Genomic DNA, 56,719 nt, shown 5'->3' on the forward strand with positions numbered 1-56,719 from the left:
CCCGCGACCCTCGCCCGTGCCCCGGCCGGTTCTCAGGCCCGCCCGGGACGGAGGATGCTCCGCCGCACGGTCGGACCTTGCCCACCGGGGTGGGCAGGGTCCGACTCTCCGCGACCCCACCCGTGCGGTCGCCGTCGCCCGCCCGGACCGGGTTCACTGGGCGGGTGCTCGCCTCGACCGACGGCTGGACCACCTGCGCTCAGGGCCACCGCCACTGGGGCCGGGCCGGCGCGGCCGGGCTGCTGGTGCACCGGGACGCCGCCGACGGCCCCGAGCTGCTGCTGCAGCACCGCGCCTGGTGGTCGCACCACGGTGGGACCTGGGGCACGCCGGGCGGGGCGCTGCACGCCGGGGAGTCGGCCGCCGACGGCGCGCTGCGCGAGGTCCGCGAGGAACTCGGGCTCACCGCGGCGGACCTGGTCCTCGGCGTCCGGTCGGTGGACGACCACGGTGGCTGGTCGTACACGACGGTGCTGGCCCGCCCGGTGCGGCCCATCGAGGCCGCGGACCTGCGGCTGGACGGCGAGAGCACCGGTGTCGCGTGGGTGGCGGTGAGCGACCTGGCCGGCGTCGCCCTGCACCCGGGGCTCGCCGCCTCGCTTCCCCGGCTGCGGCCGCTGCTGGCGGAGGCGCACCGGTAGTCGGGCGTGGCGGGGCATGAGCCGGCTCTGGGCGGGTAGGCGGCCCCCGACCCACCTCTCTCCCGAAGGAGCTGCTGGCCCTGTCCCGCCGACACCGACCCCCTGGCGCCGCCGCTCGGCTCGGTGCTGCCCGTGCGGCCCTGCAGCGCAGCCGAGCCCGGATCATCGGAGTGCTGGGCACGGTCTGCGGTGCGCTGCTGATCGCCGCGCCGCTCGCGCTCTTCCTGGCCGACGGACCGGACGGCGGCAGCGGTGGCTCCCGCGACCCGGACGGCGTGTTCACCGGGGAGCCAGGTGCGGCCGTGCCCGAGGCCGGCGGTACCGGCGTGGCGACGGGATCGTCCCGGTCCCCGGCGCCGGGTCTGCCGGAGGTGGACGCCGCCGGGGCCGCCGCCGACGCGGACCTGACCGGCGTCGGCGGGGACGCCCCGTTGTCGGGATCCGCAGGCAGCGCGGCCGGCCCGACCGGCGGGCGGACGGCGACCGGCGCACCCGGCCCCGCCGGCGGCGCCGCACCCGCCCCGCAGCCGGCGCCCGCCCCGGGCCCGGCACCCGCCCCGAACCCGGCGCCCGCGAACCCCGCCCCGGCGCCCGCGAACCCGGCCCCGGCGCCCGCGCCTGCTCCGGCACCCGCGCCGAAGCCCGCCCCGGCACCCCGGCCGCCGGGGGACGGTGGGCAGACGCCGGCGCCCTCGGTCCCCACCGACTGCCTCTGCGAGGTCCTCGACCCGGTGACCGGGCCGGTGACCGAAATCGTCGACGGCGTCACCGAGCCGGTCGGCGGGCTGCTCCGGCCGTGACAGCGCGGCGCCGGTGCCGGGGCTGCGGGTTAGGTTCGAGCGCATGAGCGCCCGCGACGACGTGTCCGAGATCTTCGACGGCTCCGCGTGGCGGCCGGTCGAGGGCTTCGACTTCTCCGACATCACCTACCACCGCGCCGTGGACGCCGGCGTGGTCCGCATCGCGTTCGACCGGCCCGAGGTGCGCAACGCCTTCCGCCCGCAGAGCGTCGACGAGCTCATCACCGCGCTGCAGCACGCCCGGCTGTCCACCGACGTCGGCTGCGTGATCCTCACCGGCAACGGGCCCAGCCCCAAGGACGGCGGCTGGGCGTTCTGCTCCGGCGGCGACCAGCGGGTACGCGGGAAGTACGGCTACGAGCACGCCCACGGGTCGAGCGGCCGGCTGCACATCCTGGAGGCGCAGCGGCTGATCCGCTTCATGCCCAAGGTGGTGATCTGCGTGGTCCCCGGCTGGGCCGCGGGTGGCGGGCACAGCCTGCACGTCGTCTCCGACCTCACCCTGGCCAGTGCCGAGCACGCCCGGTTCAAGCAGACCGACGCCGACGTCGGCAGCTTCGACGGCGGGTTCGGCTCCGCCTATCTGGCCCGGCAGGTGGGGCAGAAGTTCGCCCGGGAGATCTTCTTCCTGGGCGAGGAGTACACCGCCGCCGACGCGCACGAGATGGGCATGGTGAACCGCGTCGTCCCGCACGCCGAGCTGGAGGCCACCGCGCTGGAGTGGGGGAAGAAGATCGTCGCCAAGAGCCCGACCGCGCAGCGGATGCTCAAGTACTCGTTCAACCTGATCGACGACGGCCTGGTCGGTCAGCAGCTGTTCGCCGGGGAGACCACCCGCCTGGCCTACATGGCCGAGGAGGCCGTCGAGGGCCGCGATGCCTTCCTCGAGAAGCGCGACCCGGACTTCACGCGGTTTCCTTGGCATGTGTAGTGACCGACGCGCTCGCGGTGCCCTTCCGGGGCCCGGCACGGGCGTGCGAGTGCTGGAGAGAAGGAGGTCCTGTCGATGATCGTCGAGGTGGTGACCGGCAGCGACGAGCGTCCGGAGGCCCGGGTCGTGGACATCGACGACCTCGGGCGGCTGCACCTGGCCCTGGGCCAGGTCACCGACGCCGAGGCCGGAGAGGTGCTGGAGCGCTCCGGGCTCGGCCGCTTGCGGGACAGCGAGACCGCCGTCCTGGACGTGGCCGCGCTCCGTGCCGCCGCCGAGCCGCGCGCGACCGCACCGGACTGGCAGGCGCGCTGGGACGAGATGATCACGTACGCCCGGAGCAAGGGCTGGCTGTCCGAGGACGGCGCCTCGCTGTCGGTGCACGTGGAGGGCGCAGCCGGCGCCTGACTGGGACACTTAGGCCCTGACCTGGGCAGATGTCCGCGGCACTGCACAAAACTTCAAGTACTCACGTTCTCAACGATTCTTCGGCTCGGCCATTGTGGTGCGTCCTCGGACGCGCCAGGATGTCGCGGTGCGTATGACGTCACGTCACGGAATCGGGTCATGAGCGGAACTCCCGGTCGACCGCTGAGCTCGGAGCTGTCCGAGCAACTGCTGTCGGTCGCGGTCGACATCCTCGCGGAGGAAGGGTGGGGTCGGCTCAACAGCGACCGGATCGCGGCCCGGGCGCGGGCGGGCAAGGCCGGCATCTACCGGCGCTGGCCGACCATGGCGGCGCTGGCCCGGCACGCCGTCGGCCGGTTCCGGCTGGTCACCCTCCCGGAGGACGGTGGCTCGCTGCGGGCCGACCTGGTCTCCCTCGCGGCCGCCTGGAGCCGGCCGCTGGACCGCGAGGAGCGGGCGGTGGCCAGCATCGTCGGCGCCGCCCGGCACGAGGAGCTGCTGCGGGCCGGCCTCGACGATGCGCTGGTGCGCCCCCTGGCCGCCGTCGTCGCCGAGCTCGGCCGCCGTTCGGACGCCCGCGGTGAGCCGGTCGACCCGGCACGGCTGGCGCTGCTCGGTTCGGTGCTGCAGGCCTTCTGGTGGCAGCGCTACACCGCGGCCGGGGACGGCGCGATGAGCGTCGGGGCCGTGGAGCGCGTGGTCGACGACGTCCTGCTGCCGATCGCGATGCCGGTGCTCGTCTCGCGGCGTCCGGAGCCCGCAACCGTCTGAGGTCCACCGGCGGCCGATCGGCCCCGCGTGGGTCGGCCCCACGTCCGGTCCGGCTCTCCGGGCTGCCCGGCGTCCTGGGCGGTGATCTGGCTCTGGATGCCGGCGAGCACCCGGTCGAGGACGCGCTCGACGGTGGCCGCGCACTCGACGGGGCAGTCGTCCGGGGTGCTCCCGCCGCGTTGCTCGACGAACACCACGCGCGCGGCGGCCAGCCAGATGGCGGCGGTGAGCGGTGCGGCCACCGGCGAGGACGACAGGTAGGCGGCGTCCGGCTCGGGGTCGGTCGCCCAGGCCTCGGCCAGTGCCTCGCCCAGCGTCCGCTCCGCGTCCTGGACGATCCGCTGCTCGTAGGCGGCCAGCGCCGGGCAGGCGGCGAGCGCGGCCGAGAACGACCGCCCCTCCGGGGACAGGTGCAGCGCCACGAAATGGCCGGCGCCCTCGACCAGGTGCCGGCGCAGCGCGGTCAGCGGCGAGATCCCCGGCGCCCGGTCGCGCACCGCGGTCGCCGGTCCCTCGACCCACGGCACCCGGCCGTCGAAGAAGAGCTCTTCCTTGGTGGCGAAGTGGTTGAAGACCGTCTGGACGGCGACGTCGGCCGTGCGGGCGATGTCGGCGATCGTGACCGCGTCGAAGCCGCCCTCGGCGAACATGCGCTGCGCCACCGTGCGGATGTGCTCGCGGGTGCGCGCCTTCTTCAGTGCGCGCCGGTCCAGAATCTCACTCACCGTGGCAGCATATGCACGCAACGTAGAGATTGCGTGCGATGGGAATGGGCGCGTCTCGTTACTCCGGTCGTGCCGCCGCGGCCGCCCAGTCCTCCCGCACCGCGCGCGCCCACGACTCGACGAGAACCGGCAGGTCGATCACGTCGAGGTCCGCGGCGACGTCGGCGATCGTGGTCCGCCACACCGCGGGGGTCCGGTCCGCGCCGGCGTCGTCGGGCACCTCGAGATGGTCGAGGGCGGCGCGCAGCCGGCCGTCGTCCCCGGCCACCGGGTGCTGGGCGTCGTAGGCCGCGTCGGCGAGCGCGACCACGGTCGCCGTGGCGGGGTGGGCGCCGTCCTCGCGCAGGCCGCGGAGGGTGACTTCGAACAGGCGGGCGCAGGAGGCCGAGGCGCCCGGGTGAGCCGCTCCGCGGCCGGTCGCCACGAGCACGGCGCCGCAGCCGGGGCAGACCTCGGTCGGGGAGGGCGGATCGGAGGGAGGCACGCTGCGATGGTGCCGTACCGGGGCCGCGCGCGGGGACCGGGTCCGGCGGCATGCGCGGGTGCGCGGGGCGGGCCGCGGAGGGCGGTCCCGGAGGGCGGTCGCGGAGGTGGCCGCCGAGGGTGCTGTGCGGCACCCGGTGCCACGACAGGCAGCATGACCTGCGTGCGAACCAGAGCTGCCGTGCTGCGCGGACCGGACACCGAGTACGAGATCGTCGATCTGGAGGTCCTCGATCCGGGGCCGGGCGAGGTGCTGGTCGAGATGGCCTACGCCGGGCTGTGCCACTCCGACGAGCACCTGCGGCACTCCAACCCGGGCGGCCGCTATCCGATCGTCGGCGGGCACGAGGGCTCCGGCGTCGTCCTGGCCGTGGGCCCGGGCGTCACCGCGGTCGCGCCGGGCGACCACGTCGTCACCAGCTTCCTGCCCGCCTGCGGGCACTGCCGGTTCTGCGCGCAGGGCCGGTCCAACCTGTGCGACAAGGGCGCCACGATCGCCAAGGGCGAGCTGCCCACGGGGACCTATCCGTTCCGGCTGGACGGCGAGCCGCTCGGTGGGTTCTGCATGATCGGCGCCTTCGCCCGGCACACGCTGCTCAGTGAGTTCTCCTGCGTGCGGATCGACCCCTGGATCGCTCTGGACACCGCGGCGCTGGTCGCCTGCAGCGTGCCGACCGGCTGGGGCTCGGCGGTCTACTCCGGCGGGGTGCGGCCGGGCGACACCGTGGTCGTCGTCGGGCTCGGTGGTGTCGGGGTGAACGCCGTCCAGGGCGCCGTGCACGCGGGGGCGATGCACGTGGTCGGCGTGGACCCGGTGGCGATGAAGCGGGAGTTCGCCGAGTCGCTGGGCGCCACCCGCACCGTCGCCGGCACCGACGAGGCGGCGGGTCTGGCCCGTGAGCTGTCCCGCGGTACCGGGGCCGACGTCGTCGTCGTGACGGTGGGGAAGATGTCGGCCGAGGTCTACGCGGGCGCGGCGGCCGCCCTCGGCAAGGGCGGGACCCTGGTGCTCACCGCGCTGGCCGATCGCCCGGCGGACGGCGACGTGCAGCTCGGCGGCCAGCTGGCGACGGTGTTCGAGCAGCGCATCCAGGGCTCGCTGTTCGGCTCGTGCAACCCGTTCCGGGACATCCCGATGCTGCTGCGGCTGCACGAGGAGGGCCGGCTCGAGCTGGACCGGCTGATCACCCGCCGGTACGCGCTCGAGGAGGTCGGCCAGGGCTACCGGGACCAGGCCGCCGGCGAGACGGTGCGCGGCCTGCTCGACCACTCCCGCTGACCCTCGGTGCGGTCGATCGCGGTAGAGCACGGTCGGCTGGGGCAGTACGGGACGCATGAGTGAGCAGCGCATCGCCGTCCTGGACGTCGACGGCACCCTCGTCGACACCAACTACCAGCACGCCCTCGCCTGGTACCGGTCATTCCGGTCGCTGGGCGAGATCTATCCGATCTGGCGGATCCACCGGCTGATCGGCATGGGCGGCGACCGGCTGGTGGCCGCGCTCGGCGGGGACGACGTCGAGCGGCGCATCGGGGACGACGCCCGCGCGCGCTGGGTCGAGGAGTTCGACGCGATCATCGACGAGGTGGCCCCGCTGCCCGGCGCCCGCGAGTTCGTCGCCGCCGTGCGGGACCGGGGGCACCGGGTCGTGCTCGCCAGCTCCGGCAAGCCGCAGCACGTCGACCACTTCCTCGACCTGCTCGACGCCCGCGACCTCGCCGAGGCGTGGACCTCCAGCGAGGACGTCGAGTCGACCAAGCCCGCACCCGACCTGCTCCAGGTGGCGCTAGAGAAGCTGGGCGAGCCGCTCGACTCGCCGAGCGTCGTCGTCGGTGACTCGGTGTTCGACGTCGAGGCCGCGAAGAACGCGGGGATGCCGGCGATCGTCGTCCGGTCCGGAGGCTTCGGGGACGACGAGCTGCGCGAGGCCGGGGCGATCGGCGTCTACGACACCCCGGCCGACCTGGCCGCCGCCCTGGACGACATCGACCTGTCCTGACCGGGGCCGTGGGGGCCGTCCCCGAGGTCGGTGAGGTAGGTCCGCGCACGCTTGGCCGCTGCCCACACAGGTGGGCAGGGGCCGACTGTCGGGGGATGTCCGTGCGGTCGGCGTCCGTGGTGCCCCTGCGGGGCGTCGGCTCTTGCCCACACAGGTGGGCAGGGGCCGACTGGCCGCGGGGTGTCGGCACGGTTGGCGTCCGTGGTGCCCCTGCGGGGCGTCGGCTGCTGCCCACACGGGTGGGCAGGGGCCGACTGTCGGGGATGTCCGCGCGGTCGGCGTCCGTGGTGCTCCTGCGGGGCGTCGGCTCTTGCCCACACAGGTGGGCAGGGGCCGAGCGTCCGGGGGATGTCGGCGCGGTCGGCGTCCGTGGTGCTCCTGCGGGGCGTCGGCTCTTGCCCACACAGGTGGGCAGGGGCCGAGCGTCCGGGGGATGTCGGCGCGGTCGGCGTCGCCTCCGGGAAGCGGGACCGGGGCTGCTAGGAGGCGGCGGAGTTCCGGCCGATCCGGCGGAGCAGCTCGCCGGGGTGGTCGGTGATGACCGCATCCACCCCGAGGGCCCGCACGAGCTCCATGTCGGCGGTCCGGTTCACCGTCCAGACGTGGACCTCCTTGCCGGCCGCGTGGGCGTCGGCGACGAACGCGGGGTCCGCGCGCAGCAGGGCGACCCCGGGCCCGACCGCCGAGGCGCTGCCGGTCAGCAGCTCGCGCCGCACCGGGCGCAGCCGCTTGCCGATCAGCTGCACGGTCGGCACGCCGGGGGCCAGCTCCGCCATCCGGCGCACGGCCAGCTGGGAGAAGCTCATCATCCGCACGGCGGGCTTGCCGGCCCACTCGACCGGGCGGCCGTTGCCCAGCAGCCCGAACCGGCGCAGGCAGTCGACCAGCGCCTCCTCGACCTTGCGGGTGTGCCGGGTCGGGTGCTTGGTCTCGATCGCCAGCCGCAGCGTCCCGGGGCTCGCGGTGATGTACTCCAGCAGCCGGTCGAGGGTGAGGACCAGGCCGTTCTCGACGTCGGGCTCGTCGGTGACCGAGAGGATCTCGTCGTCGGCCCAGCGGCTGGGCCCCCGCTGCCCCCGCGGCCCCCGGGCAACCCGCGGCCTCCGGGCGCCGAACTGGTACTGCTCGAGCTCCTCCAGGTGCAGCGCGGAGACGACGCCGCGCCCGTTGGAGGTGCGCCGGATCTGCCGGTCGTGCACGCAGACCAGCACCCCGTCGCGGGTGAGCCGCACGTCGCACTCGACGGCGTCGGCGCCGACGGTGGCGGCGTGCCGATAGGCGGCGAGCGTGTGCTCCGGCGCGTCCGCGGTCGCGCCGCGGTGGGCGACGACCTCCATCGGCGTCACCGGGGCGGGGCGGGAAGAAGGACCTGCACGCGGCGATCCTCTCCCGTTCCGGCAGCGGACGCGCGGTGTGTCGTCCCCCGGCTGCGGGGTGTCGTCGGCGCGGCCGCCGGAGTGCCTGGTCAGCCCGCCAGACCGGCCCGCAGGCTGCGGTACTCGGGCACCGTCGCCATCGGCGGGCGCTCGTCGACACCGACCGAGCGGCTCCGCGGCACAAACCCGGTCCCGTCGTGCCGGAACTGGGTGAGCAGCCCGCTGGCCGGCAGCGGCCGTTGCCCGGGCCGGTCGGACTCGGCGCGGGCGAGCACCGTGGAGACCACCTCGCCGGCCATCGCCCCGAGCGCCTCCTGCGACTGCGAGGTGTGCCGGCGGACGCCGAGGTCCACCTGGGCCAGCGAGGACAACCCGCCCAGCCGGAGCAGGTCGACCAGCAGGCCGACCTCCACGCCGTAGGCCGAGACGAACGGCACCTGCTCCAGGGCCGACCGGCGGCCGGCGTACTCGCCGCCGAGCGGCTGGACGAACCCGGCCAGCTCCGGCCAGAGCGCGTTGAGCAACGGCCGGGCGGTGAGCTCGGTGACCCGGCCCCCGCCGGCGGGCCGGCTCTGCCCGTCGATCTCCAGCGGCCGCGTGTAGCAGCCCTTGACGTAGCACACCTGCGGGTCGGCGAGCAGCGGCCCGAGCAGGCCGGGCACGTAGTGCGAGACGTCGCCGAGCAGATCCGCGTCGAGGAAGACCACGAGGTCCCCGCTGGTGGCAGCCAGCGACTTCCACAGCGCCTCGCCCTTCCCCGGCCGGCTGCCGTGCCCGGGCAGCACGTCGGCGCTGGCCACCACGTCGGCGCCGGCGGCGCGGGCGACGGCCGCGGTGCCGTCGGTGGAGTCGGAGTCGACGACCAGCAGCTCGTCGACCAGCGGAGCCCGGACCATCCACCGCTCCCGCAGGTCGGCGACCAGGTGCCCGACGGTCGCCGCCTCGTTCCGGGCGGGGAGGACGACGCTGACCCGGTGCCCGCCGCGGCGCTTGGCGTGCAACAGGGCGTCGAGGTCAATGGCGGCCAGCGACGTGGCGGTCGTGGTGCGGTGCGCGAACCAGGCGCGGGCGTCGGGTCTCACCGCCCCACTGTCGTCCAGCTCCGCGCACCTGGCCAGGAGAGCACCGCCGAGTTCACGCGTTCGTCACCGCGCAGCCGCCCCCGGGGTCCGCCGACATCTTGAGGATTCCTTGCGGCAGCGCAGCGGAGTTCTCGTGGCCGGCGGAGCAGGGTGGGTGCTGCACCACGAGGGGGAACAGCCGCCCGGACCGAGGAGAACGCGATGAACCGCACCACCGACGCAGCCCTGACCCGCCGCGTACTCGGTGCGCGCCTCACCGCCGCCACCGCGGTCCTGGGCGGCGCTCTCGCCCTGGCCGGCCTGGGCGCGTTCGGCGACCTCGGCGGGTCACCCGCGGCCGGGAACGCCGGCCCCGGCATCACCACCGTGGAGCTCTCGCAGGCGGCCGGCACCCGATAGGAACGCCATGCCGACTGGCCGTGCGTCCCGCGGATGTCCAGGTTGCGGAGCCGGGAGTGCGACGCGAGGGCCGCCCGGGCGTAGGGTGCAGCCAAGCGCGGGCTGATACCCGCGCCGCGCGCATGTCAAACAGCGACGTGTGCAACGCGGGGCCTCCCTGGGGTCCCGCGACCGAGGTCGACCGCCCCCGGTGAATCAACCGGAGGCCGACGTGCCCGACAGCCGTACTCCCGGAACGACCGCCGTCCAGGCGCTCGATGAGCTCGGGCGGCTCGCCCTGCACGAGCACTCGATGGAGAGCCTGATGCAGCGCGTCGTCGACCTGACCGGGATCGTGATGCCCGGTCGCAGCGAGGCCTCGATCCTGCTGATGGTCGACGGGCGCCCCTCGACCACGGCCTACAGCGGGCAGCTGGCGCTGGACTGCGACGAGCAGCAGTTCGGCCAGGGCGAGGGCCCCTGCCTGCACGCCGCGACCACCGGCGAGCTCACCGAGGTCCCGGACATGCGCACCGAGCAGCGATGGCCCGGTTACATAGTCCGAGCGGCGGAGCGGGGGGCGCTCAGCTCGCTGTCCATCCCGCTCCCGGTCAGCGAGGGGATCCAGGGGGCGCTGAACGTCTATGCCCGCGAGGTGGACGCCTTCGACGAGGAGAGCCGCACCGCCGGCCGGCAGTTCGCGCCGTACGCCGGCGTCGCGGTCTCCAACATGTACGCCTACCAGAGCGCGCAGAACCTGGCGGACAACCTGCGGACCGCCCTGGACAGCCGTGCGGTGATCGACCAGGCCAAGGGCATCCTCATGGAGCGGCACAAGCTGACCGCCGACCAGGCGTTCCAGGTGCTCGCCCGGGTGTCGATGCAGACCAACACGAAGCTGCGTACCGTCGCGGACGAACTCGCGACAACCGGTGTGCTGCCCGGCCTTCCTCCGGGAGCCCGCTGATCGCCTGGTCGAGAGCAGGGAGGAGCAGCCTGCCGGCGGGCCGCGCCTCCCAGGCTCGGTGGTCGAGAATCCGGCCACCGAGCCGCCCTCGATCACCGGCAGCGCCGTCGCGCCATCCCGGTGGCGGGCCGCAGTCCCGCGCGCGAAGGTGTGGCCGGGTCGGTAGCCAGGTCCCGACCCGTGGCGCATCCTCTCCGAGCCGCCACGCGCCGACCAGGAGGACACGATGTCGGACCAGCAGAGCTCGGAAGGGGCTTCCCGCACGTTCGTGCGCGGCCTGAGGAGCACGGTCGGCCGCGAGAGCACGACCTTCGGCTTCTCGATCCTGGCCACCGTGACCTTCGGGATGCTGCAGGTGACGCAGGGGTCCCCGGACCTGCCACGCGTGTTCCTCTACGCAGTCGGCGCGGTGCTCTCGTTCACCCTCCTCGAAGGAGTTCTCTCCCGGGGCTTCCGCAGGCCGATGCCGCAGCACCCGACGCAGACGATGGCCCTGGGCACCAGCCTGAACGTCATCTCCGTCCTGGTCGGGCTGGGTGCTGCGCTCCTGGTGAGCGAATGGTTCTCGCACGTCGCCGTCTGGTGCCTGGCGCCCTTCGTGGCCGGAGTGGGCTACCTCCTCGCCGAGAGCGTCGAGGATGCGCTGGCCGAACGGATCCTCGTCGCCGCCGGGGACGACTCGGCGAAGGAGGTCTCCCCCTAGCCGTCGCCCGGTCGGTGGAGCGGCGTCCCCCGGGCGGGGGGACCGGGGCGCCGGAAGGTGACGGGCAGTGACGCTCGGCCGGATCATCCCGGTGTGGCGATGTTCGTGAGACTGGTCTTCTCGCTGGCCGCGGTGGCGGGAGCGCTGTCGGTGGCCGCCTACGCCCTGCTGCACGTCTCCGGTGCGGCCTGAGGCCGGTTCAGCCGGCGGTGGGCACGCGGGCGAGCGCCGTCGGGCTCTGCTCCCCGACGGCGGCCCCCTCGCCGGTGGGCGACGGGTGGCCCAGGTCGGTGAGCCAGCCGCGCAGCACCCGGTGCAGGTGCTCGGCGCCGACGACCTCCCCCGGCGCCGCCCATCCGCGGGGGTGGACCAGCAGCGCGTGCTGCTGCGGCCCGCCCAGCCCGCCGTGCGAGCCGACGTGCGGCTCGAACGGTGAGGCCTCGTCGGTGTCGGGGTCGTAGCGGCTGTTGATCACGACGTCGGCGCAGTGCGGGAACGCCGAGACGCGGGCGACCAGCGCGGCCGCGTGCTCGCCGTAGGGGAGCAGCGGGTCGGTGCCGATGACGACGCCGGTGGCCAGCCGGTGCAGCCCGTCCCGGCCGAGGACGACGGGCCCGAACTCGTCGGAGTGCACGAGCAGGAAGCCGACGCCGTCGTGGTCGACCAGGCCCGGGAGGAGGGCGGGCCAGTGCCGCTCGATCTCCTCCAGCGACACCCGCCCGGGCAGGTCGGGGAAGGACACCATCGCCTGGTGGCCGGAGACCACGCACACCACGCCCGGCGCGACGCGGGGGACGTCGCCGGTCGTCAGCGGCTCGAAGGCGTGGTCGTGCCGGACCGCGCCGGCCCGCTCCACGCGGTCGCGCAGCCGGCGCGCGATCGGCCCACCGCTCTCGGCGAGGGCGGTGGCGACCTGCCAGCTCTCCACCGGGCGCCGGCTGTCCCGGCTGCCGGTGGACCGCTGCCCGCCGACCGGCCCGCCGCTGAGCCGGCCGACCAGGCCCTCCACCGACTCGCCGAACCGGTCGGCGAACGCCTGGCCCTGGGTCTGCCCGTGGTCGGAGAGGACGACGAGGTGGTACTCGCGCGGCGCCAGCGCCGCCGCCCGGTGCAGCCGGCCCAGCTGCTGGTCGATGCTGCGCAGCACGGCCAGGCTGTCGGCCCGCTCGAGGCCCCCGTGGTGGGCGGCCTCGTCGTAGCCGAGGAAGTCGGCGTAGACCACCGGCCGCCCGGCCAGCATGTCCTCCAGCAGCGCGAAGACGACGACGTCGCGGGAGATGACGGTGACGCCCGGGCGGGCCAGCGGGTAGATGCCGCCGCGGGAGACGCGCGGCCGGACGTCGTCGCGCCGCTCGCGGGCGGCCGCGGCGAGCTCCCGGCCGACGTCGACCAGGGACACCCCGATGGTGCGCAGCGCATTCACCGGGTTGGCGAAGTAGGCGTAGTAGCCGGAGCCGACGCGCTCGGCGGTGCGCCGGGTCCGGCGGGCGCGGGCGGGGACGACGTGCGACAGCGAGCTCATCGTGAGGCTGACGTGGGCGGCGTCGCCGGTGAACAGGTTGCCGCGGCCGGCGCCGTCCGGGGCGAGCAGCCCCCGCCCGTCGGAGTGCCGCCGCTCCACCTCGACGGCGTCGGCCGGGTGCGAGACGCGGGTGATGTGGTCGCGGTCCTTCTCGTACCAGCGGAAGCCGAGGATGTCGTGGTTGGAGCCGTGCAGGATGCCGCTGACGGCGGCCCCGGTCTGCGAGCTCCAGTCGGTGTGCCAGGAGGTCATCGCATGGCTGCCGCTGCGCAGCCACGAGGCCAGGTTCGGCATCCAGCCGTCGCGGACGGCCCGCCGGGCGGTGGAGTGGGCGAGCGCGTCGATCTGCAGGAACAGCACCCCGGGCGGTCGCTCGGCGTCCTCCGGGCCCGGGCGGGCGCGCCGGCGGGCGCGGCGGAAGAAGATCTCGTCCTCGTCGACGGCCAGCAGGCTGCTGACCAGCCCGGCGACGGCGGCGATCGTCACGGCCACGACGACGGCGACGCGCAGGTTCGCCACCATCACGCCCGGCACGGCGAAGGACACCGCGAGCACCAGGGCACCGAGGAGCAGGAAGCTGCCCAGCCCGAGGGTGAAGAAGGCGACCGGCAGGGCCACCCGCATCACCAGCGGCCAGGCCACCGCGGCCAGGACGCCGAGCAGCAGCGCCATCACCGGCGGCTGCCACGCCGACGGCAGCTCGAACCCGTCCAGCCGGTCGCTGAGCACCACCAGCGCGCCGGTGACCGCCGCCCAGGTGGCCACCAGGCGGGCGAGCGTGCGGCCGGTGCGCAGCAGCCGGCCGTGCGCGGCCGGCGCGCCGGCGGGGGAGGCGCTCACCGGGACTCGCACGGCTCGGGGTCGGCGGCGGCCTGCGCGGCGCGGCGGCGGCTGCTCACCAGGTTGCCGACCGCGCTGACGGCCAGCACCAGCACGGTGGCGACCAGCATCGCGATCAGCGGGGAGTCGAAGATGCCGCCGCTGACCACGCCGAGCAGCGCGTAGGCGGTGGCCCACAGGACGCAGGCCAGCAGGGATGCCGGCACCAGCCGGCGCCACGGGTAGGCCAGCGCACCCGCGGCGGCCAGCACCGGGATGCGGCCGGCAGGCAGCAGCCGGCCGGCGACGACGATCTGCCAGCCGTGCGCCCGGAACTGCTCGCGGACCTCGTCGACGCGCTCGGCGTGCTGGCCGCGGGTCAGCCACCGCACCGCCGACGGGCCGCCGAACCGGGCGATCGCGAAGGTGATCAGGTCGCCGGTGAGGGCGGCGAGGGCGGCCACGGCGAGCACCAGCGGCAGGCCGAGGGCGTCGGAGGTCATGGCGAAGGCCGCGGCGGTGCCGACCACCACGCCGGTCGGCACCACGGGGACGACGGAGCCGAGCAGCACCAGCCCGAACAGCACCGGGTAGCCCACCGCCGTGTCGCCGTCCCAGGCGGAGGTCAGCAGGTCGAGGTTCATGCCGCCGCCGAGGGCAGCGAGAGGTCGACCGGGGAGCCGGGCGGGGTGACGACGACGCGGGTCGGCAGCCCCCGCGCGGCCACCTCGGTGGCGAAGGCGCAGGGCGGGTCGACCAGCAACCGCCGCATGCGGGCGCGCAACGGGGAGGGCACCGACGCCATTCCCGCCACGGTGAGCGTGCCCCAGTGCACGGGGACGGCGATCCGCGGCCGGATCAGCGCGGCGGCGTCGGCCGCTCCGACCGGGTCGAGGTGGCCCGGCCCCAGGGTGGGGCCCCAGCCCCAGACCGGCAGCAGTGCGACGTCGACGTCGCGGTCCCGCAGCGCCCGCATCCCGTCGTGCAGCCCGGTGTCGCCGCTGGCGTAGACGCAGGCGCCGCCGCCCTCGAGCAGGAAACCGATCGCCTCGGTGTCGGGGCCGTGGGTGGAGCGGGGGCCCCACCGGTGCCCGCTGTGGTCGGCGCGGACGGCGGTGATCCGCAGGTCGCCGTCCCGGATCCTCTCGCCGGCCGACAGCTCGTCGACGCGGGGGAAGCCGCGGCCGCGCAGCCAGGCGCCGGCGCCGCGGGGCACCACGATCCGGGTGCTCGGCCCGACGGTGCGCAGCGACGGGAGGTGCAGGTGGTCGCCGTGCAGGTGGCTGATCAGCACGACGTCGACGCCGGCCCAGGTGGCAGGGTCGGGCAGCGGGACGACGCGGCGGAGCAGGCCCACGGTGCGGGCGAGCAGGGGGTCGGTGAGCACGGTGCGCCCGGCCAGCTCGACGCGGACGGTCGAGTGGCCCAGGAAGTGCAGCTCCGGGCTCGTCACGGCGCCAGTATTCGCGGGGGTGCGGACAGTTCCCAAGGCGTTTGGGCCCCGGTGGGGGCTGCCGGCGGCGGAAATGGGGGGAAACCCTGAGAAACCCTCCGCGACGGGGCCGACCATCGGCGGGTGGTCGGCCGACACGCCGGTGCGGACCACCAGCCGCCGATGATCAACCCGGATGTACGTGGGGAGGTCAACTCGGCAGGGGGGTCGCGAGCAGGGCCGCCACGTCGGCGACGGTCAGGCCGTGCGGCTCGCTGCGGCCGTGCAGGAGCTCTGCCTCCGTGGCGACGACGGCGGCGCGGATCTCGGGGGTGGCGACCCCGCCGGCGATCGTGGTGAGCCCGAACCCGCGGTTGGTGCGCACCATGGCCGCCAGCACCTGCAGGGCGCGCTCGGTGTCGTCGCGGGTGGCGAGCGCGGCGAGGTCGACCCGCACCAGGTCCAGCGGGATGCGGGCGAGCAGCGCGAAGAGGCTGTGCCCCATCCCGAAGTTGTCCAGGCAGAGGCGCACCCCGCTGCGGCGGGCGGCCTCCAGTTCCGGGACGAGCGCGGCCGAGCCGGTCAGCAGGGTCTCCTCGGTGAAGGAGACGACCAGCCGCGACGGGTCGAGCCCCGACAGCGTCAGGGCGGTCGCGATCTCGCCGGCCAGCCCCTCCGCGGCGCCGTAGCCGGCGGGGAGGCTGACGGCCACGCCGAGGTGCGGGTCCGGCAGGGCGGCGATCTCCCGGCACGCCTCCTCCAGCAGCCAGGTGCGCAGCTCGGCGGCGCGGCCCTGCCGTTCGGCGAAGCCCCACAGGTCGAGCCCGCGGACGGTGCCGTGCTCGGGATGGCTCCAGGTGGGCGTGGCGTGGACCAGGTCGATCGCGCCGTCCGGCCGGCAGGCGGCGTCCAGGTGGAGGCCGAACAGCCCCTCGGCGACGACGTCGTCGAAGTCCGGCTGGGCCTCCACGCCGGCGGTGTCGGGGGCGTCGGCGGTCCGGACGCAGCCCTTGCCGGCCTGCTTGGCGGCCCGCAGCGCGGTGTCGGCCTCCCGGAAGGCGGCCTGACCGCCGGCCGCGCCGAGCACCGCGACGCCGACGCTCGCCCCGACGGCGAACGCCCACTCGCTGGTGCGGTGCGGCAGGCCGAGGGCGTCGACGACGCGCTGGGCGACGTCCACGGCCTCGGCCAGGGTGCCGGTGACCAGGACGGCGAACTCGTCGCCGCCGAGGCGGGCGACCAGGTCGTCCTCGCGGACGACGGTGTGCAGCCGGCGGGCCACCTCGACCAGCAGGTGGTCGCCGGCCTCGTGCCCCGCGACGTCGTTGACGGCCTTGAAGCCGTCCAGGTCCAGGACCAGCAGGCACCGCGGCTCGACCGAGGGGGCGGTGAGCTCGCGGAACAGCAGCGCGCGGTTGGGCAGCCCGGTGAGGTGGTCGCTGTAGGCCAGCCGCTCGAGCTCCCGTTCCCGGCGGCGGCGGGTGGTGACGTCGCGCAGGTAGAGCACCCGGCGGCCGCTGCCGGGGCGCTCGGTGGAGGTGGCCTCCAGCTCGCGCGGGGAGCCGCCCGCCGGCAGGACCCGGAAGTGCAGCGGCGTCCCGGAGCCCGCGGGGATGTCGGCGGTCGCGGACCGGACGGCGTCCCGGTCGGCGGGGTCGACCAGGTCGAGCAGTGACACCTCGTCGTCGGCGTCGGCGTCGAGGCCCAGCAGGCTGCGGGCGGCGGGGGAGGTGAACAGCAGGCGGAACTTCGCGTCCATGATCGCGATGCCGTCGGAGCTGGCCTCGATGAGCCCGCGGAAGTCCTCCTCGCTGCGGACCAGGTCCTGGGTCATCCGGCCGTCCTCGCGGATCCGCAGGACCAGCCGCAACGCCATGAGGCTGAGGACGACGGCGATGCCGATCTCGGCGGCGGTGGAGTGCGAGTGGTCCTTCCACTCCATGAGGCCGATGGCGACCGGTAGCGAGAGCAGCGCTCCCACGACCAGCACCACGCCCACGGGGCTGACGACGGGGGCGGCGGCGCGGGCGGTGTGGTCGGCGAAGCGGCGGGGCGCGAAGGAGGCGGCGACGACGGCGGTCTGCAGGCCCATCGCGACCGCGACGTCGGAGATCGCCGTCCAGAAGGACGACGGGTCGACGATGGCCATGGCCTCGGCCACGCCGGCGGTGGCCTGCCAGGCCACCACGGCGATCATGACGCTGACCGAGCGGCGCAGCGCCGCCGTCGACACGGTGCACATCGCACCGGCGCCACCGAGCATCACGGCGGCGTAGGCGCCGTACATGAGGACGAGGGAGCGCAGGTCGTCCGGGGCGTTCGCCGGGTTGACCAGCGGGGTGCGGAGCACCTCGGTGACCACGAGCAGGGCGACGGTGATGACCAGGCCGTCGACGACGAGCGCCGGCCACCGGGTGCGGCCGACCCGGCGGGCCAGCAGCCCGCAGATCACCAGCGGGGAGGCCGCGCCGCCGAAGAGCAGGACGTCGTCGAAGCCGAAGCCGTCGAGCTCCGGGCCCGGGAAGGCGGCCGCCAGCCACTGGGCGGTCATGAACAGCAGGGCGGCGTACCCGCCGATCCGCCAGGGCCGGCCGGCGGAGCGGGTCATCGGGCGGGCGATCCGGAAGATCGCCCACGCCGAGCTCGCGGCGACGCCGCCGAGGACGATCTCGTCCCACTGCATGCCGGTGCCGTCCGGCGCGCTGTGCGGCACGGTGATGAGCAGGCCGAGGAGCGCCAGCGGCACCGTCCACCGGACGGAGCGGGGGATGCTCCGGCGGGGGATCACGAGGCCACCGCCGGGAGCACGGGCGCCGGGACCGCGGTCCGGACGTCCCAGTCGCCGGCGGCCAGCCGGCCGGCCTCGAGCGGCCGGGCGAAGACGTAGCCCTGCAGGTACCGGTGGCCCATGTCGCGGAGCAGGGTGAGGACGGACTCGTCCGTCACGCCCTCGACGATCACCGGCAGGCCGAGGCTGGCCCCCAGCTGGAGCACCGCGCGGCACATGGCGCGGCGGGCCGGGTCGTGCTCGACGTCGGACAGGAAGTACTGGTCCATCTTCAGCACGTCGACCGGCATGCCGACGAGGTAGGCCAGCGAGGACCAGCCGGTGCCGAAGTCGTCGACGGCGATGCGGACGCCGAGCCGGCGCAGCACGGTGAGGTCCTCGAGGACGTGCGAGTCGTCGAGCAGCACCGACTCGGTGATCTCGACGACCAGCCGCGACGCGGGGAGCCCGCTGGCCTCGAGGGCGCCGAGGACGTCGGGCACCAGCTCTCCGGTGCGGACCTGGCGGGCGGAGACGTTGACCGCCACCGCCAGCTCGGGATCGGCGAGCGCGGCGACGGCGGTGCACGCCTCGCGCAGCACCCACCGGCCCAGCTCGGTGATCAGCGGGGACTCCTCGGCCAGCGGGACGAACTCGGTGGGCGAGACCTCGCCGTAGGAGGGGTGCCGCCAGCGCAGCAGCGCCTCCACCGAGACGGTGCGGTGCATGACGACGTCGACGACGGGCTGGAAGACCAGCCGCAGCTCGCCGCGGGCCAGCGCGCCGTCGAGGTCGGTGCGCAGCGCGGCGCGGCGGTGCTCCTCCACCCGCAGGGCGTCGTCGTAGCGGTGCACCGAGCCGGGGCCGGCGGTGCCGGCGCTGCGCAGGGCCAGCTCGCCGCGGCGCAGCGCCTCGCCGGGGTCGACGTCGGGGAGTACGGCGGTCACGCCGGCGACGGCGGTGAGCCGCAGCGAGCCGCCGGGGATCGGCAGCGGCCCGACGGCGGCGACCAGGCGGGCGGCCAGGGTCTCGGCGTCGGCGATGCTGCCGTCGACGAGGACGACGAAGTCGCCGTCCCGGCCGCGGGCCAGCCAGTCCTCACCCCGCAGGGCGCGGGTGAGCCGGGTGGTCAGGGTGCGCAGGACGGCCGTCTCGGTGTCGGGCGCGAGGACCGCCGAGGCCAGGCCGCTGATCCGCACGAGGGCGAGCGCGGCCGGCCGGGGATGGACGGCGCCCAGCCGGCGGACCAGCGCGGCCCGGTTGGGCAGGCCGGTGACCGGGTCGGTGAGCGAGAAGCCGGACAGGTCGGCGTCGGGGCCCGCGGCCGGTGCCTGCGCGGTGACGTCACGGCAGTACAGGACGAGCGCGCCGACGTCGGGGTCGGCGCGCAGGTCGCGGACGGTGGCCTGGATCAGCCGCCACCGGCCGTCGGCGTGCCGCACCCGCGCGGTGCGGACGGCGACCTCCTCGGGGCGGGGCCGGCCGGTGTCGAGCGCGCCGGGGAGCGTGCCGCGGTCGTCGGGGTGCACGGCGGCGAGCACCGGCCGGCCGAGCACGGCGGCCGGGTCGAGGCCGAGCAGGTCGGCGATGCCCTGGGAGGCGAAGGTGATGCGGAACCGGTCGTCGAGGATGACGACCGGGTCGACGCTGCTCTTCACCAGCGTGCGGAAGGAGGACTGGCTGCGCTGCAGCGCGCCGCTCAGCCGGCGCTGGCGGGACCAGAGGGTGGCCTGCGCCGCGAGAAGGACGGTGAGCCCGGCCACCGCGAGGATGACGCGCGTTCCGCCGGACGCGGCCAGCAGACCGGCCACGACGGCGGCGACGGCTGCCCCCGCGGCGACGGCGGCCCCCGCGGCGACGGCGGCTCCCGCCGCGGGGACGGCGAGCAGCCCGGTGCGCCCGCCGGGGGGCGCGACCGGGCGCGCAGCCGCGGGCTGCCCCTGCACGGGGGCGGTGGTCACAGAGGTCTGATCGGGATGCCGGGGCCGGTGCCGCAGCCCTGTTCGGGAACTGTCACCCGATCGGGTGTGGGCGTCGGCCGTGGGTGGACCTCGCCGGGCCCAGGGTCGAGCCGGGCCCAGGGTCGAGCCGGGCCCGGGGGCGAGCGGGCCCCGGGGCGAGCTGGGCCCGGGGGTGAGCCGGTGCAGCGGACGTTGAGCCGCGTCATGGCACGGCTCAACGTCCGGTGGTGGGGCTCCACCTGCCGGCGTCCTCGTCCGTGCGGGGCCGTCAGTCACCGAATGGGGGCGGACTCGGGGTGTGTGCCATCCGGGGCGCGGGTAGCAGACGCGCCAGTTCCGCATGACCGCTGCGGGCGCGCCCCGTTCCTGCCAGGAGCCGCGCCCGGGGCGAGCCGGGTGGCGGGGATCCGCCGCAGAGGTCCGGTGGGGGAGATCATGAGCGAACCGGGTGGGCGGCACCGCGTGCCGTCCGACGCGCACGACGAGACGCCCGCCGCGGGCCGGCACCGCGCACCGGAGGACGACGAGGCGCGGGTGGCCGTCGTCCGGGAGCGGGCGGTCCCGGCGCTGTGGGGGGCGAGCGGCACGCTGGCGGTGGCCGCGGCGGCGGTCCTGCTGGTCGTCGGGCAGCCGGAGTCGGGGGGATGGCCGGGGGCGGCGCCGCCGGGCTACGGCCTGCCCGACGTGGCCCCGGACGGGCCGGGTGACGGACGGCCGGACGACGGGGGACCGGGGGACGACGGGGGACCGGGGGACGACGGGGCCGGTGGGTCCGCCGTCACGCCGGTGGGCCGGCAGCTGACGCCGGGTGTCGGCGGGATGGGCAGCAGCTGGCCCGGCGGCGCGGGGACGTCGTCGTTGCGCGAGGCCGCGCTGGCCGCCACGGCGGCGGTGTGCGCCGCGGTGGGGGGACCGTCCGCACCCGGTGCCGCGACCCCCGGTGCCGGAGCTGGGTCGGGGGCGCGACCGTCGGCGGGGACGCCCGCCGCGCAACCGGCGCCCGTGGCCCAGTCGGGCTCCGTCGCGCCGACTGGTCCGGCCGCGGTGGATCAGCCTGCGGCGCCGGCACCGGGCGGGGCGCCGCAGGGCACCGTCGGCTCCCCGCCGCCGGCAGCCGGGGCGCCGTCCACCCCGCCGGGGGGCGACGTGCCGGCTCCCGGGCCGGGACCGGTCGCCGACGTGGTGGAGCCGGCCGCGGAGGTGGTCGAGCCGGTGACCGACGGCGTCGAGCCCGTGGTCGAGGCGGTCGAGCCGGTCGTCGAAGCGGTGGATCCCGCTCCCGAGGTGGCGGAGCCGGTGCCCACCCCGGTGCCCCGGGCGGTGGACCCGGTCGTGGAAGCAGTGGAGCCGGTGGTGGAGGCCGTGGAGCCGGTGACCGCGCCGGTCGCCCAGGCGGTGGAGCCGGTGGTGGAGGCCGTGGAGCCGGTCACGGCTCCGGTCGAGCGCGCCGCAGAGCCGGTGGTGGAGGCGGTGGAGCCGGTGACCGCGCCGGTCGCCCAGGCGGTGGAGCCGGTGGTGGAGGCCGTCGAGCCGGTCACGGCTCCGGTCGAGCGCGCCGCAGAGCCGGTGGTCGAGGCCGTCGAGCCGGTCGTCGAGGAGCTGCCCGGACCGGCCGATCTGCCGGTCTCCGGAGCCACGGAGTCACTGCCCGTCCAGCTGCCCGGCTGACCGGGCCGACGACCACTCCTCCGGTGGGCAGACGGCCCATGCCCGCTGTGGCAGCCTTCCGGTGTGGCGAAGTTCCTGGCCGTGCTGCTGGCCGTGGTGGTGCTCGTGGAGCTGGTGCTCGTCATCGGGGTGGCCGGTGCGCTGTTCTGGATCGGCGGCACCGGGACGATCGTCGCCGGCGCGGCGATGCTCGTCGTCGCGGGAGCCGGCGGGGTGCTGGCGCTGCGGGCGATGCGCGCGCCGGGGTGACCGCCGTCATGGCGCCGTCGCCCGATCGCGTACCGGCCTGCGTGTTCCCGATCACGGTGCTTGCCCACCGCCCCGCGACGGCGGAAGCTTCGCTCGTGATCGGTGACGCCGAGGTGTTGGATCCAGCTCAGCGCGACGCCGACCGCGTCGTCCTCTGCCGCTGCGGCGGTGCGGGCCGCGTGGTCCATGCGCCGGTCCACCGGCCGGGCGAGCCCGAGACCTACGTCCGCGCCACCTTCACCTGCACGTGGGACCGGTCGGGTCCGCACGAGCCCCTGCTCCCGCCCCGGCGCCGCTGACGCCGGCGCGCCGGGGAGCAGTTATCGGCCGGCCCCGGCGCGGAGATAACGGATGCCCGACGTCGTGTCCCATCCGTCCCCCGAGTCACATCCGTCGACCGGCCTCCCCCGCCCGTCAGTAGCTTCGGTGCCTACGACGAGAGGGGAAGCCATGGCCAGCAACTGGCGCTCGGACCACCACCACGTCGACGCTGTGCGCAAGTGCTTCACCGTCGGCTTCTGGCTGCTGGCGGCCGGCGCGTCCGCCGTGCTCGGCCTCGACCTGGAGATCGACGCCCGGTCGTAGCCGCGCGGCGGCCGGGTTCTCGAACCGGGACGCCTGCCGGTGCCGTGAACCGTGCGACCGAGCTCCGGCTGCGGCGGCGCCGGCGAGCTGGGCACCGGATCACCCTCTGCCACGGTGGACGCACGGCGTGCCGCATTCCCCGTAGCGTCGGGCTCATCCGCCGGCGCTCGAAACGTGGGCTCGTTCGCGGTCAGGCTCCATCGGTCGACTGCAGGCGTCCGGTGGAGCCGCCCCTACTCGGCCGGAGTGTGGCCGTCCTGCTCCCGGGCGTAGCGGTCCCACCGCGATTCGTTGAACCGGGCGCGGTTCTCCTCCGTCGGCCAGCCGTGCGCGCGGCCGTACTTCTGGACGGTGTTCGGCGACAGCCCGAGCTCCGCCACCGCGCGCACCGAGGCGCCGTCCAGCAGGGCTCGGGCGACGGCGACCTCGAGGTCGTCCTGGGCAGTGCGCACACCGGCGAGCGCGGTACGGATGCGCGCTGCGGCCTGGTCGCTGACCGGCCGGGCATCGGGCACGACGTCGAGGCTAGGTCCACCGCCACCGTGTCACCACCTGACGAGACGGGCTGCTCAGAGCCGTTCGCGCCCCCGGCCGAGGAAGTCGCGGAGCCACTGGTCGACGTGGCGCATGGTGTCGGTGCCCGCAGTCCCCGTTCGCCGCGCGATCCGAGTGGTCGAGATCGTTCGCGGCTGCTCGGTCATCGCGAAGCTGGACCTGGCGAGACCGGTGCGCTCGCCCTCGACGAGCACATGGTGGGGCCAGCGCCGGTCCACCGAGGTGAGCGGGACGACGATCGCCAGGTCGCGGACGCTGGACAGGTAGTCCGTGCTGGACACGACCAGGGCGGGGCGGGTGCCGCGCTGCTCCCGTCCTGCGGTGGGGTCGAGGTCGACCCAGACGATGGCACCGCGCTGGAGCGACGGGGCGTCGTCCGTCACGAGTGCAGACCGTCGTCAGTCACCGCGTCCCACGCCTCGGTCTCCTCGCGGTAGGACGCGTCCGTGTTCGCGTAGGCCTCGCGGACGGCGGCGAACCGCGCGTGCCGGTCCGCCTCGTCGAGCAGTTCGGTGATGACCTCGGCGGCCGTCACCCCTTGCTGACCTGCCCGTGCGGCGATGCGTTCGCGCAGGCTCCGCGGCACCTTGATGGTGGTCACCGGGTCAGACATACCGCTGAGGATACCAACGATATCCACTCCGGTGACGAGGTCGGCGTGGCGCCGGGGACCGGACGCCCGCCCTCAGGGCGGGGGTTCGGTCGCGTCGACGGCGGGGTCGAGGCCGGGCTCGTCGGCGAGCAGCCCGCGGACGACGGGCTCGATCCGGTCGGCGAGGTAGGCGTGCCCGGCGTCGGTCGGGCTGATGGCGTCCGCGGCGATCAGCCCGGTCTCGTCGAAGAACCAGCCCTCGGTGAGCGGGTCGAGGAACGTCGCGCCGGCGGCGGTGGCGGCCGCCTGGACGGCGTCGCGGACCGGCACGAGCTCCGCCGGTACGGCCGCGTCGGTCCACGCCGGCCCGATCACCAGCAGCACGGTGCCGGGGGCGGCCGCCCGGATCGTCTCGTAGGTCTGCGTGGCTGCGGCGGTGATCGCGGCCGGCGGGACCTGGTAGTCGTTGCGGCTGCCGAAGACGATCGTCACGTCCGCTTCCGGTTCCGGGGCGCCCGCCGCGAGGGTCGGGAAGGTGTCGCCGGTGGTGGCCGCCTCGGCGACGTAGCCGGCGCCGGCGACGGCGTGCGGAACCGTGGCCTCGGCGCCGATCCGCTCGCTGACCAGCGCCGGCCAGCCGGCCGGCCCGAGCCCGCCCTGCTCGGTGCCCGACACGTACCAGTCGCCGTAGACGGCCAGCACCGGGGCGCGGGCATCCGGCTCGGGAGGAGCCGGGGCGGCCGCGTCGTCCGGCGGGTCGAAGACCGGTGGGGTGCGGGTGCTCGCGTACCAGGCGGAGATGCCGACGGCGATCGCCGTCACCAGCAGGACGGCGAGGATCACCAGGCCCTCGGTGCGGCTGGGGAGCGGCAGGCGGGCGAAGAAGCCCGGCCGGTCCCTCGCCACGAGCGGCACGGTACCGCCCGGTTCAGCTGCTCGCCGGACGATCCGGCCGACCGTGTCCGGCGCCCTACTCAGCGAGCCCGGACGCTGACAAGATCACCGGCATGGAGGTGCGGCAGCGGCGAGCGGAGAAGGTCGGGGCCAGTGCGGAGCCGTGCGGCGTCTGCGGCGGGAGCAACGTGGTCGCGATGCGGTCGCGCGCCGTCCGCCGGGGCGCGGACTGGCTGAACCCGGTGTTCGACCCGGCCCCGCGCACGCACGACCTGTGCCGCGACTGCGGCGCCAAGCACCGCACCGAGAACGGCCTGCGGGTCTGACTGCGCGAACACGCGCACAACCCCGTCGTGCCGCAGACGGTTTCGGATGGCAGAGTTCCGGGAGTGAAGACCTGGCTCGACGCGTGGCCGGTGTACCGGCAACTGACCGGTACCGATCCCCTGGGTCGCGGCAAGGCCGCGCGCAGCAAGGCGACCGATGCCACGGTCTCCCGCACCGCCACGGCCGACAAGGTCGTGAAGAGCGTCTGCCCGTACTGCGCGGTCGGCTGCGCGCAGAACGTCTACGTGAAGGACGAGGCGATCGTCCAGATCGAGGGCGACCCGGACTCCCCGATCAACCGCGGCCGGCTGTGCCCCAAGGGCAGCGCGAGCAAGCAGCTGGTCACGAGCCCGAGCCGGGTCACCACGGTCAAGTACCGCCGTCCGTACGCCACGGACTGGGAGGACCTCGACCTCGACACCGCGATGGAGATGATCGCCGACCGCGTCCTGGAGGCCCGCAACAAGGGCTGGCAGGACGAGGACGGCGGCGAGCGGGTCAACCGCACCATGGGGATAGCGAGCCTCGGAGGGGCGACCCTCGACAACGAGGAGAACTACCTCATGAAGAAGCTCTACAGCGCCCTGGGCGCGATCCAGATCGAGAACCAGGCCCGGATATAGCACTCCGCGACGGTGCCCGGTCTGGGTGCCTCGTTCGGCCGTGGTGGCGCAACCAACTTCCTGGAAGACCTGGCGAACTCCGACTGCATCGTCATCGAGGGTTCGAACATGGCCGAGTGCCACCCGGTGGGCTTCCAGTGGGTGACGGAGGCCAAGGCGCGCGGCGCCAAGGTCATCCACATCGACCCGCGGTTCACCCGCACCAGCGCGATCGCCGACCTGCACGTGCCGCTGCGCATCGGCACCGACATCGCCTTCCTCGGCGGGCTGATCCGCTACGTGCTCGACAACGAGCTGTACTTCGCGGACTACGTCACCGCCTACACGAACGCCGCCGCCCTGGTCGGTGAGGAGTTCGTCGACGCCGAGGACCTCGACGGCCTGTTCTCCGGGTTCGACCCGGCGAACAACGTGTACGACGAGACGAGCTGGCAGTACGAGTTCGAGGAGGCGCCGGAGTCCGGCGCCGACGACCCGGCCGAGGCCGCCGAGCAGGAGCGCAGCGAGCAGGACCCGGCCGTGAAGAAGTCCGACCGCGCCCAGGCGGCCGGCAGCGGCGGCCCGCCGATCCCGGCCAAGCCCAAGCGGGACGAGACGCTGCAGCACCCGCGGTCGGTGTTCCAGATCCTCAAGCGGCACTTCGACCGCTACACCCCGGAGATGGTGTCGGAGGTCTGCGGCATCGAGCCGGAGGTCTTCGAGCAGGTCGCTGCGTGGGTGACCAGCAACAGCGGCCGCGACCGGACGACGGCGTGGGTGTACTCGGTGGGCTGGACGCAGCACAGCGTCGGCGCGCAGTACATCCGCACCTGCTCGATCCTGCAGACGCTGCTGGGCAACATCGGCCGCCCCGGTGGCGGCATCCTCGCCCTGCGCGGGCACGCCAGCATCCAGGGCTCCACCGACGTCCCGACGCTGTTCAACCTGCTGCCCGGCTACCTGCCGATGCCGCACGCCCACCAGCACCACGACCTCGAGGAGTACGTCGCCGACGCGGCCGGCAAGGCCGGCTTCTGGGGCAACAAGCCCGCCTACATGACCAGCCTGCTCAAGGCCTGGTGGGGCGAGGCGGCGACGGCGGAGAACGACTACGCCTTCGACTACCTGCCGCGGATCAACGGCGACCACAGCTCCTACCGGACGATCACCGACATGATCAAGGGGAAGGTGTCGGGCTACTTCCTGGTCGGCGAGAACCCCACGGTCGGGCACCCGAACAGCCGGATGAACCGCTTCGGGCTGGCCAACCTCGACTGGCTGGTCGTCCGCGACCTGCAGATGATCGAGTCGGCGACCTTCTGGAAGGAGGGCCCGGAGATCGAGACGGGGGAGATGTCCCCCGAGACGATCGGCACCGAGGTCTTCTTCGTCCCGGCGGCCACGCACGTGGAGAAGGAAGGCACGTTCACCCAGACCCAGCGGGTGCTGCAGTGGCGGCACAAGGCCGTCGAGCCGCCGAACGACGCCCGCAGCGACCTGTGGTTCTTCTTCCACCTGGGCCGGATCCTGCGCGACCGGCTGAAGGACTCGACCGATCCCCGCGACCGGCCGCTGCTCGACCTCACCTGGGACTACCCGGTCGAGGGCGAGACGGCCGACCCCAGCGCCGACGCCGTGCTGCGCGAGATCAACGGCTTCGGCCCCGACGGCGAGCTGCTGAACAGCTACATGCAGATGAGGGACGACGGCTCGACGTCCGGCGGCTGCTGGATCTACACCGGCGTCTACGCCGACGGGGTCAACCAGGCCGCCCGCCGGAAGCCGGCCAAGGAGCAGGGCGCCGTCGCCTCGGAGTGGGGCTGGGCCTGGCCGCTCAACCGCCGGATGCTTTACAACCGCGCCTCGGCCGACCCCGACGGCAAGCCGTGGAGCGAGCGCAAGAAGTACGTCTGGTGGGACGAGGACGCCGGCGAGTGGACCGGCCTGGACGTCCCCGACTTCGAGAAGACCAAGCGGCCGGACTACGTGCCCCCGGACGGCGCCAGGGCGCAGGACGCCCTCGCCGGCAACGACCCGTTCGTCATGCAGGGCGACGGTAAGGCGTGGCTGTTCGCGCCGGCCGGCGTCGTCGACGGGCCGCTGCCCACGCACTACGAGCCGGCCGAGTCCGTCGTCGAGAACGGCCTGTACAAGCAGCAGGCCAACCCGACGCTGGAGATCATCGAGGGCCCGTGGAACCGGGCCAACCCGAGCCGCAGCGACGTCTTCCCGTTCGCCGTCACCACCTACCGGCTGACCGAGCACCACACCGCCGGCGGGATGAGCCGCACGCTGCCCTACCTGGCCGAGCTCCAGCCGGAGTTCTTCGTGGAGGTCAGCCCGGAGCTCGCGGAGCTGCGCGGCCTGACGCACAACGACTACGCCACGCTGGTCAGCGCGCGGACGGCGGTCGAGGCGAAGGTGCTGGTCACCGAGCGGGTGCGGCCGATCAGGCTGCGCGACGGCACCGTCGTCCACCAGATCGGCATGCCGTACCACTGGTCCTACACCGGCATCTCCACCGGCGACGCCGCCAACGACCTGCTGGGCATCGTGATGGACCCCAACACCCACATCCAGGAGTCGAAGGTGTCCACCTGCGACATCCGGCCGGGCCGGCGCCCCCGCGGGCCGGAGCTGCTGGAGTTCGTGGAGGCCTACCGACGGCGGGCCGGGGTGGACTCGGGCCGGGTCGGGGTGAACGGCCGCGATCCCGTGGACGTCGCCGCGGGCGAAGGGTCCGCGCTGTGACCGCGGCTGGGATCAGGTTCCCTGATCGTGGCGCGTCCTCCCTCATGGTGGGCGGTGGGGGAGGACGACTCCCGGTGAGGGAGGACGGCGACATGAGGGTGAAGGACGCGGCATGACCTCGATCAGCTCGGCGAGCCCGGGGCTCAGCCAGAACGATCCGAAGAACCGGCTGTTCGGGCCGCTGCCCGACGTGTCGGCCGAGGCCGGCTACGTCGAGGAGCACCCCAAGCGGGTCGGCTTCTTCACCGACACCTCGGTCTGCATCGGCTGCAAGGCCTGCGAGGTGGCCTGCAAGGAGTGGAACACCCTCCCGATGGACGACGCGGACGGCAAGCGCGACGCCATCGGGATGTCGGGGATGTCCTACGACAACACCGGCATGCTCGGCGCCAACTCGTGGCGGCACGTGGCCTTCATCGAGCAGACCCGCGTGGTCGACCTGCCGATGCCGGCCGTCGGCCTGCCCGGGGCGAAGAACCGGCCGGACGTGCCGCAGCTGGGAGCACCGGACACCGGGGACGTCGACACCACCGCCAAGGCGCAGGCCAGCGTGCTCAACGCCGAGGCGCTCGCCGAGTTCGACCCGCAGACCGGCCAGACGGGGGCGGACAAGCAGATCCGCTGGCTGATGAGCTCCGACGTCTGCAAGCACTGCACGCACGCCGGCTGCCTCGACGTCTGCCCGACCGGGGCGCTGTTCCGCACCGAGTTCGGCACCGTCGTCGTCCAGCAGGACATCTGCAACGGCTGCGGCTACTGCGTGCCGTCCTGCCCGTACGGGGTGATCGACCAGCGCAAGGACGACGGCCGGGTCTTCAAGTGCACGATGTGCTACGACCGGCTCACCGACGGGCTGCAGCCGGCGTGCGCCACGGCGTGCCCGACGCAGTCCATCCAGTTCGGCGACCTCGACGAGCTGCAGGCCCGGGCCGACGCCCGGCTGGCCACGCTGCAGGAGCAGGGCGTGGAGACGGCGCGACTGTACGGGCGGGACGAGGACGACGGCGTCGGGGGAGCGGGCGCGTTCTTCCTGCTGCTCGACGAGCCTGAGGTGTACGGGCTGCCGCCGGACCCGGTCGTCACCACCCGGGACCTGCCGGCCATGTGGAAGGCGGCCGCCACCGGCGCGGCGATGATGGTGGGGGTCGCGCTGTCGGCGGTCCTCGGCTCGCGGAGGCGCTGACATGACGCAGGGAATCACCACGCCCGGCGCCGGCTGGCGGCGCGCGGACGGGCCGCCGGCGCAGAAGAGCCAGAAGCGGCGCCGCAAGGGCGGACGACGCGGGCGCAACGCCGAGATCGCGATGGTCGACGAGGCCGAGTTCACCTCCTACTACGGCCGGCCGATCATCAAGCCGCCGGTGTGGAAGACCCCGGACGTGCCGCTGTACCTGTTCCTCGGTGGAGCCGCGGGTTCGTCGGCGGTGCTGGGCGCGATGGCGGACCTGTCCGGGCGGCCGGCGCTGACCCGGGCGGCGCGGCTGGTGGCCGGTGGTGGGTCGATCGCCTCGGTGGGCTTCCTGATCCACGACCTGGGTCGGCCGGAGCGGTTCCTGCACATGCTGCGGGTGTTCAAGCCGACGTCGCCGTTGTCGGTGGGCACCTACATCCTGTCGCCGTTCAGTGCGGCGGCCGGGGCGACGGCGGCGGTGGAGCTGCTGGGCTGGTTCCCGCGGCTGAAGCGGTTCGGCGGGATCGTGGGCGGGCTGTTCGGGGGGCCGATGGCCACCTACACGGCGGTGCTGCTGAGCAACACGGCGGTGCCGTCGTGGCACGAGTTCCACACCAAGCTGCCGTTCGTGTTCGCCGGTTCGGCGATGGCCGCCGGTGGGGGGCTGTGCATGGCCTTCACGCCGGTGGAGGAGGCGGGCCCGGCGCGGAAGATGGCCGTCGCCGGCGCTGCGCTCGAGCTCGCGGTGGTGCACCAGGTGGAGAACGACGAGAGCATCGTCTCCGAGCCGTACCACGAGGGGCGGGCCGGGAAGCTGATGCGGGCGGCGAGGACGTGCACCGCCGCGGGCGCCGGTCTCACCGTCGTGGCCGGGCGTACCCGGCTGGGGGCGGTTGCGTCAGGAACGCTCCTGGCGGCCGGCTCGCTGCTCACCCGCTTCGGCGTCTTCGACGCCGGCATGGCCAGCGCCCGCGACCCGAAGTACACCGTCGTCCCGCAGCGGGAGCGGCTCGCGGCCCGGGAGAACGGGCACGCGCCGTCGGTCAGCCGCTGAGGCACGGCCGGCCGATCAGGTCCCCTCGATGATCTCGAGGCGGACCCCGAGACCGGTGTAGGTACCCAGGGCGCGGGCGTCGCGGGTGGCCAGCGGAACGTCACCCGCCCGCGCTGCGAGACCCACCAGGGCGTCGTAGACGGCGCCCCCGGCGATCCCCAGCGGAGCGAGCACGCGCGGTAGGCCGGTCGATTCCGCGGCCGGCACCTCGAGCACGGTGTCGAAGGTGGCCTCCAGCAGCCGGGCGGCATCGTCCCCTGCCACGCGGGCGTCCCCGGGGAGACGGGTGAGCACCGAGTACGTCTCGGCCAGGGAATGGGTCGTCAGGACCAGCGACCGCCCGGCCGCGTGGCGCCGGACGGCGGTGTGTGCGGTGTGGGAGCGCAGCAGCAACGGAACGGCGGCGCTGGTGTCGAAGGCCAGTCGCGTCACCGGCGGCCGGAGTCCAGGAGCCCGAACACGTCGTCGTCGGTGACCGCGGTGGACGAGTCGGCCACCAGCGCACCGTCGACCTCGACGAGCCGCGCCGTACGCCCGGCCGGGATCAGCTGCAGGCCTGCTCCGTATCGGCTGACGTCGAGGGTCGAGCCGGGCGTGAGCCCCAGAGCGTCCCGCAGGGCCTTCGGCACGACGATCCTGCCGAGGCTGTCGATCGTGGTCCGCACTGGTGGAACGCTACCAGTGAACATCCATCACGGTGTCCTCCCGCCAACGGGACGCTGCGGGCGGGGAAGCTCCGGCTGTCTGCGCCTCGGTTCACCCGCTCGCGCCGGCCGGTCGGCTGCGGGTGCGTCTCCGGTCCCGGTGCGCGAGGCCGTTGACGGCGTTCCGGAAGTCCGTTACCCCTCCACCTGAGGCTCCGGCCCGGCGCACTCCTCGCGCGGCGAGGTGAGCCGGCACGGGCTCGAAGGGGAGGATGCTCGTGGCGCCACAGACCGTGCTCATCACCGGCGGGGCCGGCTTCATCGGATCCCGGCTGGCGTCCCGGCTGGTCGGCGAGGGGCACGAGGTCGTCATCGCCGACGTCCTGCACCCCCAGGTGCACGACGGCCGCGGATGGCCGGCCGACACCCCCGAGGCCGCGGTGCGGTACCCGGTGGACGTCACGAGCGCGAGCCAGTGCGACGCCCTGCTCCGGCTCTGCACCCCGGACGTCGTCGTCCATCTCGCCGCGGAGACGGGGACGGGCCAGTCGCTCACCCAGGCCAGCCGTCACGGCCGGGTCAACGTGGTCGGGACGACGGAGCTGCTCGACGCCCTCGCCCGTGCGGGGCACGTGCCGGAGCACGTCGTCCTCGCCTCCTCGCGGGCGGTCTACGGCGAGGGTCGGTGGTCGGCCTCGGACGGCAGCACGTACTACGCCGCTCCCCGTTCGGCGGCCCAGCTGGAGGCGGGGCAGTGGGACCCCCAACCGCCGACGGCGGGGCTGCGGGCCGTCGCGCCCCTGCCGCACGCCGCCGCCACCACCGAGCCCCGGCCGACCAACGTCTACGCCGCGACCAAGCTGGCCCAGGAACACATCCTCGGTGCCTGGACCGTGGCCATGGGGTCGCGCTTCTCCGTGCTGCGGTTGCAGAACGTGTACGGGCCGGGTCAGTCGCTCTCGAACCCCTACACCGGGATCATGAGCCTCTTCGCGCGCAAGGCCCTCGCCCACGAGCAGATCGACGTGTACGAGGGCGGCCAGATCATCCGGGACCTGGTCTTCGTCGACGACGTGGTCGCCGCTCTGCAGAGCTGCCTGGGCCGCTCCGGTAGCGAGCCCTTGCTGGCCGACATCGGCTCGGGCCGCGCGGTGAGCCTGCAGGAGATGGCCGAGTTCCTGGCGCACGAGACGGGAGCCCCGGAGCCCCTGACCTCCGGCCACTTCCGGGCCGGCGACGTCCGCGCGGCCTCGGCCGACATCTCGCACGCCGCCACCACGCTCGGTTACCGGCCGGCCGTGGAGCCGAAGGCCGGTCTGCGCCGGCTGCTGGAGTGGATCGCCGGCGATGCGCCCGGCGACCAGGGGCTCTGACCACGAGGGATCGCGCGCCGGGAACTGCGGACCCGGGACCCGGTCGCCGGTGACGGCCCTTCCCGGCGCTTCCGAACGAGTGCGTTCCACTCCGCAGCAGGCGGGCGCGGTTACCGATGGTGAGGGACGCCCGGGAAGTGGCGCACTTCTCAGAGGTGCGGGGCCAAGGTTGTTCCCCTTCGTCGTGTCCGACGAAACCCTCCGGTCCGGACGGGTGGACCCGACCTCCCACGAGGATCGCTCAGCACCCGGCCGGAGGTACCCAGGAGGTACGAGGTGCGCAGCAGCCGCACGACCGAGGGAGCGCACGGCACCGCCGTGTCGCTGCCCGGTGCCGCTGCGCACACCCGGCGGACGGCGTGGGAGCGACGGATCCTCCTGGCCGCGGTCCTCCTGGCCGGAATGTGGGCGCTCCTCGTCGCCCTCGCCACCGGCGCTGCCGCGAGCGGCGATCCGGTCGCGAACGGTGCCGTTCCGTCACCGGGTCACGCGGCTGGTCCGACACCTGGGCAGGGTGCGGCCGCGGCAGTGCAGCATCCGCCCGCTGGACCGAAGAGCCCGCACCCCGGGCCGCCACCGGCCGACCCAGGGCCGACGCCGCGACCCGCCGGCGCAGGGTCCGGCGCAACGGCGCCCGGCCCTCCCGCGCCGGCCCCCGTGCCGGACGCCGGACAATCGGACGTCGTCTCGCCGGAGGGCAACGCCGGCCAGGGCAAGCCGGACAGCGGCAACGCCGGCCAGGGCAAGCCGGAGGTCACGCCCGGCCAGCGGAAGCCGGACGCCAGCACGGCGGGCCATGGCAAGCCGGACGTCACGCCGGGCCAGGGCACTCCGGGCGTCGTCACTCCCGGCCAGGGTGCACCGGGCGGCGGTAAGCCGGACGTCGCTCCGGGTGGGGTTTCCCCGGGCCAGGGCACGCCGGGCGTCGTCGCTCCCGGCCAGGGTGCGCCGGGCGGCGGCAAGCCGGACGTCGCTCCGGGTGGGGTTTCCCCGGGCCAGGGCACGCCGGACGTCACGCCGGACGTCACGCCGGGCCACGGCACGCCGGTCCACGGCACGCCGGGCCAGGGCACGCCGGGCGGCGGCAAGCCGGACGTCACCCCGGACCAGAGCGCGCCGGACCAGAGCGCGCCGGGCCAGAGCGCGCCGGGCGTCGGCACGCCGGACATCGTCACTCCGGGCCAGAGCGCGCCAGGCGTCGTACGCCGGACATCGTCACTCCGGGCCAGAGCGCGCCAGGCGTCGGCACGCCGGACATCGTCACTCCGGGCCAGGGTGCATCGGGCCAGGGGTCAACGGGACAGGGTGCATCGGGCCAGGGCGAGCCGGACGTCACCCCGAGCGGTGTCACCCCGGGCCAGGGCGAGCCGGACGCCGTCGCGTCGGACCAGGGCGAGCCCGACGCCGTCACGCCGGGCAAGGCGAAGCCGGGGAGCAGCACCCCGGACGTCACGCCGGGCCAGGGTGCGGCGACGGCCGGGACGACCGGCGAGGTCGTCCCGACCGTGGATGTCCCGACCGTGGATGTCCCGATCGTGGATGCGGCGAGCGGGGACACGGCGAAGGCGGATCCGGTGGCCGGGGGCAAGCCGGGCGACGCGAAGAAGAGCGGGACGCCGGACGGCACGACCGCGGCGTCCCTGGCCCCGTCCAGTACGCCGGTCCCGCCCGCGCCGTGGGCACCCGTCGCGCCGGACCTCGAGCGGCCCATGGCCGCGGAGGACGGCCCCAAGCGGAGCGCGCACAGTTCGGGCGCCGCGCCCCCCGCACCCGACGGCTACACCGGCCGACGCATCCAGATGCGGGCCGGCGGGAACGACCCCGGCCGGGCGGCCACCTCGGTGACCCAGGCGGGCGCAGCAGCCGATCCCGGCCCGATCGGCGGGGCGGCGCTGCCGCCGCGGAGCCGGGCGCCTGCGCCGATGCCGCCCCCGGCGCCCGTGGCACCGAGCAGCGCGAACGCGCCCAGCGCGTCGGCCTCGGGCGGCGGGAACCACGGGTCGTGGGGTCTCGTCCACGCCATCCTGACCGGCGACATCGCCGGCCCCCCTGCACTGGCTCCGGGCGACGTCGTGGTCGGCGCCGCAGAGGCAGTCGTCGGCGGTGCCGCGGATCCGGGTTCCCGCCCGGACTGAACCCGTCCCGCGTCCGGCCGGCGGACGTGTGCCCACGGCACGCCCGGACCGCGAGCAGGACGCCACCGGCAGGGCCGCCCACCGGGGGGCTCCGCACAGACAACCGATCAGCCCGCAGGGCCACAGCGTGGTCCGCCCCGGTCCTCCGGTGACGTCACCGAGGACACCGGCTCCCGCAGCGTCGCGGGACGCCCCGTCGGACCAGCCGAGACACCGAGCAGCACACGACACGAGGTCGAGTCATGAACCAGCAGCAGCACGTTGCGATTCCGGAGCAGCGCCACGTCGACGCGGTGGTGTCCGCCTTCCCCGCGCGGGAGGCCCGCCGGCATGCCATGCCCCGGGTGAGCGTCGTCATCCCCACCCTGAACGAGGCCAAGAACCTGCCCACGGTCTTCGCCCACCTGCCCGCGGACCTCCACGAGGTGATCGTGGTGGACGGCCGCAGCGTGGACGACACGATCGACGTCGCCCGTGCCCTGCGGCCGGGGGTCCGCGTCGTCCTGCAGAACCGCGCCGGCAAGGGCAACGCCATGGCCTGCGGCTTCGCCCGTGCGACCGGTGACATCGTCGTGATGCTCGACGCCGACGGATCGGCCGACCCGCGCGAGATCCCCCGCTTCGTCGAGGCACTGATGACCGGTGCGGACTTCGCGAAGGGCACCCGTTTCGCCAACGGGGGCGGGAGCAGCGACATCACGCGGGTGCGGTCGTGGGGCAACCGCTGGCTGAACCGGGCCGCGAACGTCCTGTTCGGCACCCGGTACACCGACCTCTGCTACGGCTACAACGCCTTCTGGACTCACTGCCTGGAGGCGCTGGACATCGATCCCCGGCCGGCGGAGGAGGCCGGCCGGCTCTGGGGGGACGGGTTCGAGATCGAGACGATCATCAACACCCGGATGGCCAAGGCCCGGATGCGGGTCACCGAGGTGCCCAGCTTCGAGTTCCAGCGCCTGCACGGCACCAGCAACCTCGACACCTGGCGGGACGGGGGCCGGGTGCTCCGGGCCCTGCTGGTCGAGCGGATCAACGGCAAGGGCGTGCGCCGCACCCACGTGTTCCTCGACAACGTCGCCGTCGCCCCGCCGGAGGCCGGCCGGCTGCAGCACGAGGCCGGCCCGCGCACCGGTACGGACCGGTCCTGAACGCCGTCCGGGCGCCGGGTCTCGCACCTCGCACCGAGGCGGGAGGACCTGTGCGCGCTCAGCGGTACGCGGCGCTCGACGGCCTGCGCGGGTTCGCGGCCGTCGTCGTGGTGGTGTTCCACGCCGGCATGGCCGCGCCCGTCCTCGCCGGGGACGTGGGCATCGAGGAGGGCCACTGGTCCTGGTGGGCGGCGGAGACGCCGCTGCACCTGTTCTGGGCCGGGCCCCAGGCGGTGTACCTGTTCTTCGTGCTGTCGGGCTTCGTGCTGACGCTGCCCTTCCTGCGGCGGCCGCGGCCGTCCTGGCTGGGCTACTACCCGCGCCGTCTGGTGCGGCTCTACCTCCCGGTGTGGGCCTCTCTCGCGGTCGCGGTGGGGCTGTACTTCCTGTTCCCCCGGGAGAGCAGGCCGGGCGCCAGCTGGTGGATCAACGCCCACGACATGCCCCTCACGCGGGACGGGCTGCAGCACGACCTGTCGCTGCTCGAGTGGACGACGATGCTCAACAGCCCGCTCTGGTCCCTGCAGTGGGAGGTGTACTTCTCCCTGCTCCTGCCGGTGTACGTCCTGCTCGCCGCCCTCTCCCGCAGGGTGCGGTTCCTGGCCCCGGTGCTGGCGCTCGCGCTGCTGGGGCTGACCGCACTGGGTGAGAGCACCCTGACCGCCTGGCTCGTCTACCTCCCGATGTTCGGGCTGGGGACCCTGCTGGCCGCACACCGCGAGGAGGTCGGCCGGCTGCTCCGCGGGATGCGGACGTGGGCGTGGGGGCTGCTGCTCGTCGTCGCGCTGCTGCTCGTCGAGACCTCGTGGTTGCCCTCCCCGGTCGCGCCCATGATCGCCACCCCGCTCAGCGTGGCGGGGGCGGCCCTGGTGGTGTGCGCCTTCCTCTACAGCCCCGGCGCGGTGCGCGTCGGCGAATTCCGGGTGAGCCAATGGATCGGCCGGCGCTCGTTCAGCCTCTACCTGGTGCACGAGCCCGTCCTGGTGAGCCTGGCCGTCGTGCTCGCCACCACGAATCCCGCCGTCATCCTGGGGATCGGGCTGCCGCTCGCGGTGCTCGCCTCGGCCGTCTTCTACCGGCTCGTCGAGGCCCCGGCGCACCGGTTCTCGGGGCAGGTGGGCCGGGCCTTCGGGGGCGGTGGACGCAGCCGGGCCGTGACCCCGCCCGCTGCGGCCGCCCCCGTCGCCGTCGCGCCCGCGGGTGCGCCCGTCCCCGTCGCGCCCGTCGCCGTCGCGCCCGCGGTCGCGCCCGTCGCCGTCGGGCGACCGGAGGACTGATCCGGCGCGGGACCGATCCGGCGCGGGACCGATCCGGCGCGGGACCGATCCGGTGCGGCCGGAGGGCAGAGCCGGCGGGTCAGCGCCTGCCGGACAGCACCGCGCGGGCCCGACGACGGCTGCGCAGGTAGGCGACGGGGCCGCAGAGGACGCCGAGCAGCTCCAGCCGGGTGAGGACGGGCGGGAACGTCGTCGACTTGCCGAGGTTCTTCTTCGAGCCGGGGCTCAGCAGGTAGCGCACGCCCAGCGGGATGCGGCGGAGGACGGCCGCCGCCGTCCGGCGGTCGTCGAGCATCCACTTGGTGACGGTGGCCGACAGCCCGACGCCGTAGCGGAACATCTGCCGGCGCAGCGCCTCGTAGGACCGCCGGTGGCTGTGCCACATCAGCGCGGCCGGCTCGTAGACCAGCGTGTGCCCCGCGGAGACGGTGCGCTGGAAGATGTCGAGGTCCTCGCCGCCGTGCGCGACGGTGCCCGCGCCGAGGTCGACGGCGAACCCGCCCAGGCCCCGGACCGTCTCCGTCCGGAACGCCATGTTCGCCCCCGAGCCGAACAGGCCGGCGTTGTACGGGTACAGCGGGCTGCCGTGGCGGTGGTCGCCGGTGTCGAAGACCTGCCGCCGGAAGCCCTTGTGGAAGCCGCCGAACTCCTCCAGCCACAGCTGCGGCTGGGTCTCGACCTCGGCCGGCATGATGGCCCCGGTCACGCAGCCGACGTCGTCGGCCGCGTCGAACGCGGCGACCAGCCGGGCCAGCCACTGCCGGTCCACCCGGACGTCGTCGTCGGTGAAGACGATGATCTCCCCGCGTGCGGCCGCCAGACCGGCGTTGCGGGCGAACGACAGTCCCTGCCGGGGCTCGTGCACCCAGCGCACCCGCTCCTCGCCGGCGAAGGCGGCGCCCAGCGCGGCCGCGAGGGGCGCGGGGTCGACGTCGTTGTCGACCACGACCACCTCGAAGGGCGAGTACGCGCTCTCCAGCACCCGGCGCACGGTGGCGACGGTGGAGTCGACGTTGCGGAAGCTGGCGATGGTCACCGTGGCCGGCGGACCGGCGGCCGGCGTCCCGGCCGGGGACGGCGCCGGCGCGTCCGGCCCGACGTCGGCCAGGGTCTCCGGCGGCCGGAGACCCTGCTCGCGCAGCACGGTGGACAGCTGCGGCCGCAGCTCCGCCCAGGTCCGCTCGGCCGCGGCCCGGACGACGTCGCTGTCGGGGGCCTCGACCTCCACCATCCCGACCGGTTCCCCGCCGTGCTGGACGAGGACCCGGGCCAGGGGGTGGCCGGGCCGCGAACCGGGGTCGGGGTACTCGAGCTCGTGGGTGGCGAGGTCGACCGACAGCACGCGCCGGGGACGGAAGCCGGTCACCGGTAGTCCGATCCGGGCCGCCGGCGGACGACGGCCCTCGCCCGCCGGTAGGCGCGCCAGCCGGTCGTCGCCGGGGCCTCGCGGTGGGTGCTCCGCCGGCCGTCCCGCCCCTCCAGCCAGGCCGAGAACCGGGCCGGCGTCAGATCGCGGGTCACCATCAGCCGGGACACGCTGAACGGGTGCTCCCCGGGCCGGGACACCGCGTTGCGCACCCCCGCCGCGGACGCGTACCCGGCCTCCTCGGTCAGCCGGCGCACCCGCGGCCCGTGGTAGCCGTGCGGATAGGCGAACGTCGTCACGGGCCGGCCCAGGGCGTCCTCCAGGAGCCGCCGCGGGGTGCTCAGCTCGTCGCGGAGCGCGCCGCCGCCGAGGGTGTCCAGCTGCGGGTGGCTGTGGCTGTGTGCCCCCAGCTCCACCCCCGCCTCGACCAGTTCGGGCAGCTGGCCCCAGGCGAGCATGCGGTCCTCCGGCCCCGGTTCCCGCACCGGCGACCCCGCCAGCCAGCCGGTCGTCACGTACAGCGTCGAGGGCAGTCCGCGCGCCTGGAGCGCGGGCAGCGCGGCCGTGGCGAAGTCCGCGTAGCCGTCGTCGAAGGTGATCACCGCGATCCGCTCGTCCCCGCGCCACCCGTCGGGTCCACCCCGCCCGCTCATCAGGGCGCCGAAGGGCACGCACCGGAACCCCGCCCCGACGAGCAGCGACAGGTGCTCGGCGAAGACGGCCGGGGAGACCGAGTAGGGCGCGATCTGCCGCCCCGGCGTGTCCGTGATCGCGTGGTACAGCAGGACGGGCACGGCAGGGGGCACCGCGGCCCGCCGGTTCCCGGTGGCGAGCAGGGCGCTCACCGCCGTCCGCCCTCGACGGCACCGCGCGGGGCACGCCGCCGGCTGCGCACCCGGGCGGCGCTGCGCGCGTACAGCAGCGGCCCGGCCAGGTAGCCGGCCAGCTCCAGCGCCACCAGGAGGCGCGAGGTCTCCGCCGGCAGCTTGGCGTTCCGCGCCGACGTCGGCCAGAGCAGCATGTGCAGCCCGCGCGGGACGCAGCGGAGCACCGCCAGCGCCGGCCGGCCGCCGTGGGCCAGCAGCTTCGTGAGGCCCGCGGCCATGCCGACGCCGTAGCCGAACATCTGCACCCGGAGCGCCCGGGTGCTCTCCCGGTGGTGGTGCCGCACCACGGCGGACGGCGTGTAGACCAGCGTCCGGCCGGCCAGGATCACGCGCCGGTAGATGTCGAGGTCCTCGCCGCCCCGGGCCGGGGTGCCCGCCCCGAGCGCCTCGTCGAAGCCGCCGATCGCGCGCAGGGCCTCGGTGCGGAAGGCCATGTTGTTGCCGCTGCCGAACTCCCCGGCGGTGTACGGGAAGAACGGTGAGTGCGTGCCTGGTGTGCCCAGGCCGGACGGCGCGGGATCCAGCGCCCAGACCGTCCGCTCGGTGCCCTTGTCGAAGATGCCGGCGTCCTCGAACCACTCCTGCTCGGCCGTCGCCGTCTCGGCGGCGAGCACCCGGCCCGTGACGCAGGCGACGGTCCCGGCGGGGTCGGCGTCCAGCACGTCGAGCAGCTCGGCGATCCAGGTGGGATCGGGGACGGCGTCGTCGTCGGTGTAGGCGACGACGCCGCCCCGCGCCGCGGCGAGCCCGGCGTTGCGCGCCGCGGACAGCCCGCGGGTGGGTTGCGTGACGAGCCGCAGCCGCTCGTCGGCGACGCCGGACAGCAGCGCGGCCGTGCGGCCGGACGCGGGGTCGTTGTCCACGACCACGAGCTCCAGGTCGGGATGCGTCTGGTCCAGGACGGCCCGGACCGTCCCGCGCAGCCGGGGCTCCCGGCCGAGCGTGCACACCACCACGGACACGGGCCCCCGCTCGGGGTCGCCGGGCACGGTCAGCCCCCTGCCGGTTCGGCGGGGGAGAGGGCCGGGCCGTCGGCGTCTCGCAGCACGTGCCGGTCGAGCTCGTCGAGCAGCGCAGTGGCGCGCGGGTCGAACTTGCGGGCGAAGAAGAGGCCGGAGCCGAGCAGCTGCGCCGCGTCGCCGTCGGCGAGCAGGTCCGGCCGCCCCGTCTCCACGGCGCTCCACCGGATGGCGTGCAGGGACGCCCGCTCCACCGGCACGTCGGGGGCGTTGCACAGCAGGGTCGCCACCACCGACTCCAGCGGGATGATCGTGCGCTCGTAGTAGGCCATCAGGCCGGGATCCGCCTCGACCAGCTCCAGCAGCCGGGCCACGCCCCGCCGGGACAGCGCGTACCAGGCGGAGCTCCACCAGCACGGGAACGCGGCGGTGAACGGGCTCCTCGACCCGGCGCGCAGCCCGACGCGGTTGGGCAGGCCGAGGGCGTCCGGCAGCTTGAACACGTGCACCAGGCCCTGGGACCGCGCGATCGCGCCGTAGAGCAGGTCGCGCGCCCGCCGCACCGCGCCCCGCAGCCGTGGCGGCCAGGCGCGGGTGAGGTGCCAGGCGGGCAGGGGCACGTACTGGTAGTCGTACCGGCGGTGGCAGTCCAGGCGTGCCTCCGCGTCCGGCAGCTCCGTGATCGGGACGGCGTCCAGGACGGCGTCCACCCCGCTGCGGCGCAGCCGCTCGGCGAAGCGGTCCAGCCGGGCGATCGGGTAGTCCTGCTCCGACAGGAGCACCAGCCAGTCGAACTCGAGGTTCTCGAGGGCCCAGCGCATCACCCGCCAGCGGCTGCGGTCCAGGGACATGTCGCCCCACACGATCGGGTGCGGGCTGGTGTGCAGGTGGCCGCCGACCTCGGCGACAGTGCCCGGGTCGATCGGGCCGGCGAAGACGTCGTGGTGGACGACGAGTTCCGCCGTCGGCTGCGCCGCCCGGAGGGTCCGGAGCAGCCGGCTCAGCTGCTCCGGTGACTGGTAGGAGGTGATGAAGTAGGCGATGCGCGGCGCTCCCGCGGGCGCGGCAGTCACCCGTTCCTCCGGGGCAGGTACTCGTAGACCCACAGGTCACCGGTGTGCTCGACGACGCGCCAGTCCGGGTTCTCCGCCAGGTCGTCGAGCAGGTTCTGGTAGCCGCCCGGCTGGAAGGTGGCGTAGTAGGCGTCCCAGGCGCGCTGGGCCGCGGTGAAGACGATGAACGTCGGCTCGTCCGGCAGGAGGTCGACGAGGTTCTCCAGCCGCAGGTCGGTGAGCGGCCGGACCTGGAGGGTGATCTGCGGGTCGGTGTCGGGGTTCACGCCGACGAGCAGCACGTCCAGCGGCGCGTCCTGGTCGTAGAAGTCGAGGTAGTCCACCGAGGCGCGGCCCGGCCAGTTGGCCAGCGGGGAGATCACCACGGCGTCCGGCGTCTCCTCGGCCAGCCAGCCGGCGGTGGCGACGTCCTCCTCCCGCATCAGGTTCACCGACCAGAGGCCGAAGGACGACTGCGCCGTCAGCGCCGCGGCCACCAGCGCCCAGGCGACTCCCACGGTCGCCCACAGCAGGCGGGCCTGCAGCAGGCCGGCCAGCGCCGGCCCGAGCACCGCGGCGCAGCCGACGGAGGAGTAGAGGATGACCCGCAGGCTCGCCTCGCCGCCGTAGCTCTGCGCGGCCAGGAGGACGAACGGGGAGAACGCGAGCGCGCCCGCCACGACGATCCGTTCCGAGCGCCACAGCCCCCGCAGGCCGTGGCCGGGGATCCGCGCCAGGAGGACGAGCAGCGTCGAGCCCCACATCAGGAAGGCGGTGCCGCGGGCGACCAGGCTGCCCAGCTCGCTGCCGGGGGCGGTCACGGGCGGGAGGCTGTTCCCGGCGTTGCCGATCGGGTCGAAGCCGCTGATCAGCCCGTAGGCGGCGACCGCCTCCATCCGGGACAGGACGTACGCCGCCAGCACCAGCGCCATGGCCGGCGCCAGCCACCACGGCGCCCGGCCCAGGACGGTCAGGGCCACCGCGAGGGCGACCAGCCAGAACGGGGTGAGCTGGTGGGTGGCGGTCACGACCGCGAAGAGCCCGAGGGCGAGGACGGCGCCGGCGGGGCTCGTGCGCGACTGGACGAGCAGCACCAGGATCCCCGCGGCGAGGCACATCGCCAGGGCCTGGGGGGAGAAGTAGTCCTGCCCGACCCAGTTGAACGCGACGACGAGGGCCGCGGCGGCGGTCGCGCCGGTCGCCGACGAGCCGAGCGCGCGGGCCAGGGCCGCCGCCTGGAGCGCGATCAGCACGTGCACGAGCGGGGTGATCCACCGGGCCAGGTCGATGACGGCGACGCCGCTGGAGTCGCTGAACCAGCCGGCCCCGGCGAACATCGCCGGCCAGTTCATGTAGATGTCGGTGCCGCCGAGCACCTCCCGGCTCTGCTGCAGGGTGCCGACGACGCCGATGTGCTTGTACGTCCAGGCGGCGATGGGCACCGGCGCCGCCACCGACGCCGTCGCCCGCAGGAGGAGCAGCAGCGCGGCCGCGGCGAGCGCGCTCATCCCCACCCGGCGCAGCCGCAGGGCGATCAGCAGGACGATCCAGACCCCGAGCAGCGCGGCGGCGAACGTCGGCGGACCGGACACGAGCAGGCCGAAGACCGAGGGCTCCGCGTCGCGGATCGCGGGGATCGACCCCGCCCACAGCCCGACGGAGACCAGCAGCCCGAGGCCGAGGAGCACGGTGGAGCGGCGTGGCCGGGCCAGGTGCGGGGCCACCGGCGGCGCCGTGCCGCGCGACATCGAGACCCCGGCCGACGCCATGCTCGCGACCGCGACCGCCGCCGTCGCGAGGCCCGGCTCCCAGACGCCGGCCCACGCGCCCGCCGTGGACAGGCCGACGAGGACGGCCAGCCCCACCAGGGGCACCTGGGCCAGCTTCGTCATCGGTGCCATGCGCAGCCGGATCAGGACGGCGGCCCCGGGCGCGACCAGCCAGAAGGCGAGCAGCACGAGCCCCCGGACGGCGGTGCCGACGGAGCCGGTCGCGGTCGGGAAGCCGGCCACGACCACGAGCGCCAGCACCGACGACGGGACGATCGCCGCGGTCAGCCATCGGTCCACGGCCGTGGGCTGCGGCGGCAGGGTGACCGGCGGGCGGCGGCCCGACCCGGTGCCCGCCTCCGCGCCGGCCCCGGGCCGCGGGGTCGGGGGCGCGATCGAGGGCAGGTGCCGGGTGGTCACCGGTGCCCGCCCGGAGCTCGGGAGGGCCGTCGGCGCAGGCCGGCGGGCCGGTTCACGTCCCGACCGCACGCGGGCAGCAACCGGCGGGTCCCGCTGCGCTCGGCCTGCCCCCGCACCCGCGCAGTCCACCACCAAAACAGCCGTCGTGGAGCCGATTCGTGCGCGCTGGGCCGCCGCGACGTGTGACACTGGCCGCCGCTCGGCGGCGGTCCGGCCGCCGGGAACCGTGATGACGACGCGAATCGGGCGGACGCCGGAGGGAGTGCCGGATGGATCCCGCGCCCAGCCGCAGTCCGGACGGCGCCGCCCCGCTCGCCTGCGTCGTCCTCGCGCACACCGATCCGGTCCACGTCCGCCGCCTCGTGGCCGCGCTGGACCCCTTCCCCGTGTTCCTGCACTGCGACGCGCGGACGCCGGGGGACGTGTACGACCGGATGACCGCCTCCCTGCCGGACCGGGTGACCCTGCTGCCGCGGCGGAGCACCCCGTGGGGTGGCTGGGGCGCCGTCGAGGCGGAGCTCGACGGCTACCGCGCCGCGCTGGCCGCCACCGACGCGACGCACGTCGCCCTGCTCTCGGGCTCGGACTACCCGCTGATGGCGTCGGCGGCGATCGCCGGGACCCTGGCCGGCCTGCCCGGCCGCTCGATCGCCTGGTCGCGCCCGATGCCGGTTCCGGAGTGGGGGCTGGGCGGCGGGCTGGGGCGCCTGCGGTACCGGTTCGCCCCCTGGCGGAAGCGGACCCTCGTGCTGCCGCTGCCCCGCCGGCTCCCGCGGGGTGTGGTGCCGGCGGGCGGCTCGCAGTCGAAGGTGCTGGCCCGCTCCCACGCGGCGGCGGTGCTCCGGGTGCTGGACGGGCGGCCCGACCTGGTCCGGCGCTGGCGGCGCACCTGGATCCCCGACGAGACGTTCGTGTACTCGGTCCTGCACACGCCGGCACTGGTGCCCGGCTGGGAGCGGGAGCGGATCCGCGCCGGCGCCTGGGTCATCCACTGGGCGGAGCGCGGGCCCGCGAAGAGCCCGGCCTGGCTCACCGTGGACGACCTGGACATGCTGCGCCGGGTCTGCGCGGACCCGCCGGACGGCGCGGCGAAGTTCTTCGCCCGCAAGTTCGGCACCGCCGTCGACACGGCGGTCCTCGACGAGATCGACGCGTCCTTCCGCGGGGCGCGCACTCCGGCTCCGGAATGACGTCGGCGGTCGATCCGGCGCCCGCCGGTGCGATGTCGGGGCTGTTCGGCCGCGGGCTGCTCTACGTGGCCGTGGCGTCCGTCCCGTTCCTCAGCGCCGTCGTCGTCTCCCCGGTGCTCGCCTACCAGCTGGGGCCGCGCGGGTTCGGGCTCATGGCCGCGGCGATCGCCGTCCACCAGCTGCTCCTGGTGGTGTCGATCGTGGGACTGGACCAGGCGCTGGTGCTGCAGCGGGCCGAGGACGGCGACGACCGGGCCGCGCGCGGTCTCATCGCCGCCGGCATCGCCATCGCCGCCGCCACCACCCTCATGGCGGGTGTGGCCGGCCCGCTGTGGAGCCGGGCGCTCGGGTTCGCCGGCTTCGACGGTCTCGTCCTGGCGACCGTGCTGTGGACGCTGCCCGCCGTCACCGTCCAGCTGACGCTGGCCCTGCTGATGGCCCAGGACCGGCTGCGGGCGTTCAGCTGGGTCACCCTGCTGTCCACCGTGGGCAGCCAGCTCGTCGGCCTGGTGCTGCTGTTCACGGTCGGGAAGACCGCCGAGGTCTACGCGTGGGGCGGGGTCGGCGGCCAGGTGCTCGCGATGGCCGTCGGCGTCGCGCTCACCCGGCCGGACTGGCGCGGCCTGGTCGACGTCCCGGTCTTCCGGCGGTCGCTGCAGCTGGGGATCCCGCTGATGCTCGCCGGGTTGTCGGCGATCGTGCTCAGCGCCGGCGACCGCCTGGTGATCCAGCGGCTGCTCGGCCCGGCGGAGACCGGCCGCTACCAGGTGGCCTACACGGTCGGGTTCGTGGCGGTCACCGTGCTCACGCTGACCGGGCACGCGTGGGGGCCGCGGATCGCCGCCGTCCGGGACGACGCCGAGCGGTGGGCGTTGATCGGCCGCTCCCGCGACGAGCTGTACCGGGCGCTGGCACCGATCATCCTCGGCGTCGTCCTGGGGGCGCCGCTGCTGCTCCGGCTGGTGGCGCCGTCGAGCTTCGAGCCGACGCGGCTGCTGCCGGTCGTGCTGCTGGTGGTCCTGTCGGCGGTCCCGGTGGTGGCCGGCCTGGCGAGCAGCCGGGCGCTGATCACCGCCCGGCGCACCCGGCCGCTCGCGGTCGCGACAGCCGTGGCCGCGGCGGTCAACGTGGGGCTGAACCTGCTGGTCGTCCCGGCGTGGGGGCTGGTCGGGGCCGCCGCCGCGACGACGGTCGCGTTCACCGTGCAGGCGGTGCTGCAGCGGCGGGCGCTGCCGCCCGGTCTGGTGTGGCCGCGCACCCCCGCCCGGCTGCAGGTCGGGCTCGTGGGCGTCGCCGCGCTGGCGGCGGCGTCGGTGCTGCTGCCCCAGGACGCCGGGTGGATCGCCGTCCGCACCGGGCTGGCCGCCCTGTGCATCCCCTGGGTGCTGCACGGCCTGCGCCGCGCGCGGCGGGCACCCGCGGCCTGATCGGGCGCCACGACGACGGCGGTTCCCAGGGGTTCCTCCGGCGGGCATGATCCGGGACCCGGTCGTCCGGGGGCTGCGGCGTCCCGGCGCGCACCCCGACGGATGTCTGGAGCCGATCCGATGGTGGAGCTGTCCTCGCCCCGCGCCGCACTGGACCGCGCCCGCGCGCTCGCCGCCGCCGGAGCGCGCGCCCGCCAGCCCGACGGGATCACCATCTATCCGGTCGAGCGCCTGGGGAACCAGCTGTTCACCTACGCGGCCGGCCTGGCCCAGGCCCGTCGGCTGGACTGCCCGTACTACGTCAGCCTCGGGTTCTTCGGCCCGCTCCGGCCGCAGCGCCCGTACGGGTTCTCCTACGGCCTGGACAGCTTCGACAACGGGCTCGCGGTGCCCGGGGACGAGGCGGCGCACCGGCCGATCCTGCGCGGCCTGCCGGTGATGTCGACGGCGGACGGGTGGCAGCGGTGGGTCGGGCGCCGCCTCGACGGCGCCGTCGGCGGGGTGTTCACCGAGGCCTCCTTCGCCTACGACCCGCGGATCGAGCGCATCCCGGTGGGCACCACCCTGCTGGGCTTCTTCCAGTCGTGGCGCTATTTCGACTCGGTGGCCGAGGAGGTGCGCAGCCGGATGCTGCGGCTGACGGCGCCGTCGTCCTGGTACGAGGAGATGCGCGGCCGGATCCGGCCGGGCGACGGGTCGATCGTGCTCAACGTGCGCCGGGGTGACTACGTCCTGCCGCAGGTGCAGGCCTTCCACGGGCTGGCGACCAGCGGGTACTACCGCCGGGCGCTGGAGCTCCTCCGGGATCTGGGCATCGACGGTCCGGTGTACGTGATGAGCGACGCCGTCGACGACGTGCTGGCGGAGTTCACCGGCTTCCCGGAGCTGGTGCCGATCCGGCCGCCCCGGGGGATCGACGCGTTCGAGCTGATCGCGCTGCTCGCCCGGGCCGACGCGCTGGTCGCCGCGAACAGCTCGTTCAGCTGGTGGGGAGGGTGGCTGGGGGAGCGCCCGGGGCGGCCGGTCGTCGTGCCGCGGCCCTGGTTCACCGACCGGTCGGTGGACACCGGCGACCTGGTCCCGCCGCAGTGGCTCACCCTCGGCCGCGAGCTCTGAGGCCGGGAGCCCTTGAGGCCGTCGGCCGCTACGGCGCCGGGACGGGCACCGTGTAGCTCGGGTCGTAGGAGACCCGGTCGACGTAGACGTGCCCGGAGAAGGCCGGGTCGGGCTTCTCCGGGTCCTGCAGGGTGTTGGAGAACTCGACCTGGAGCACCGGGTGCATCGGTTCCTGGGGCACGTTGGTGGTCACCCGCGTCACCTCCACGCCGTCCTGGAAGAACGCGACGAACTCCGGGCCCCACTGCCACGTGTAGTCGTGGAACTCCGCGTCGTTCCAGGAGTACGGCACGCGGGACGTCCGGGCCGGGGCGAAGGTGATGGCCGGGTCCGTCGTCTGGAGCACCGCGGGGTAGGGGTGCGTCGCCGTCGTCTCCCCCTCCGGCCCGTCCAGCTCGTGGGTCCACTGGTCGTCGTTGGGCCACAGCAGGAAGGCGATGTGGTAGCCGGGGAACCGGTCGGTGCGCATGCGCACGGTGTAGGTGCCGAACTGGAAGCCCTCGTAGCCGAAGGGCAGCACGGCCGCGGCCTGGCTGTCGTGGCACCACCAGTCGAGCACCCCGTTCCGCACGCTGAGCACCTCGGAGGGGAAGTACTTCCCGCTGGTCCCGTCGCGGTAGGTCAGGTAGTCCGGGTACGCCGCCGGCGCCGAGCCGTCGGCCGGCCACTGCCCGAGCGGGACCGGGGTGTCGAACTCCTCCACGTAGCCCGCCGGCGGGGGCGAGGCTGGTCCCGGGGGGCGGACCGTGCTCGGCGGGTCGGCCGCGGTGCACCCGGCGAGCAGGAGGGGGCCGATGCAGGCGAGGGCCCAGGCGGTGCGGCGCATCGCGGCTCCTCGTGGCGGGCGGTCGGCCAACCACGCTACGCGCCGGCCGCACGGATACCGGCTGCTCGCGCGCGACGGGATTGACCCCCCGGAACCGGCGGCCCAAGCTGTCGGCTCAGGTGGGGCAGCCGAGACGGTCGGCGGTGCCGGGCGCCACCGGGACGAGGCGGGGGACGCGGTGCCGGGAGAGGACCCAGGGACGGCGGGCCGGATGGACGCGCTCGCGCCACTCGATCCGGCGACGCTGACGATCTCCGTCGTCATCTGCGCCTACACCGAGCAGCGCTGGGACGACGTGCTCGCCGCCGTCGGTTCGGTGCGGGCGCAGCGCCGTCCAGCGCTGGAGACGATCCTCGTGGTGGACCACAACCCCGCGCTGCTCGCACGCCTGCGGGCCGAGCTGACGGACGTGCGGGTGGTCGAGAACGGCGGGGAGCGCGGCCTTTCCGGCGGGAAGAACACCGGCGTCGCCCTGGCCGCGGGCGACGTCGTGGCGTTCCTGGACGACGACGCGGTGGCCGAGCCGGACTGGCTCGGGGGCATGGCGGCCGGTTACGGCCGGCCGGACGTCGTCGGTGTCGGCGGGATGACCCTGCCGCTGTGGGAGACCGGCCGGCCGCGCTGGTTCCCCGAGGAGTTCGACTGGGTGGTGGGCTGCACCTTCGTCGGCCGGGAGCCGGGGGAGGTCCGCAACCTGCTGGGCGGCAACGCCTCCTTCCGGCGGGAGGTCTTCGACGTCGTCGGGGGCTTCCCGACCGGTCTGGGGCGCACCACGGCGAGCACCCGCCCGTTGGGCGGCGAGGAGACGGAGTTCTGCATCCGGGTGACCCAGCAGCTGCCCGGGGCGGTGTTCCTCTACGAGCCGGGGGCGGTGATCTGGCACCGGGCGCCGGCGGCCCGGGAGCGGTTCGCCTACTTCCGGTCCCGCTGCTACGCCGAGGGGCTGTCGAAGGCGCTGGTCACCCGCAGCGTCGGCGTGGGGGACGGGCTCGCCGCGGAGCGGGCGTACACCGCGGTGACCCTGCGGCGGGGTGTGGTGCGAGGGGTCTCCGAGGCCGTGCACGGCAAGCCCGCGGCGCTGGCACGGACCGGCGCGATCCTGGTGGGGCTGTCGGCCGCGACCTGGGGGTACGCGGTGGGCCGGGTGCAGACCCGCGGCGCCGGCCGGACGGCGGAGCGCCTGCCCGCATGACGCCGGCCGTGCCGGTGCTGATGTACCACTCGGTGAGCCCGCAGCCTCCGGCCGCCACCCGGCGGCTGTCGGTGCACCCCGACGCGTTCGCCGGGCAGCTGGCGGTGCTGCGCCGGCAGGGCTGCACGACGCCCACCTTCGCGGAGCTGGGCGACGCGCTGCGGTCGGGCCGGCCGCTGCCCGAGCGGTCGGTGGTGCTGACCTTCGACGACGGCTACGCGGACTTCCACGAGTACGCGCTGCCGCTGCTGGAGGCGCACGGGTTCACCGCCACGGTGTTCGTCACCACGGGCTGGCTCGACGATGCCGGGTCCGACGCCGCCGGCCGGCCGCTGGACCGGATGCTGTCGTGGGCCCAGGTGCGCGACCTCGCCGGGGCGGGCATCGAGATCGGCGCGCACAGCCACAGCCACGCCCAGCTCGACCAGATCGCCGCTCCGGCGCTGGAGGAGGAGCTGCGGCGCAGCAAGCTGCTGCTCGAGGGCGAGTTGGGGCAGCCCGTGGAGAGCCTGGCCTATCCGTTCGGCTACTCGAGCGCGCGGGTGCGGGCGGCGGTGGCCGACGGCGGCTACCGGTTCGCCGCCGCCGTCGGCAACCGGCTGCCCGGCCCCGGGGGTGACCTTATGGCGGTGCCCCGGCTCACGGTGCGCCGGACGACGGGGGAGGCAGCGTTCACCCGGACCGTGCAGGGGGAGGGCATCGCCCGCCGGTTCGCCGTCGACCGGGCTTTGACGCGCGGCTGGGCGGCGGTGCGGCGGGGCAGGTACGCCGTCAACCGCGTGCGGGGGAGGGTCTGACCGGGCCGTCGTTCGCGACCTGGCCAGCGGCGACGATCCGCGCGATCCCGGGCCGACGTCTCTCAGGAGACCGACAGGCGGCGTCCCCTGCCGGCTGCCCTGGGGGCGGTTAGGCTTCCTTCAGAAGTGATGGCCGGCGACCTGGGGGCGAGGACGAGCTCGTGACCACCCCTCCATCGGAACCGGTCGCCGACCGGCAGCAGCCCACCGAGGTCGCGGCGCCGAAGCCGCTGGTCGAGCCGCAGCCCGGCGAGAAGGTGTGCTCCTGCGGGCACGGGCAGCGGGCGCACACGCACTACCGGCGGGGCAAGGACTGCGCGGTCTGCTCGTGCGGCCGGTTCCGCCAGCCCCTGCTGTCGCGGCTGGGCCTCAGGCGCTGAGTGCGGCCCGCCGTCGCCGGACGACGGCGGCAGCGGTGCCGATCGCGAGCACGCCGAGGTAGCCGGCGTACGGGGCCGTCACGGCGGTGTCGGAGAGCGGCCACAGCAGCGGCACCCCCGGCCCGGTGGCCAGGTCGCGGACCAGGTGCAGGGCCACGCCGACGGCCAGGCCGGCGAGGGGTGCGCGCAGGCGCCGGAGCAGTGCGGCGCCGCCGAGCAGGACGGCGATGGTCAACAGGGAATGCGTGACCGGGCGCCCGCTGCCGGCCGCCGCTCCCACTCCCCAGAAGTACAGCGGCAGATGGTCGACGTCGATGGCGACAATGCCGAGCAGCGCCCAGGGGAGGAGGTGCCGGAGGCGGGCCGGCAGCAGCGCGGCGAGGAGCACGAGGGCCGTGAGCAGATGCGCCGACTCGTCGAGCGCACCGTGCACGACGATCGGCCAGGCACGCCAGGCCAGCAGGCCGTCGATCGCTCCGACGAGGGCGAGCGCCACGAGCGGCAGCACCGGGTGCAGCCACACGTGACGGCGGTCCTGGATCCACCTCACGGCCGGACGTCCTGCGGAGGCGGTGCCGACCCGCTGCCGCCGCGGGACCCGGACGGTTCGCGTCCCACACGCCTCGGCACCAGCCACACGTACACGCTGACCACCGGGAACGCACGCCTTGCCGCCATCGCCATCGCCATCGCCGGGACGCCGGGGGCGACGGGGACTACGGGACCGCGCTTCTGCCGTGCGCCCGAATCTGCTCAGTGGGCCGAGAGGCCTGAGGTGACTATCTCTCAGCCGCTGCGCGGGTCTTCAGCGGACGCGCCGCTGCATGCGGTGCCGCACCACCAAGGGGAGGTACCCGAGCACGTAGATCGAGTTGCCCAGGAGGTACCGCCGCCACAGCCGCCTCGGCTCGGAAACCAGCCGCCATGCCCAGTCGAGCCCCGATCGCCGCACCCAAGCGGGGGACATCCGCTTCTCGTCCGCGAAGAAGTCGAACGCCGCACCGACGCCGACGGCCATGCAGTTCAGCTGGCCGGCGGTTCGGTGCATCCACTCCTCCTGCTTCGGACACCCCAGACCTACGAGCAGGACGTCCACGCCGGCCTCTCGGATGCGCTCGACCGACCCATCCGTAGCAAGCCTTGCCGCAGTCCCCACCGGAGGCGACTCGGCGTACGTCACGGTGAGCTTCGGCCACCCATCGGCCACCTTGGCCTTGATCGCGTGCATGACCGACGCCGAGCCCCCGTAGAAGCCGACCCGCAGTCCAGCCTCAGTGGCTCTGTCGAGCAGGCCTGTCAGGAGGTCCACGGCGTAGGTGACGGGGGTGGAGTAGGTATGTCCGAGGGCACCGACGCTCAACTCGATCACCCGGCTGTCGGTGGAGACATAGCGCGCCTGCTCCATCACACGGCGGAAGTCCTCGTCGCGCCAGGCCAGGGTCACCTGGTGGACGTTCGCGACGCAGACGAAGCCGTGGCGGGCCGCGGCTGCGTCTGCGATCACGGCATCGACCAGTCCGGCTCCGGCTATCAGCGTCAGCCGGGCATTCCTGAGCGAGATCTCCTGCGGCGCGTTCGCGATGGTCACGCGGTCTCCGTTGTGACGCCCTCAGGGGCACACTCTTCCCGGACCGCTCGCAACGTGTGGTCGAACACCGACGCCAGCGGCATGCTTTCTAGAGCTGGGTGGGGGGCCTTCCCGCAATCGAAGAATGATCCGTACGTCGTGTGGATGGCGTTTTCGATGGAGACGTGGACGAACAAGGCCGCGAAGTCCGGGATGTGCCGATCGCCGACGGTAACCGACATCCCGGGAGCCATCTCGCGCGTGTAGGCCACCTTGACGAAAAGGCTGTCGCCTCGCTCGTCTGCGGTGAAGAGGGCATCGCCGTCCTCCGCGGTCACCGACCGGAGAATGCGAGCTGCCTCTGCGCTCGCTTGTGTGGAGTCGAACCGCACGAGGAAATCGCGGGACATGCGAGGTTCGACCGCGGTGACACCACTGATGCCGACGGTATCCAGGACGCCGGCGTGGTCCAGGGGCCGGTAGTAGAAGACGATTTCCGGGTTGGGCACCTGCGCGAGGCCGGTGGTCACCAGCAGGCGCACGTCATGGGCGTCGCACAGCCGGAAGATCTGTCCCAGGATCGCATCGTAGATCTGGTAGAGGTCCCCGACAGGGTCCATATCGGCGGCCACGTACCAAGCGGGATTGCTCTGGCCGCCCACGTAGTACGGCGAGTTGTACATGTAGTGGTGCTGAACGTGCGCAGCCGCGTTGAGGAACAGGCTCGAGTAGGCGGGACGGTGTCGCAACCACTGCGTCTGGAAGGTGTCCGCCAGAAGGTGGTCCAAGACGCCCGCTCGCAGCCACTTCCGGTTCCGCGAGCGGCGGGCCAGCCCGACGTAGTCCGGAAGCTTGCGCCAGTCGAGGTTCCGGGACGCACCGGCTGCCAGCTGGATCAGGCTGCGCAGGTCGAAGGAGCCCTCTGCATTGCTGTTCACGGCGGCCTTCACGGCGCGGTGGAGCAACCTGAGGTCCCAGGACCCGTGGACCTCCGTCTCGGTCCAGGGGTCGGGGACGAAGAAGGAAGGACGCTCCTTCAGGGCCGTAGCGTTCATCGGCGAAACCGCGCCGACCGATAGACGCAGCTCGCGCTGCACCCGTTCCCACACCTGTTCGTAGGGCGCATCGACGGCGTCGCCCAAGCGGAAGATGCCATGCTCCGAGAAGTCCAGGCCGGTGTGCACGGTGACCCACTGGATCCAGGGCTCGACGTTGACGAACTCCTGCTCGGCCACGGTGCGGTACCGGCGGCTGTCGTCGAACAACCGTCGGAAGTTGCGGAGATCGAGATCGTCGACGTACTTCTCGACGAGATCGACACTGAGCTCGTTCAACTCGAGCGAAATCACGCTGGCCACGTGGGACTCCTCTGTAGCGACAGTTGCACTGGCCTGTCGGTGGGCTTTCCGACCGCCGATTTCCACTGGTCGGCAGTGTGGACGTGCGGACCAGAGTTCAGGGTGACGCTAATGTGCGTGGCTCCCTCGTCGGGCACCTCTCACCCCATCTGAGTAGGCGGCGGAGAGGGCAGCCCGTTCTCGACCGCCACATTGTGAGAATCGATCGTGAACGACCGGGGTTCTGCATCAAGGTGCACCACACTCGGCCTCGACTTATCGCCGAATCGGAGGTGTCCCGCCGTGCGGGGTCTGCTGCGCAGGGTCCGGTCCGCGGTGCAACCGATGCTGCGACGGGATGCCCTGTGGATCGTGTCCGATCAGGCCCTGTGGTCTGGCTACACCTTCCTGGGAGCCGTACTGGCTGCCCGACTCCTGCACCCAGACGCGTACGGCGCGTACGCCCTCGGTGTGGCGACATGGATCACCGTCATGGCCCTGTCGCGGGCACTCGTCTCCCAGCCCTTCGTCGTGGCTGCGAGCTCGAAGCCGCCTGGCGTCTGGGATCGGGACGCGCGAGGTGCGGCAGGCGCCGCACTCCTCGTCGGCAGCGTCATCGGCTCTGGGCTCGTGCTCGTGGGTCTGCTGCTGGGCCTCGGGACGAACACCGGCACGGTCCTGGTGCTCCTGGGGGGCTTCGCCCCGGTGCTGGTGGTGCAGGACTTCTTCCGCAATGCCGCATACAGCGTGGGCGCGCCGCGCAGGTCGGTGATCAACGGTTGCATCGTCGTATCGATCTGGGGAACGAGCCTCGCGGCCGTCGTCGCCGTGGGAGCGTCGTCGGCAGGAACGGTCTTCCTGGCCTGGGGCCTAGGCGGCGCAGCCGGAGCATTCGTGGCGTTCCGACAGTTCGCCCTGACACCTGCCCTGGGGCGACCTGCTCTCGCGTGGCTCTCGAGCCACAGGCATACCGTTGGCTGGTTCGGATGCGCAGAGCTCGCCTATCTGGCAGGCATGCAGTCCGTGTACGTACTCGTCGTGGTCGTCCTCGGGGACGCCGACCTGGGCGGTTTGCGGCTCGTCATGGCGCTTCTCGGGCCAGTTCAGCTCGTGGTCGCCTCCATCCAGTTCGTCGGACTCCCGTCCGCGTCGCGGAGGCACGCCGAGCACGGCATGCATCAAGCGATCGCCCCGGCTCTCCGGCTCTCCGGGACCGCGACCGCTGTGGCATCGGTCTACCTCCTCGTGCTCGCGGTCGGCAGTGAGCAGCTGCTTGTCGCACTCGTTGGGGCCGCGTACTCCTCCTTCGCCGGACTCGCGCTGCCCGTGGCCCTGGCGTTCGTCGTCTCCGTCGTCGCCCTCGGGCCGACGCTGGCGATCAAGGCCGCGGGGGCGGGACGTGCGTTCGCCGTGGTGCAGGTGGTGGTTCTCGCTCTGCGCCTCTCACTGACCGCGGTGCTGGCGCCCACTGTCGGCCTCATGGGCGTGGCCTGGGGTTTGGTCGTGGCATCCCTGGTCGAGGCATCGTTGCTCTGGTTCGCCCTTCGACGTCTTGCGCGCCGAGCCGAAAGGACACCCGTGGCGGGCGCCCAGAGCATGCGCGAGTCGGTATGACGGCGCCGCGGACCCCAATAGGGGTCAGGCCGCTCACTGTTGCGGCCAGCTCCGGTTGGTTGGCCGTTAATGTGGCGGAGCGTTGCCGTGCGGTTTTCCAGAATGTTGTCCGCTTGCTCGCATGTGAATTAGGGTCCGTCAGTCATGAAGCCGGGGGCAATACGTGAACCGCCGTTCGTCGAAAAGTCTTCGAATACTCGCCTTGATTGTTCTTGCGGCGGTCGTGGGTGCGCTGGTCGCGGCCGGCGTGAGCATGCGGCAGGCCGAGACGTTCGAGGCCAAGACGAGGCTTCTTGTCGAGCCGCAGGACGAGACCCGCGTGCTCGATCCCTACGCGCCCTTGCCGGCGGACGACTCGACGGTCGACAGTCCTGGACGCCGGTTGTGGACGCACGCCGAGCAGATCCAGAGCGACAGCGTCGCGGCGGAGGTGCGCCGGTCATTGCGAATCGACACGAGCACCCGCGAGCTGCTCGAGCAGATCTCCGTGTCGCCCGTCGGGCTCGGTTACACGATCCAGATCACGGCGACCGGTGACAGTGCCGAGGAGGCCATCGCGCTCGCGAACGGCTTCGCGAACGCGTACATCTCCCACGTCGGCGAGCGGAACGCCGATGCGAAAGCTGCGGCTGCGTCGACCATCACCGAGGGACTGGAGTCCATGGGTGACGCCTCGGCGCAGGGAGAAGTGGTCGACCGCCTTGCGGTACGGGCTGATGAACTTCTCATCGAGGCGACGCTTCCCCTGACCAACATCAGCGTCGTCAACGAAGCCGTGGAAGCGACGCGCACGGCGCCGTTGGTATTCCGCGACGCGGTTCTGGCCGCCGTACTCGTCGCATTCCTCACGGCCGGAACGATGATCCTGGCTGCACAGGGCCGCCGCGGGCGGAGCGGCGCCGGAGTGGCGGCCGACGTCCACGGCCATCAGTAGTCCATTGGCGGGGACCGCGGCACTGAGCCGTCTCGAGCAGGCGACCACGGTCGCGGTCGCTGGCGGAGTGGTGTTTCTCGTGGGTCTGGGGCAGCCCGGTCCGGCGGTGGCTATGACCGTCCTTGCGACGGCCGGCATGGCCATCCGTCTCGGGCACCTGCAGATCACCGCCGTGGCTCCGGTCCTCGCCCTCGGGCTCTTGGCGTTCAAGCCACTGATCGATCTGTTCTGGGGCGTCTCGTTCGGCGAAGTCCTGGGGCAGACCCTCAACCTGCAGACGGTCGCGGCACTTGCGCTCATCGGCCTCGCCGTAGTGGCGCTGATCCAGGTGCCTCGACCGGTGAACCTGCCCGAGGCGGCCGCGTTCGCGTTGTGCGGAGTAGCGGCCGTGTCGTGCCTGGTGAGCTCGACGACGTCCGCCATCGCCGAACTCTTGCGTCTATTGGCCGCGCTCGCTGCCGTCTTCGTGTCGCGGATCGTCTTCACGACCCCGGAGCACCTGCGGCGGCTTATCCGGCTCTTCGTCGCCTCGACAGCGGTGCCCGTTGTGCTGGCCCTCCTGCAGGCGGCCGGATTCCTGTCGTTCCAACGACAGGAGTGGCAGGCGGGCGCCTACGTCGGGCGGGCCTCTGGGCTGTACGAGCACCCCATCAACCTGGTGCTGTTTCTCGTGATGGCGATACCCGGCGCCCTGTACCTGCTCGCGGTGGAGCGGGGGACGTTGCGGCGGGTGGCCTACGTCGCCTTCCTCGCATGCGGGGGCGCGGCGCTGCTTCTGACAACTCATCGGGCCGGACTCGTAGCCGGTGCCCTCGTCCTGGTCGGCTGGTTCCTGCTCTCCCGGCGCCCCCGGCTCATCGCCGTCGCCCTCGGCGGCCTCGCCCTGCTGGTCGTGGTGCTGTGGTCGCAGTTGGCCGCGCTCTTCCACGCCGCCCTGGCCAGCCCTACGTTCCTGCGGGGAAGGGGCCCCATCTGGACGGCGTTCGTCGACGGGTGGCTCGACGGCGGCCCCGCGGGATGGCTCCTCGGCAGCGGCTTTCCGTACGTGACGAGTGATGTCCCGCTCCTCGGCAGCTTGGTCTCCGAGGAGCCGCA

Annotated in this window: 55 protein-coding genes and 1 pseudogene (1 of these 56 running past the window's edge); 32 read left to right on the forward strand and 24 right to left on the reverse strand. The window is 74.2% G+C overall.

The features are described 5' to 3' along the window. Positions 1-164 precede the first annotated feature (164 nt). The 5 genes from BM142_RS17775 to BM142_RS17795 all read left to right on the forward strand — a co-directional run bounded on the left by BM142_RS17775 (position 165) and on the right by BM142_RS17795 (position 3,551). A complete protein-coding gene (locus tag BM142_RS17775) occupies positions 165-641 on the forward strand; it encodes an NUDIX domain-containing protein (protein ID WP_092201704.1) in 477 nt (158 codons plus the stop codon). A gap of 170 nt (positions 642-811) precedes the next feature. Then, positions 812-1,441 carry a hypothetical protein gene (locus BM142_RS24650; RefSeq protein ID WP_175527331.1) on the forward strand — a complete coding sequence of 210 codons (630 nt, stop codon included), beginning with the start codon at positions 812-814 and terminating at the stop codon, positions 1,439-1,441. A 43-nt stretch (positions 1,442-1,484) separates the two neighbouring features. Beyond that, entirely contained in the window at positions 1,485-2,372 is an 888-nt protein-coding gene (locus BM142_RS17785) for a 1,4-dihydroxy-2-naphthoyl-CoA synthase (RefSeq protein WP_092201706.1), read from the forward strand. Between the two features lie 75 nt (positions 2,373-2,447). Continuing rightward, a complete protein-coding gene (locus tag BM142_RS17790) occupies positions 2,448-2,780 on the forward strand; it encodes a hypothetical protein (protein WP_092201708.1) in 333 nt (110 codons plus the stop codon). Positions 2,781-2,939: 159 nt separating this feature from the next. Further along, positions 2,940-3,551 carry a TetR-like C-terminal domain-containing protein gene (locus BM142_RS17795; RefSeq protein ID WP_092201710.1) on the forward strand — a complete coding sequence of 204 codons (612 nt, stop codon included), beginning with the start codon at positions 2,940-2,942 and terminating at the stop codon, positions 3,549-3,551. A gap of 551 nt (positions 3,552-4,102) precedes the next feature. Here BM142_RS17795 and BM142_RS25565 read toward each other — a convergent pair. Further along, positions 4,103-4,276, reverse strand: a pseudogene (locus tag BM142_RS25565) (TetR/AcrR family transcriptional regulator); the annotation flags it as partial. A 58-nt stretch (positions 4,277-4,334) separates the two neighbouring features. After that, the gene (locus tag BM142_RS17805) at positions 4,335-4,760 is read right to left on the reverse strand and encodes a DUF5946 family protein (protein ID WP_139228924.1); all 426 of its coding nucleotides are present in this window, start codon (positions 4,758-4,760) and stop codon (positions 4,335-4,337) included. A 153-nt stretch (positions 4,761-4,913) separates the two neighbouring features. Between BM142_RS17805 and BM142_RS17810 the strand changes: the two genes are divergently transcribed. Both BM142_RS17810 and BM142_RS17815 read left to right on the forward strand, forming a co-directional pair. Beyond that, entirely contained in the window at positions 4,914-6,038 is a 1,125-nt protein-coding gene (locus BM142_RS17810; protein WP_254791052.1) for an NDMA-dependent alcohol dehydrogenase, read from the forward strand. Positions 6,039-6,093: 55 nt separating this feature from the next. Continuing rightward, complete coding sequence (locus BM142_RS17815; protein WP_092201716.1) at positions 6,094-6,759, forward strand: HAD family hydrolase; 666 nt, start codon at positions 6,094-6,096, stop codon at positions 6,757-6,759. A gap of 479 nt (positions 6,760-7,238) precedes the next feature. On the opposite strand, the gene BM142_RS17820 is transcribed toward BM142_RS17815, so the two are convergent. Then, a complete protein-coding gene (locus BM142_RS17820) occupies positions 7,239-8,096 on the reverse strand; it encodes a glycerophosphodiester phosphodiesterase (RefSeq protein ID WP_092201839.1) in 858 nt (285 codons plus the stop codon). A gap of 128 nt (positions 8,097-8,224) precedes the next feature. Further along, positions 8,225-9,217, reverse strand: coding sequence for a glucosyl-3-phosphoglycerate synthase (locus tag BM142_RS17825; RefSeq protein WP_092201718.1), 993 nt, complete (start codon positions 9,215-9,217; stop codon positions 8,225-8,227). Between the two features lie 201 nt (positions 9,218-9,418). Here BM142_RS17825 and BM142_RS17830 point away from each other — a divergent pair, with 201 nt between their 5' ends. From BM142_RS17830 to BM142_RS17840, 3 genes are all read left to right on the forward strand, one after another. Then, the gene (locus BM142_RS17830) at positions 9,419-9,616 is read left to right on the forward strand and encodes a hypothetical protein (RefSeq protein ID WP_092201720.1); all 198 of its coding nucleotides are present in this window, start codon (positions 9,419-9,421) and stop codon (positions 9,614-9,616) included. Positions 9,617-9,827: 211 nt separating this feature from the next. Then, positions 9,828-10,562: a GAF and ANTAR domain-containing protein gene (locus BM142_RS17835; RefSeq protein WP_254791053.1), complete on the forward strand. Its 735-nt coding sequence runs from the start codon at positions 9,828-9,830 to the stop codon at positions 10,560-10,562. 226 nt (positions 10,563-10,788) lie between these two features. Continuing rightward, on the forward strand, positions 10,789-11,265 hold the full coding sequence (locus BM142_RS17840; RefSeq protein WP_092201722.1) for a hypothetical protein: 477 nt from the start codon (positions 10,789-10,791) through the stop codon (positions 11,263-11,265). 199 nt (positions 11,266-11,464) lie between these two features. Here BM142_RS17840 and BM142_RS17845 read toward each other — a convergent pair whose 3' ends face one another. The 5 genes from BM142_RS17845 to BM142_RS17865 all read right to left on the reverse strand — a co-directional run bounded on the left by BM142_RS17845 (position 11,465) and on the right by BM142_RS17865 (position 19,766). Then, on the reverse strand, positions 11,465-13,627 hold the full coding sequence (locus tag BM142_RS17845; RefSeq protein WP_092201724.1) for a phage holin family protein: 2,163 nt from the start codon (positions 13,625-13,627) through the stop codon (positions 11,465-11,467). After that, positions 13,624-14,250 (reverse strand): DedA family protein, encoded by a 627-nt coding sequence (locus BM142_RS17850; protein WP_092201726.1) that lies wholly within the window; start codon positions 14,248-14,250, stop codon positions 13,624-13,626. The genes BM142_RS17845 and BM142_RS17850 overlap by 4 nt, the downstream gene beginning before the upstream one ends. Then, positions 14,247-15,059, reverse strand: coding sequence for an MBL fold metallo-hydrolase (locus BM142_RS17855; protein WP_254791054.1), 813 nt, complete (start codon positions 15,057-15,059; stop codon positions 14,247-14,249). Before BM142_RS17855 ends, BM142_RS17850 begins: the two co-directional genes overlap by 4 nt. Before the next feature lie 190 nt (positions 15,060-15,249). Further along, positions 15,250-17,826, reverse strand: coding sequence for a diguanylate cyclase domain-containing protein (locus BM142_RS17860; RefSeq protein ID WP_092201728.1), 2,577 nt, complete (start codon positions 17,824-17,826; stop codon positions 15,250-15,252). Next, the gene (locus BM142_RS17865; RefSeq protein ID WP_092201730.1) at positions 17,823-19,766 is read right to left on the reverse strand and encodes a putative bifunctional diguanylate cyclase/phosphodiesterase; all 1,944 of its coding nucleotides are present in this window, start codon (positions 19,764-19,766) and stop codon (positions 17,823-17,825) included. Before BM142_RS17865 ends, BM142_RS17860 begins: the two co-directional genes overlap by 4 nt. Positions 19,767-20,201: 435 nt before the next feature. Here BM142_RS17865 and BM142_RS17870 point away from each other — a divergent pair, with 435 nt between their 5' ends. From BM142_RS17870 to BM142_RS25415, 4 genes are all read left to right on the forward strand, one after another. Continuing rightward, positions 20,202-21,434: a hypothetical protein gene (locus BM142_RS17870; protein ID WP_139228925.1), complete on the forward strand. Its 1,233-nt coding sequence runs from the start codon at positions 20,202-20,204 to the stop codon at positions 21,432-21,434. A gap of 63 nt (positions 21,435-21,497) precedes the next feature. Then, positions 21,498-21,683, forward strand: coding sequence for a hypothetical protein (locus BM142_RS17875; RefSeq protein ID WP_092201734.1), 186 nt, complete (start codon positions 21,498-21,500; stop codon positions 21,681-21,683). 95 nt (positions 21,684-21,778) lie between these two features. After that, positions 21,779-21,982 (forward strand): hypothetical protein, encoded by a 204-nt coding sequence (locus BM142_RS17880; RefSeq protein WP_139228926.1) that lies wholly within the window; start codon positions 21,779-21,781, stop codon positions 21,980-21,982. A gap of 151 nt (positions 21,983-22,133) precedes the next feature. After that, on the forward strand, positions 22,134-22,268 hold the full coding sequence (locus BM142_RS25415; RefSeq protein WP_256381316.1) for a hypothetical protein: 135 nt from the start codon (positions 22,134-22,136) through the stop codon (positions 22,266-22,268). A 233-nt stretch (positions 22,269-22,501) separates the two neighbouring features. Here the strand turns inward: BM142_RS25415 and BM142_RS17885 are convergent, their stop codons facing one another. The 4 genes from BM142_RS17885 to BM142_RS17900 form a co-directional block, all read right to left on the reverse strand. Continuing rightward, positions 22,502-22,783 carry a hypothetical protein gene (locus BM142_RS17885; RefSeq protein WP_092201738.1) on the reverse strand — a complete coding sequence of 94 codons (282 nt, stop codon included), beginning with the start codon at positions 22,781-22,783 and terminating at the stop codon, positions 22,502-22,504. Positions 22,784-22,837: 54 nt separating this feature from the next. Then, positions 22,838-23,206 (reverse strand): type II toxin-antitoxin system PemK/MazF family toxin, encoded by a 369-nt coding sequence (locus tag BM142_RS17890; RefSeq protein WP_092201740.1) that lies wholly within the window; start codon positions 23,204-23,206, stop codon positions 22,838-22,840. Beyond that, complete coding sequence (locus BM142_RS17895) at positions 23,203-23,436, reverse strand: ribbon-helix-helix protein (protein WP_139228927.1); 234 nt, start codon at positions 23,434-23,436, stop codon at positions 23,203-23,205. Before BM142_RS17895 ends, BM142_RS17890 begins: the two co-directional genes overlap by 4 nt. A gap of 72 nt (positions 23,437-23,508) precedes the next feature. After that, positions 23,509-24,321, reverse strand: coding sequence for a GDSL-type esterase/lipase family protein (locus BM142_RS17900; RefSeq protein ID WP_175527332.1), 813 nt, complete (start codon positions 24,319-24,321; stop codon positions 23,509-23,511). A gap of 101 nt (positions 24,322-24,422) precedes the next feature. On the opposite strand from BM142_RS17900, the gene BM142_RS17905 reads away from it, so the two are divergent. The 5 genes from BM142_RS17905 (at position 24,423) to nrfD (ending at position 30,214) form a co-directional block, all read left to right on the forward strand. Beyond that, the gene (locus BM142_RS17905; protein ID WP_092201746.1) at positions 24,423-24,635 is read left to right on the forward strand and encodes a hypothetical protein; all 213 of its coding nucleotides are present in this window, start codon (positions 24,423-24,425) and stop codon (positions 24,633-24,635) included. A 63-nt stretch (positions 24,636-24,698) separates the two neighbouring features. After that, positions 24,699-25,259: a dehydrogenase gene (locus tag BM142_RS25775; protein ID WP_092201748.1), complete on the forward strand. Its 561-nt coding sequence runs from the start codon at positions 24,699-24,701 to the stop codon at positions 25,257-25,259. A gap of 12 nt (positions 25,260-25,271) precedes the next feature. Continuing rightward, entirely contained in the window at positions 25,272-27,989 is a 2,718-nt protein-coding gene (gene fdh / locus BM142_RS17915; RefSeq protein ID WP_092201750.1) for a formate dehydrogenase, read from the forward strand. Between the two features lie 112 nt (positions 27,990-28,101). After that, entirely contained in the window at positions 28,102-29,172 is a 1,071-nt protein-coding gene (locus BM142_RS17920) for a 4Fe-4S dicluster domain-containing protein (protein WP_092201752.1), read from the forward strand. Between the two features lies 1 nt (position 29,173). Then, positions 29,174-30,214, forward strand: coding sequence for an NrfD/PsrC family molybdoenzyme membrane anchor subunit (nrfD, locus tag BM142_RS17925; RefSeq protein WP_092201754.1), 1,041 nt, complete (start codon positions 29,174-29,176; stop codon positions 30,212-30,214). A gap of 15 nt (positions 30,215-30,229) precedes the next feature. Here nrfD and BM142_RS17930 read toward each other — a convergent pair whose 3' ends face one another. Together BM142_RS17930 and BM142_RS17935 are read right to left on the reverse strand one after the other, a co-directional pair. Beyond that, positions 30,230-30,646 carry a PIN domain-containing protein gene (locus BM142_RS17930; RefSeq protein WP_092201756.1) on the reverse strand — a complete coding sequence of 139 codons (417 nt, stop codon included), beginning with the start codon at positions 30,644-30,646 and terminating at the stop codon, positions 30,230-30,232. Next, positions 30,643-30,879, reverse strand: coding sequence for an AbrB/MazE/SpoVT family DNA-binding domain-containing protein (locus BM142_RS17935; protein WP_092201758.1), 237 nt, complete (start codon positions 30,877-30,879; stop codon positions 30,643-30,645). The genes BM142_RS17930 and BM142_RS17935 overlap by 4 nt, the downstream gene beginning before the upstream one ends. Positions 30,880-31,136: 257 nt before the next feature. Here BM142_RS17935 and BM142_RS17940 point away from each other — a divergent pair, with 257 nt between their 5' ends. The 4 genes from BM142_RS17940 to BM142_RS17955 all read left to right on the forward strand — a co-directional run bounded on the left by BM142_RS17940 (position 31,137) and on the right by BM142_RS17955 (position 36,791). Beyond that, positions 31,137-32,231 carry an NAD-dependent epimerase/dehydratase family protein gene (locus BM142_RS17940; protein ID WP_217640776.1) on the forward strand — a complete coding sequence of 365 codons (1,095 nt, stop codon included), beginning with the start codon at positions 31,137-31,139 and terminating at the stop codon, positions 32,229-32,231. A gap of 1,520 nt (positions 32,232-33,751) precedes the next feature. Continuing rightward, entirely contained in the window at positions 33,752-34,366 is a 615-nt protein-coding gene (locus tag BM142_RS17945) for a hypothetical protein (protein ID WP_139228929.1), read from the forward strand. Between the two features lie 242 nt (positions 34,367-34,608). Then, positions 34,609-35,514, forward strand: coding sequence for a glycosyltransferase family 2 protein (locus BM142_RS17950; protein WP_092201764.1), 906 nt, complete (start codon positions 34,609-34,611; stop codon positions 35,512-35,514). A 50-nt stretch (positions 35,515-35,564) separates the two neighbouring features. Next, positions 35,565-36,791, forward strand: coding sequence for an acyltransferase family protein (locus BM142_RS17955; RefSeq protein WP_175527333.1), 1,227 nt, complete (start codon positions 35,565-35,567; stop codon positions 36,789-36,791). Between the two features lie 79 nt (positions 36,792-36,870). Here BM142_RS17955 and BM142_RS17960 read toward each other — a convergent pair whose 3' ends face one another. From BM142_RS17960 to BM142_RS17975, 5 genes are read right to left on the reverse strand one after another with little or no spacing between them, the layout of a single operon-like run. Continuing rightward, positions 36,871-38,157, reverse strand: coding sequence for a glycosyltransferase (locus BM142_RS17960; RefSeq protein ID WP_092201766.1), 1,287 nt, complete (start codon positions 38,155-38,157; stop codon positions 36,871-36,873). Next, positions 38,154-39,002: a polysaccharide deacetylase family protein gene (locus BM142_RS17965; protein ID WP_092201767.1), complete on the reverse strand. Its 849-nt coding sequence runs from the start codon at positions 39,000-39,002 to the stop codon at positions 38,154-38,156. The genes BM142_RS17960 and BM142_RS17965 overlap by 4 nt, the downstream gene beginning before the upstream one ends. Next, positions 38,999-40,033 (reverse strand): glycosyltransferase family 2 protein, encoded by a 1,035-nt coding sequence (locus BM142_RS24655; protein WP_175527334.1) that lies wholly within the window; start codon positions 40,031-40,033, stop codon positions 38,999-39,001. Before BM142_RS24655 ends, BM142_RS17965 begins: the two co-directional genes overlap by 4 nt. A gap of 2 nt (positions 40,034-40,035) precedes the next feature. Beyond that, positions 40,036-41,076 carry a beta-1,6-N-acetylglucosaminyltransferase gene (locus BM142_RS24660; protein WP_175527335.1) on the reverse strand — a complete coding sequence of 347 codons (1,041 nt, stop codon included), beginning with the start codon at positions 41,074-41,076 and terminating at the stop codon, positions 40,036-40,038. Beyond that, complete coding sequence (locus BM142_RS17975) at positions 41,073-43,244, reverse strand: hypothetical protein (RefSeq protein WP_092201771.1); 2,172 nt, start codon at positions 43,242-43,244, stop codon at positions 41,073-41,075. The genes BM142_RS24660 and BM142_RS17975 overlap by 4 nt, the downstream gene beginning before the upstream one ends. Positions 43,245-43,513: 269 nt before the next feature. On the opposite strand from BM142_RS17975, the gene BM142_RS17980 reads away from it, so the two are divergent. The 3 genes from BM142_RS17980 (at position 43,514) to BM142_RS17990 (ending at position 46,977) form a co-directional block, all read left to right on the forward strand. Continuing rightward, the gene (locus BM142_RS17980) at positions 43,514-44,434 is read left to right on the forward strand and encodes a beta-1,6-N-acetylglucosaminyltransferase (RefSeq protein WP_092201773.1); all 921 of its coding nucleotides are present in this window, start codon (positions 43,514-43,516) and stop codon (positions 44,432-44,434) included. After that, on the forward strand, positions 44,431-45,861 hold the full coding sequence (locus BM142_RS17985) for a lipopolysaccharide biosynthesis protein (RefSeq protein WP_092201775.1): 1,431 nt from the start codon (positions 44,431-44,433) through the stop codon (positions 45,859-45,861). The genes BM142_RS17980 and BM142_RS17985 overlap by 4 nt, the downstream gene beginning before the upstream one ends. Before the next feature lie 120 nt (positions 45,862-45,981). Beyond that, positions 45,982-46,977 carry an alpha-1,2-fucosyltransferase gene (locus tag BM142_RS17990; protein ID WP_092201776.1) on the forward strand — a complete coding sequence of 332 codons (996 nt, stop codon included), beginning with the start codon at positions 45,982-45,984 and terminating at the stop codon, positions 46,975-46,977. A 28-nt stretch (positions 46,978-47,005) separates the two neighbouring features. Here the strand turns inward: BM142_RS17990 and BM142_RS17995 are convergent, their stop codons facing one another. Beyond that, the gene (locus BM142_RS17995; protein WP_139228932.1) at positions 47,006-47,803 is read right to left on the reverse strand and encodes a glycoside hydrolase family 16 protein; all 798 of its coding nucleotides are present in this window, start codon (positions 47,801-47,803) and stop codon (positions 47,006-47,008) included. A gap of 211 nt (positions 47,804-48,014) precedes the next feature. Between BM142_RS17995 and BM142_RS18000 the strand changes: the two genes are divergently transcribed. The 3 genes from BM142_RS18000 to BM142_RS18010 all read left to right on the forward strand — a co-directional run bounded on the left by BM142_RS18000 (position 48,015) and on the right by BM142_RS18010 (position 50,172). Continuing rightward, the gene (locus BM142_RS18000) at positions 48,015-48,995 is read left to right on the forward strand and encodes a glycosyltransferase family 2 protein (protein WP_092201778.1); all 981 of its coding nucleotides are present in this window, start codon (positions 48,015-48,017) and stop codon (positions 48,993-48,995) included. Then, entirely contained in the window at positions 48,992-49,792 is an 801-nt protein-coding gene (locus BM142_RS18005) for a polysaccharide deacetylase family protein (protein WP_092201779.1), read from the forward strand. Before BM142_RS18000 ends, BM142_RS18005 begins: the two co-directional genes overlap by 4 nt. A gap of 161 nt (positions 49,793-49,953) precedes the next feature. Further along, on the forward strand, positions 49,954-50,172 hold the full coding sequence (locus tag BM142_RS18010; RefSeq protein ID WP_092201781.1) for a hypothetical protein: 219 nt from the start codon (positions 49,954-49,956) through the stop codon (positions 50,170-50,172). On the opposite strand, the gene BM142_RS18015 is transcribed toward BM142_RS18010, so the two are convergent. The 3 genes from BM142_RS18015 to BM142_RS18025 all read right to left on the reverse strand — a co-directional run bounded on the left by BM142_RS18015 (position 50,162) and on the right by BM142_RS18025 (position 53,097). Further along, positions 50,162-50,722, reverse strand: coding sequence for a metal-dependent hydrolase (locus BM142_RS18015; RefSeq protein WP_175527336.1), 561 nt, complete (start codon positions 50,720-50,722; stop codon positions 50,162-50,164). The two genes, BM142_RS18010 and BM142_RS18015, sit on opposite strands and share 11 nt — an antisense overlap. A 255-nt stretch (positions 50,723-50,977) precedes the next feature. Then, the gene (locus tag BM142_RS18020; RefSeq protein WP_139228933.1) at positions 50,978-51,760 is read right to left on the reverse strand and encodes a WecB/TagA/CpsF family glycosyltransferase; all 783 of its coding nucleotides are present in this window, start codon (positions 51,758-51,760) and stop codon (positions 50,978-50,980) included. Then, entirely contained in the window at positions 51,757-53,097 is a 1,341-nt protein-coding gene (locus tag BM142_RS18025; RefSeq protein WP_092201785.1) for an alkaline phosphatase family protein, read from the reverse strand. The genes BM142_RS18020 and BM142_RS18025 overlap by 4 nt, the downstream gene beginning before the upstream one ends. Before the next feature lie 282 nt (positions 53,098-53,379). On the opposite strand from BM142_RS18025, the gene BM142_RS18030 reads away from it, so the two are divergent. The 3 genes from BM142_RS18030 to BM142_RS18040 form a co-directional block, all read left to right on the forward strand. Next, on the forward strand, positions 53,380-54,690 hold the full coding sequence (locus BM142_RS18030) for an MATE family efflux transporter (protein ID WP_092201787.1): 1,311 nt from the start codon (positions 53,380-53,382) through the stop codon (positions 54,688-54,690). Between the two features lie 163 nt (positions 54,691-54,853). Further along, positions 54,854-55,624: a YveK family protein gene (locus tag BM142_RS18035; protein WP_092201789.1), complete on the forward strand. Its 771-nt coding sequence runs from the start codon at positions 54,854-54,856 to the stop codon at positions 55,622-55,624. Between the two features lie 112 nt (positions 55,625-55,736). Further along, positions 55,737-56,719: the 5' portion of an O-antigen ligase family protein gene (locus BM142_RS18040; RefSeq protein ID WP_217640777.1), read on the forward strand. The gene runs 331 nt beyond the window's last position; the window shows 983 of its 1,314 coding nt (coding positions 1-983); the start codon lies at positions 55,737-55,739; its stop codon lies beyond the right edge, outside the window.

The organism is Blastococcus tunisiensis, from assembly GCF_900112815.1.
In the GTDB taxonomy this organism is placed as follows: domain Bacteria; phylum Actinomycetota; class Actinomycetes; order Mycobacteriales; family Geodermatophilaceae; genus Blastococcus_B; species Blastococcus_B tunisiensis.

What these genes read in the sequence shown, in the direction of transcription:
- BM142_RS17785 (WP_092201706.1), top strand. Translation starts at nt 1,485, where the DNA reads ATGAGCGCCCGCGACGACGTGTCCGAGATCTTCGACGGCTCCGCGTGG.
- BM142_RS17790 (WP_092201708.1), top strand. Translation starts at nt 2,448, where the DNA reads ATGATCGTCGAGGTGGTGACCGGCAGCGACGAGCGTCCGGAGGCCCGG.
- BM142_RS17795 (WP_092201710.1), top strand. Translation starts at nt 2,940, where the DNA reads ATGAGCGGAACTCCCGGTCGACCGCTGAGCTCGGAGCTGTCCGAGCAA.
- BM142_RS17810 (WP_254791052.1), top strand. Translation starts at nt 4,914, where the DNA reads ATGACCTGCGTGCGAACCAGAGCTGCCGTGCTGCGCGGACCGGACACC.
- BM142_RS17815 (WP_092201716.1), top strand. Translation starts at nt 6,094, where the DNA reads ATGAGTGAGCAGCGCATCGCCGTCCTGGACGTCGACGGCACCCTCGTC.
- BM142_RS17820 (WP_092201839.1), bottom strand. Translation starts at nt 8,096, where the DNA reads ATGGAGGTCGTCGCCCACCGCGGCGCGACCGCGGACGCGCCGGAGCAC.
- BM142_RS17830 (WP_092201720.1), top strand. Translation starts at nt 9,419, where the DNA reads ATGAACCGCACCACCGACGCAGCCCTGACCCGCCGCGTACTCGGTGCG.
- BM142_RS17840 (WP_092201722.1), top strand. Translation starts at nt 10,789, where the DNA reads ATGTCGGACCAGCAGAGCTCGGAAGGGGCTTCCCGCACGTTCGTGCGC.
- BM142_RS17850 (WP_092201726.1), bottom strand. Translation starts at nt 14,250, where the DNA reads ATGAACCTCGACCTGCTGACCTCCGCCTGGGACGGCGACACGGCGGTG.
- BM142_RS17870 (WP_139228925.1), top strand. Translation starts at nt 20,202, where the DNA reads ATGAGCGAACCGGGTGGGCGGCACCGCGTGCCGTCCGACGCGCACGAC.
- BM142_RS25415 (WP_256381316.1), top strand. Translation starts at nt 22,134, where the DNA reads ATGGCCAGCAACTGGCGCTCGGACCACCACCACGTCGACGCTGTGCGC.
- BM142_RS17895 (WP_139228927.1), bottom strand. Translation starts at nt 23,436, where the DNA reads ATGTCTGACCCGGTGACCACCATCAAGGTGCCGCGGAGCCTGCGCGAA.
- BM142_RS17905 (WP_092201746.1), top strand. Translation starts at nt 24,423, where the DNA reads ATGGAGGTGCGGCAGCGGCGAGCGGAGAAGGTCGGGGCCAGTGCGGAG.
- BM142_RS17920 (WP_092201752.1), top strand. Translation starts at nt 28,102, where the DNA reads ATGACCTCGATCAGCTCGGCGAGCCCGGGGCTCAGCCAGAACGATCCG.
- nrfD (WP_092201754.1), top strand. Translation starts at nt 29,174, where the DNA reads ATGACGCAGGGAATCACCACGCCCGGCGCCGGCTGGCGGCGCGCGGAC.
- BM142_RS17950 (WP_092201764.1), top strand. Translation starts at nt 34,609, where the DNA reads ATGAACCAGCAGCAGCACGTTGCGATTCCGGAGCAGCGCCACGTCGAC.
- BM142_RS17980 (WP_092201773.1), top strand. Translation starts at nt 43,514, where the DNA reads ATGGATCCCGCGCCCAGCCGCAGTCCGGACGGCGCCGCCCCGCTCGCC.
- BM142_RS17985 (WP_092201775.1), top strand. Translation starts at nt 44,431, where the DNA reads ATGACGTCGGCGGTCGATCCGGCGCCCGCCGGTGCGATGTCGGGGCTG.
- BM142_RS17990 (WP_092201776.1), top strand. Translation starts at nt 45,982, where the DNA reads ATGGTGGAGCTGTCCTCGCCCCGCGCCGCACTGGACCGCGCCCGCGCG.
- BM142_RS17995 (WP_139228932.1), bottom strand. Translation starts at nt 47,803, where the DNA reads ATGCGCCGCACCGCCTGGGCCCTCGCCTGCATCGGCCCCCTCCTGCTC.
- BM142_RS18000 (WP_092201778.1), top strand. Translation starts at nt 48,015, where the DNA reads ATGGACGCGCTCGCGCCACTCGATCCGGCGACGCTGACGATCTCCGTC.
- BM142_RS18005 (WP_092201779.1), top strand. Translation starts at nt 48,992, where the DNA reads ATGACGCCGGCCGTGCCGGTGCTGATGTACCACTCGGTGAGCCCGCAG.